Source organism: Streptosporangium sp. NPDC048886 (assembly GCF_055586905.1).
This window is the reverse complement of record NZ_JBVJHH010000060.1, coordinates 1-50,693: the sequence shown is the minus strand read 5'-3', so window position 1 is coordinate 50,693 and position 50,693 is coordinate 1. Positions and strand designations below refer to the sequence as shown.

At 68.3% G+C, this 50,693-nt stretch carries 51 protein-coding genes, 1 tRNA gene and 2 pseudogenes; 37 read left to right on the top strand and 17 right to left on the bottom strand.

Going from position 1 to position 50,693, the window contains the following annotated elements; genetic code table 11:
• The first annotated feature begins 167 nt into the window (after positions 1–167).
• Positions 168–296 carry a hypothetical protein gene (locus ACZ6R6_RS44425; protein WP_470103041.1) on the top strand — a complete coding sequence of 43 codons (129 nt, stop codon included), beginning with the start codon at positions 168–170 and terminating at the stop codon, positions 294–296.
• Between the two features lie 59 nt (positions 297–355).
• Positions 356–670: a hypothetical protein gene (locus ACZ6R6_RS44420; protein ID WP_470103039.1), complete on the top strand. Its 315-nt coding sequence runs from the start codon at positions 356–358 to the stop codon at positions 668–670.
• A gap of 332 nt (positions 671–1,002) precedes the next feature.
• Here ACZ6R6_RS44420 and ACZ6R6_RS44415 read toward each other — a convergent pair whose 3' ends face one another.
• Positions 1,003–1,545, bottom strand: a complete 543-nt coding sequence (locus tag ACZ6R6_RS44415) for a hypothetical protein (protein WP_470103038.1) — start codon at positions 1,543–1,545, stop codon at positions 1,003–1,005.
• Between the two features lie 738 nt (positions 1,546–2,283).
• Here ACZ6R6_RS44415 and ACZ6R6_RS44410 point away from each other — a divergent pair.
• Genes ACZ6R6_RS44410 through ACZ6R6_RS44400 form a run of 3 tightly spaced genes read left to right on the top strand, consistent with a single transcriptional unit; the run spans position 2,284 to position 3,949 of the window.
• Positions 2,284–3,111: a hypothetical protein gene (locus ACZ6R6_RS44410; RefSeq protein WP_470103036.1), complete on the top strand. Its 828-nt coding sequence runs from the start codon at positions 2,284–2,286 to the stop codon at positions 3,109–3,111.
• Between the two features lie 26 nt (positions 3,112–3,137).
• Positions 3,138–3,449, top strand: coding sequence for a hypothetical protein (locus ACZ6R6_RS44405; RefSeq protein WP_470103034.1), 312 nt, complete (start codon positions 3,138–3,140; stop codon positions 3,447–3,449).
• 5 nt (positions 3,450–3,454) lie between these two features.
• Positions 3,455–3,949 carry a WXG100-like domain-containing protein gene (locus ACZ6R6_RS44400; RefSeq protein ID WP_470103032.1) on the top strand — a complete coding sequence of 165 codons (495 nt, stop codon included), beginning with the start codon at positions 3,455–3,457 and terminating at the stop codon, positions 3,947–3,949.
• A 6-nt stretch (positions 3,950–3,955) separates the two neighbouring features.
• Here the strand turns inward: ACZ6R6_RS44400 and ACZ6R6_RS44395 are convergent, their stop codons facing one another.
• The 3 genes from ACZ6R6_RS44395 to ACZ6R6_RS44385 form a co-directional block, all read right to left on the bottom strand.
• On the bottom strand, positions 3,956–4,258 hold the full coding sequence (locus ACZ6R6_RS44395) for a YrhB domain-containing protein (protein ID WP_470103031.1): 303 nt from the start codon (positions 4,256–4,258) through the stop codon (positions 3,956–3,958).
• Positions 4,259–4,267: 9 nt separating this feature from the next.
• A complete protein-coding gene (locus ACZ6R6_RS44390; protein ID WP_470103029.1) occupies positions 4,268–4,978 on the bottom strand; it encodes a toxin glutamine deamidase domain-containing protein in 711 nt (236 codons plus the stop codon).
• 535 nt (positions 4,979–5,513) lie between these two features.
• The gene (locus ACZ6R6_RS44385; RefSeq protein WP_470103027.1) at positions 5,514–5,855 is read right to left on the bottom strand and encodes a hypothetical protein; all 342 of its coding nucleotides are present in this window, start codon (positions 5,853–5,855) and stop codon (positions 5,514–5,516) included.
• On the opposite strand from ACZ6R6_RS44385, the gene ACZ6R6_RS44380 reads away from it, so the two are divergent.
• Positions 5,841–5,969 carry a hypothetical protein gene (locus ACZ6R6_RS44380; RefSeq protein WP_470103025.1) on the top strand — a complete coding sequence of 43 codons (129 nt, stop codon included), beginning with the start codon at positions 5,841–5,843 and terminating at the stop codon, positions 5,967–5,969. The two genes, ACZ6R6_RS44385 and ACZ6R6_RS44380, sit on opposite strands and share 15 nt — an antisense overlap.
• 451 nt (positions 5,970–6,420) lie before the next feature.
• Here the strand turns inward: ACZ6R6_RS44380 and ACZ6R6_RS44375 are convergent, their stop codons facing one another.
• Positions 6,421–7,179, bottom strand: a complete 759-nt coding sequence (locus tag ACZ6R6_RS44375; RefSeq protein ID WP_470103023.1) for a methyltransferase domain-containing protein — start codon at positions 7,177–7,179, stop codon at positions 6,421–6,423.
• 235 nt (positions 7,180–7,414) lie between these two features.
• Positions 7,415–7,987, bottom strand: a complete 573-nt coding sequence (locus ACZ6R6_RS44370; protein ID WP_470103022.1) for a hypothetical protein — start codon at positions 7,985–7,987, stop codon at positions 7,415–7,417.
• Between the two features lie 780 nt (positions 7,988–8,767).
• Between ACZ6R6_RS44370 and ACZ6R6_RS44365 the strand changes: the two genes are divergently transcribed.
• Entirely contained in the window at positions 8,768–12,205 is a 3,438-nt protein-coding gene (locus tag ACZ6R6_RS44365; RefSeq protein WP_470103020.1) for a tetratricopeptide repeat protein, read from the top strand.
• A 281-nt stretch (positions 12,206–12,486) separates the two neighbouring features.
• On the opposite strand, the gene ACZ6R6_RS44360 is transcribed toward ACZ6R6_RS44365, so the two are convergent.
• Positions 12,487–13,779, bottom strand: coding sequence for a hypothetical protein (locus ACZ6R6_RS44360; RefSeq protein ID WP_470103018.1), 1,293 nt, complete (start codon positions 13,777–13,779; stop codon positions 12,487–12,489).
• Positions 13,780–14,124: 345 nt separating this feature from the next.
• On the opposite strand from ACZ6R6_RS44360, the gene ACZ6R6_RS44355 reads away from it, so the two are divergent.
• Both ACZ6R6_RS44355 and ACZ6R6_RS44350 read left to right on the top strand, forming a co-directional pair.
• Positions 14,125–14,415 (top strand): hypothetical protein, encoded by a 291-nt coding sequence (locus ACZ6R6_RS44355; RefSeq protein ID WP_470103016.1) that lies wholly within the window; start codon positions 14,125–14,127, stop codon positions 14,413–14,415.
• 262 nt (positions 14,416–14,677) lie between these two features.
• Positions 14,678–15,412, top strand: coding sequence for a GntR family transcriptional regulator (locus ACZ6R6_RS44350; RefSeq protein WP_470103014.1), 735 nt, complete (start codon positions 14,678–14,680; stop codon positions 15,410–15,412).
• 63 nt (positions 15,413–15,475) lie between these two features.
• Here ACZ6R6_RS44350 and ACZ6R6_RS44345 read toward each other — a convergent pair whose 3' ends face one another.
• Entirely contained in the window at positions 15,476–15,919 is a 444-nt protein-coding gene (locus tag ACZ6R6_RS44345; RefSeq protein WP_470103012.1) for a hypothetical protein, read from the bottom strand.
• A 148-nt stretch (positions 15,920–16,067) separates the two neighbouring features.
• Between ACZ6R6_RS44345 and ACZ6R6_RS44340 the strand changes: the two genes are divergently transcribed.
• The 7 genes and pseudogenes from ACZ6R6_RS44340 (at position 16,068) to ACZ6R6_RS44310 (ending at position 21,221) form a co-directional block, all read left to right on the top strand.
• Positions 16,068–16,526 carry a plasmid replication, integration and excision activator gene (locus ACZ6R6_RS44340; protein ID WP_470103010.1) on the top strand — a complete coding sequence of 153 codons (459 nt, stop codon included), beginning with the start codon at positions 16,068–16,070 and terminating at the stop codon, positions 16,524–16,526.
• The gene (locus ACZ6R6_RS44335) at positions 16,526–16,798 is read left to right on the top strand and encodes a hypothetical protein (protein ID WP_470103008.1); all 273 of its coding nucleotides are present in this window, start codon (positions 16,526–16,528) and stop codon (positions 16,796–16,798) included. The genes ACZ6R6_RS44340 and ACZ6R6_RS44335 overlap by 1 nt, the downstream gene beginning before the upstream one ends.
• Positions 16,799–16,880: 82 nt before the next feature.
• Positions 16,881–18,305: an FtsK/SpoIIIE domain-containing protein gene (locus ACZ6R6_RS44330; protein WP_470103006.1), complete on the top strand. Its 1,425-nt coding sequence runs from the start codon at positions 16,881–16,883 to the stop codon at positions 18,303–18,305.
• On the top strand, positions 18,302–18,451 hold the full coding sequence (locus ACZ6R6_RS44325) for a hypothetical protein (RefSeq protein ID WP_470103004.1): 150 nt from the start codon (positions 18,302–18,304) through the stop codon (positions 18,449–18,451). Before ACZ6R6_RS44330 ends, ACZ6R6_RS44325 begins: the two co-directional genes overlap by 4 nt.
• A 16-nt stretch (positions 18,452–18,467) precedes the next feature.
• Positions 18,468–19,675 (top strand): annotated as a pseudogene (locus ACZ6R6_RS44320) (replication initiator); the annotation flags it as partial.
• Positions 19,676–19,687: 12 nt separating this feature from the next.
• Positions 19,688–19,777, top strand: a pseudogene (locus tag ACZ6R6_RS44315) (hypothetical protein); the annotation flags it as partial.
• A 115-nt stretch (positions 19,778–19,892) separates the two neighbouring features.
• The gene (locus ACZ6R6_RS44310) at positions 19,893–21,221 is read left to right on the top strand and encodes a tyrosine-type recombinase/integrase (RefSeq protein WP_470103002.1); all 1,329 of its coding nucleotides are present in this window, start codon (positions 19,893–19,895) and stop codon (positions 21,219–21,221) included.
• Positions 21,222–21,311: 90 nt separating this feature from the next.
• Here ACZ6R6_RS44310 and ACZ6R6_RS44305 read toward each other — a convergent pair.
• Positions 21,312–21,385, bottom strand: a tRNA-Gly gene (locus tag ACZ6R6_RS44305).
• Positions 21,386–21,494: 109 nt separating this feature from the next.
• Here ACZ6R6_RS44305 and dcd point away from each other — a divergent pair.
• The 3 genes from dcd to ACZ6R6_RS44290 all read left to right on the top strand — a co-directional run bounded on the left by dcd (position 21,495) and on the right by ACZ6R6_RS44290 (position 24,166).
• Complete coding sequence (gene dcd / locus ACZ6R6_RS44300) at positions 21,495–22,070, top strand: dCTP deaminase (protein ID WP_470103000.1); 576 nt, start codon at positions 21,495–21,497, stop codon at positions 22,068–22,070.
• 473 nt (positions 22,071–22,543) lie between these two features.
• Positions 22,544–23,161 (top strand): DUF47 domain-containing protein, encoded by a 618-nt coding sequence (locus ACZ6R6_RS44295; protein WP_012887642.1) that lies wholly within the window; start codon positions 22,544–22,546, stop codon positions 23,159–23,161.
• Positions 23,162–24,166, top strand: coding sequence for an inorganic phosphate transporter (locus ACZ6R6_RS44290; protein ID WP_470102998.1), 1,005 nt, complete (start codon positions 23,162–23,164; stop codon positions 24,164–24,166).
• Between the two features lie 156 nt (positions 24,167–24,322).
• Here the strand turns inward: ACZ6R6_RS44290 and mshD are convergent, their stop codons facing one another.
• Complete coding sequence (gene mshD / locus ACZ6R6_RS44285; RefSeq protein ID WP_470102997.1) at positions 24,323–25,246, bottom strand: mycothiol synthase; 924 nt, start codon at positions 25,244–25,246, stop codon at positions 24,323–24,325.
• 131 nt (positions 25,247–25,377) lie between these two features.
• Here mshD and ACZ6R6_RS44280 point away from each other — a divergent pair, with 131 nt between their 5' ends.
• The gene (locus ACZ6R6_RS44280; protein WP_470102996.1) at positions 25,378–27,174 is read left to right on the top strand and encodes a bifunctional metallophosphatase/5'-nucleotidase; all 1,797 of its coding nucleotides are present in this window, start codon (positions 25,378–25,380) and stop codon (positions 27,172–27,174) included.
• A gap of 227 nt (positions 27,175–27,401) precedes the next feature.
• Here the strand turns inward: ACZ6R6_RS44280 and ACZ6R6_RS44275 are convergent, their stop codons facing one another.
• Positions 27,402–28,115, bottom strand: coding sequence for a response regulator transcription factor (locus tag ACZ6R6_RS44275; protein WP_470102994.1), 714 nt, complete (start codon positions 28,113–28,115; stop codon positions 27,402–27,404).
• A 205-nt stretch (positions 28,116–28,320) separates the two neighbouring features.
• Here ACZ6R6_RS44275 and ACZ6R6_RS44270 point away from each other — a divergent pair, with 205 nt between their 5' ends.
• From ACZ6R6_RS44270 to ACZ6R6_RS44230, 9 genes are all read left to right on the top strand, one after another.
• Positions 28,321–28,572 carry a MoaD/ThiS family protein gene (locus ACZ6R6_RS44270; RefSeq protein ID WP_451927988.1) on the top strand — a complete coding sequence of 84 codons (252 nt, stop codon included), beginning with the start codon at positions 28,321–28,323 and terminating at the stop codon, positions 28,570–28,572.
• A 273-nt stretch (positions 28,573–28,845) separates the two neighbouring features.
• Positions 28,846–29,526, top strand: coding sequence for an LmeA family phospholipid-binding protein (locus tag ACZ6R6_RS44265; protein ID WP_470102992.1), 681 nt, complete (start codon positions 28,846–28,848; stop codon positions 29,524–29,526).
• Between the two features lie 48 nt (positions 29,527–29,574).
• Positions 29,575–30,087, top strand: coding sequence for a sigma-70 family RNA polymerase sigma factor (locus ACZ6R6_RS44260; protein WP_031166096.1), 513 nt, complete (start codon positions 29,575–29,577; stop codon positions 30,085–30,087).
• A gap of 20 nt (positions 30,088–30,107) precedes the next feature.
• Positions 30,108–30,884, top strand: coding sequence for an anti-sigma factor family protein (locus ACZ6R6_RS44255; RefSeq protein ID WP_470102991.1), 777 nt, complete (start codon positions 30,108–30,110; stop codon positions 30,882–30,884).
• 212 nt (positions 30,885–31,096) lie between these two features.
• Entirely contained in the window at positions 31,097–31,513 is a 417-nt protein-coding gene (locus ACZ6R6_RS44250) for a thioredoxin family protein (RefSeq protein ID WP_470102990.1), read from the top strand.
• A 169-nt stretch (positions 31,514–31,682) separates the two neighbouring features.
• Complete coding sequence (locus ACZ6R6_RS44245) at positions 31,683–31,766, top strand: putative leader peptide (RefSeq protein ID WP_352036913.1); 84 nt, start codon at positions 31,683–31,685, stop codon at positions 31,764–31,766.
• Positions 31,767–31,829: 63 nt separating this feature from the next.
• A complete protein-coding gene (locus ACZ6R6_RS44240; RefSeq protein ID WP_470102988.1) occupies positions 31,830–32,228 on the top strand; it encodes a DUF4395 domain-containing protein in 399 nt (132 codons plus the stop codon).
• A 13-nt stretch (positions 32,229–32,241) separates the two neighbouring features.
• Complete coding sequence (locus ACZ6R6_RS44235; RefSeq protein WP_470102987.1) at positions 32,242–33,081, top strand: sulfurtransferase; 840 nt, start codon at positions 32,242–32,244, stop codon at positions 33,079–33,081.
• Positions 33,081–33,380: a DUF1416 domain-containing protein gene (locus ACZ6R6_RS44230; protein ID WP_470102986.1), complete on the top strand. Its 300-nt coding sequence runs from the start codon at positions 33,081–33,083 to the stop codon at positions 33,378–33,380. The genes ACZ6R6_RS44235 and ACZ6R6_RS44230 overlap by 1 nt, the downstream gene beginning before the upstream one ends.
• 121 nt (positions 33,381–33,501) lie before the next feature.
• Here the strand turns inward: ACZ6R6_RS44230 and ACZ6R6_RS44225 are convergent, their stop codons facing one another.
• Positions 33,502–34,506 (bottom strand): DsbA family protein, encoded by a 1,005-nt coding sequence (locus tag ACZ6R6_RS44225; protein ID WP_470102984.1) that lies wholly within the window; start codon positions 34,504–34,506, stop codon positions 33,502–33,504.
• A gap of 60 nt (positions 34,507–34,566) precedes the next feature.
• Between ACZ6R6_RS44225 and ACZ6R6_RS44220 the strand changes: the two genes are divergently transcribed.
• Together ACZ6R6_RS44220 and ACZ6R6_RS44215 are read left to right on the top strand one after the other, a co-directional pair.
• Positions 34,567–35,118 (top strand): TetR/AcrR family transcriptional regulator, encoded by a 552-nt coding sequence (locus ACZ6R6_RS44220; protein WP_470102982.1) that lies wholly within the window; start codon positions 34,567–34,569, stop codon positions 35,116–35,118.
• Between the two features lie 289 nt (positions 35,119–35,407).
• Positions 35,408–36,694, top strand: a complete 1,287-nt coding sequence (locus ACZ6R6_RS44215; protein ID WP_470102981.1) for a hypothetical protein — start codon at positions 35,408–35,410, stop codon at positions 36,692–36,694.
• Here the strand turns inward: ACZ6R6_RS44215 and ACZ6R6_RS44210 are convergent.
• From ACZ6R6_RS44210 to ACZ6R6_RS44200, 3 genes are all read right to left on the bottom strand, one after another.
• Positions 36,684–37,496, bottom strand: a complete 813-nt coding sequence (locus ACZ6R6_RS44210; protein ID WP_470102980.1) for a hypothetical protein — start codon at positions 37,494–37,496, stop codon at positions 36,684–36,686. The two genes, ACZ6R6_RS44215 and ACZ6R6_RS44210, sit on opposite strands and share 11 nt — an antisense overlap.
• Before the next feature lie 707 nt (positions 37,497–38,203).
• A complete protein-coding gene (locus ACZ6R6_RS44205) occupies positions 38,204–38,863 on the bottom strand; it encodes a hypothetical protein (RefSeq protein ID WP_470102978.1) in 660 nt (219 codons plus the stop codon).
• Entirely contained in the window at positions 38,860–39,507 is a 648-nt protein-coding gene (locus ACZ6R6_RS44200) for a hypothetical protein (RefSeq protein ID WP_470102977.1), read from the bottom strand. The genes ACZ6R6_RS44205 and ACZ6R6_RS44200 overlap by 4 nt, the downstream gene beginning before the upstream one ends.
• A gap of 165 nt (positions 39,508–39,672) precedes the next feature.
• On the opposite strand from ACZ6R6_RS44200, the gene ACZ6R6_RS44195 reads away from it, so the two are divergent.
• The 4 genes from ACZ6R6_RS44195 (at position 39,673) to ACZ6R6_RS44180 (ending at position 47,131) form a co-directional block, all read left to right on the top strand.
• Positions 39,673–41,643, top strand: a complete 1,971-nt coding sequence (locus tag ACZ6R6_RS44195) for a hypothetical protein (RefSeq protein ID WP_470102975.1) — start codon at positions 39,673–39,675, stop codon at positions 41,641–41,643.
• Positions 41,644–41,827: 184 nt separating this feature from the next.
• Positions 41,828–44,785 carry an ATP-binding protein gene (locus ACZ6R6_RS44190; RefSeq protein WP_470102973.1) on the top strand — a complete coding sequence of 986 codons (2,958 nt, stop codon included), beginning with the start codon at positions 41,828–41,830 and terminating at the stop codon, positions 44,783–44,785.
• 350 nt (positions 44,786–45,135) lie between these two features.
• Positions 45,136–46,425 carry a MurT ligase domain-containing protein gene (locus ACZ6R6_RS44185; protein ID WP_470102971.1) on the top strand — a complete coding sequence of 430 codons (1,290 nt, stop codon included), beginning with the start codon at positions 45,136–45,138 and terminating at the stop codon, positions 46,423–46,425.
• Positions 46,415–47,131 (top strand): type 1 glutamine amidotransferase, encoded by a 717-nt coding sequence (locus tag ACZ6R6_RS44180; protein WP_451927999.1) that lies wholly within the window; start codon positions 46,415–46,417, stop codon positions 47,129–47,131. Before ACZ6R6_RS44185 ends, ACZ6R6_RS44180 begins: the two co-directional genes overlap by 11 nt.
• Before the next feature lie 100 nt (positions 47,132–47,231).
• Here ACZ6R6_RS44180 and ACZ6R6_RS44175 read toward each other — a convergent pair whose 3' ends face one another.
• Both ACZ6R6_RS44175 and ACZ6R6_RS44170 read right to left on the bottom strand, forming a co-directional pair.
• Complete coding sequence (locus ACZ6R6_RS44175) at positions 47,232–48,794, bottom strand: OmpA family protein (protein WP_470102969.1); 1,563 nt, start codon at positions 48,792–48,794, stop codon at positions 47,232–47,234.
• Positions 48,795–49,002: 208 nt separating this feature from the next.
• Positions 49,003–49,365, bottom strand: a complete 363-nt coding sequence (locus tag ACZ6R6_RS44170; RefSeq protein ID WP_470102967.1) for a DsrE family protein — start codon at positions 49,363–49,365, stop codon at positions 49,003–49,005.
• Between the two features lie 67 nt (positions 49,366–49,432).
• Here ACZ6R6_RS44170 and ACZ6R6_RS44165 point away from each other — a divergent pair, with 67 nt between their 5' ends.
• Together ACZ6R6_RS44165 and ACZ6R6_RS44160 are read left to right on the top strand one after the other, a co-directional pair.
• Positions 49,433–49,939 (top strand): heme-binding beta-barrel domain-containing protein, encoded by a 507-nt coding sequence (locus ACZ6R6_RS44165; protein WP_470102965.1) that lies wholly within the window; start codon positions 49,433–49,435, stop codon positions 49,937–49,939.
• Positions 49,940–49,956: 17 nt separating this feature from the next.
• Positions 49,957–50,262, top strand: a complete 306-nt coding sequence (locus ACZ6R6_RS44160) for a DUF2470 domain-containing protein (RefSeq protein WP_470102963.1) — start codon at positions 49,957–49,959, stop codon at positions 50,260–50,262.
• Positions 50,263–50,693: the final 431 nt, after the last annotated feature.

The following is a 50,693-nucleotide window of genomic DNA, read 5'->3' as shown; positions in this document are numbered from 1 at the left end:
CAACCGCTCCCGCCGGTCGCGTTCCGCGGCGGTCAGCCCGCCACCCTCGGCATACCTCATACCTCCGGGATAGCCGATTGCCGCAGGCCATCACAGGCCGACCCCGTCGTAACACCAGCCTTTCAAGCTCAGCAGCCGTAGAGCTTCTCGAATGAGCAGGTGAGGACATGGCGCAGGGGACGGTGGCTGTCGGCTTCCCGGAGGACCGGGTGGCGATCTACAACGCCCTCGACGAGAACGGCGTGAAGTTCGGGCCTCCAGGTCGCCGATATGTACGCCACAAGATCGGTGTGTAGCCATCGATCGTATGGGACAGTCGGGGCACTGTTATCTACACGGGTTCGAAGCGGGAGCTATGGTGGCAGAGTTTCAGCTCGGCGACTACATCCTGGTGCAGGACGGCAGGACCCTTGAAATCTTTCACCGGGGCCTGTCCGAGAGCAGCCGCTACCACGTGGTGTTTCTTGGGGTGGATGTCCAACCGCAAGGTGACGGGTTCAAGGTTCGGCTCGGCGCCAGGCAGGGCGACGACCAGGTCACGGGCGGGGTGAGACTGAAGATGGACCAAGAGGAGTTCGCACGTTTTCGTGATTTCATCGCCTTGGCCATCGCGGCACGCGACCAGGTGAGCGCCCTGAACGAGTCCGCCTCTGAACCAGTCCAGGACTGATAGAGGCTTCGATCACCCCGATTTCGGAAAGGCTGCTCCGCCATGGTGCCGAAGGCGGTTCCCCCTGCCTGGGCTTTCAAGGGCGGAGCGGGTGACGGGATCGAACCCGCGCTGTCAGCTTGGGAAGTCTCTATCGCACCTGGCCGCTGACCTGGGAAGACGCTGACCTGCGGGGGAGCGCTTCGAGTACCCGTGATTCCCCGTGAGTCCCTCTTGGTCACTCTCCTGACGGGCACGCAACGGGCACGACGCCAGTACGCCTGCCCGAACCGCATGAGCAGCTCCGGCAGGGGCGCTCTGATCAGCCGCACATGGACCAACGCACCTACGCTCTAGGCAGGGGCCTGTGAAACATGAAGGCCTCGGGCGACCGCGTCGAGCGCGTCCTTCGCCGCCTCCGACGTGGTGACCCTGAGCACCACCCCGTGATCTGCCACCCACATCATGTCCGTGCGGTCCTCGGAGACGACTGGATCGGTGGCCTTCTTGGGCTCGACGGGATGCCGCATGACATTCAAAGCAAGAATGTCCAGAGCATCGCTCATCTTGCGCTGTGGATGGTAGACGGACACCTGCACCATTCGACCACCATCGCCTCGCCAGCGAAGCGCCTTTCCGCTCAGGTCAGCGGCCGTTGCGGACACGGCTTCCGGCTGGCTGAGGCCATCAGGCAGGTAACGTACTTCAACCCCATCGACCTTGAGGGCAGGGGTGACCGCGGCGGGGGGGCCGGCGGCGATTTGAGCGGGCTGTGAGGCGACGACATAGGCCGAGCCCGCCGCCACCGCGACGAGTACGGCCGCGATTGTGGCAACCAGCTTGGGGCGGGCTACCCTTCGCCGAAGCGGTATCGGAGCGGTTTCCTCTGCCAGCATCTGGGGCTCAGGCTGTGACAATCCGTCCTCCTCATTACAACGAGGATCAACAATAACGCAGACGCGGATTCGTGAAGATCGAAATTGGCGCGGCCGAACCTCTGGCGCTTCAAAGTTTTGATCTGGAAGCGCTCTGATCTACGACTGTGGCCAACCCCGATACTCAGTGAGTCAGGGTGGGCTTAATCCGGTTTGACGGACATCCGAGATCAGGGGCTCGTCAAACCGGATCAAGCCCAGACAGATCCGGAGCTCGCTGGGAGGGCGGACGAAGAGCCGTCTGAGCCAATTCGGCGCCGTCGCCTGTCGATCGCTGGGATTGGCGCATCTGGCGAAGGCGATCTGTCGAAACGGGTCGAAGATCTGCTGGCGGAGCGGTTCAATCGGTCAGCGTGACCGCCCCGCTCCTCGACACTGGCCCCTTGATCGCTGTCGTTGATCGAGATGACAGGCACCATGCCTCATGCGTACGGCTTCTTGAGGAGTTGAAAGGACCACTACTCCTCCCCTTGACGGTCTTGATCCAAGCCGGTCGGACGATCAACAGGCATATGGGGCCTGACGTACACGCGCTTTCGGGTTGCTGCTGGTCGGCGACATGATGTCCTGTCGGGCGGTGCCGGTTCTCCGGGCTGTAGTAAGGGCGTACGGAACTGGCGGCCCCCTGCGGTCTCCGCGGGCAAAGGTGACGATTGCGATAACCTCGGTCGGGTTGAAGCTTAGGGGGTGAGTCACGCGGTGCCGGAGCCACTCGACGACACGGAGCTCGAACGCCACATGCATGAGACGCTCGCGCTCGTGGAGCTGCTGTGGGCGGGGGAAACGCCCCACGAACACGTGCGGGACGAGCCGGAAGCCCGCGGCGAGACCCAGGACGGACAGGTACGCGTGGCCGTCCGCCCTGGGGGCGTCGAGCTCATAACCCTCGCCCCCCGCTTGCTGCGGCTCCCACCGGACAGGCTCGCGGAACTGGTCCGGGAGGCCGTCAACGCGGCCATGGCCGATCTCCTCGGCCGCTCCTCCGCCGACGTGCCCGATCTGGCTGAGCTGGCCAGGACGCTGAACGAGGTCCGGGACGAGGCCCTGTACCGGATGGATGTCATCTCCCAGTCGATCGCCTCGGCGATGGCCAGAATCCGCAAGCGGACCTTCGTCGCCGGGGACTCCTATCCGCCTGGCTTGGAGAACCTCATCGACATGACGCGGCGCCACCTCGACGACGCGCTGGCCGGCGTGGACGGCGTGGCGGAGCCCGTGCGCGGAAAGGGGGAGGCCGCCCGGGGGCGGGTGCGCGTGGTGGTGACGGATGGCCGGGTGGAGTCGGTGCTGATCGACCCCAAGGCGATGGTGGCGGGCTCGCATGAGCTGGCCGAGCAACTGCGCGAGGCGATGAACGCGGCTTTCGAGGAACTGCCGCGCGCCAGACGCCGCCAGGGCGCGGCCAGCGTGGACCTGGAGGAACTGGCCCGCCGGGCGCGGGAGACGCAGGGCGCGAGCATCGCCCAGATGCACGCCGCCACCCGGGCGCTGCGCGACATCATGACCAGCATCCAGGGGCCGGAGTGAGGTGCTCGGTGGACTCCGAAGGAATCTTGTACAGGCCCACACACACCTACCAGGCCGCCACGGGCGTGGGCGCGTCGGCGGAGGAACTGCGGGAGCGCCTGGCAGCCTTCGACAAGGAGCTTGCCGGGGACGGCGACGCGTTCGGCGCTGACGACCTGGGCGCCCTCATCGCGACGATCCACGGGGCCATCTATCAGATGGCTTTCGAGTCCTACGGCGACAACACCGGTGAACTGGAGACGTACGCCGGTGATCTGCAGGCGATGGGTGTCAGCCAGGAGTGGAGCGAAGACGCGGCCGTGGTCGAGATCAACAACGTTCGAGAGATGCTCGGGTAGCCGTCGTGGGGATGCAGCTACCCGCCAGGCTTGGCAAATTCATGAACATGGCCGGTCGGCAATGGCCGATGAGCGATGAGGAGAAGCTCCTCAGGATGGGCTTGGCCTGGCTCGGCCTGAGCGGCGACATGGGGAGGCTGGCAGGTGGCGCCGACGCGCACGCTGCCGGAGCCTGGACAGCGCAGGAGGGCAGGAGCATCACCGCCGCCCGCGACGCGTGGGATGCCGAGGACTCACCGCACAAGAACCTGCTCGACGGCCTGACGGGAGCGGACATCGTCGGTCTCGGGCTGATGGTGTGCGCTGCGATCGTCCTGGTGCTCAAGGTGAATTTCATAGTCCAGTTGATCCAGCTCGCCGTCCAGCTCTTCCAGGCGATGATGGCCGGGCCGGCGACGTTGGGGGCGTCGACGCTGCAGATCCCCATCCTCCTGGAGATCACTGGCAGGCTGCTCGACCTGTGCGTCACCATGGCCATGAACGGCGTCATGGGCGGATGAGCCGCCTCAGCCTCCCGCAAGCCCCTTCTCGTACTCTTCCATCGCCGATTCGCGCGAGTGGTAGGAGGGGAATTCGATGACCCGGCCGTCCTCCCGCAGGACGAGGAGGGGCCCGGCGCCCAGCAGGCCGTCCTCGGGGTCGCGGGTGCGCAGGTAGGAAACGGTGGTGTAGACGAACAGCCAGCCGTACGGCCGCTCGATCGTGGCCTCGTCGTTGACCGCGAACTCCTCCTCACCTTCCTCGGGAGGGAACTCCCTGGCTACGTAATCGCGGACGATCCGCTCGGCCTCGGCCCTGGTTATCACCACTGTCCTCCGTCACGCCGTCCGGTAGAAATCGAACCGGGGGAACCCTCCGTGGGGATTCGCGTCGGCCATGAGCCTCCGCTGTCCGTCCAGGTACGACATCTTGCCCCCCACGTTCCCGATGTTGTAGACGTGCCCCGCACCCTGGCCGCCGTGCGCCACGATGATGCCACGGGAGCCGGGGTTGTTCGCGATCAGCTGCTCCACTTCGTCCAAGGAGTTCAGCCCCGTTCGCATCTCGGTGGCCTGCCTGCCGTAAACTCCGCGGGCCACGGGGATCGGCACGCCCCTGGCGCGGGCTCCGGCGACGGCGGCACGACCTGCCAGGATGTCGTCGACCGCCAGGGCGACCTCGGTGCAGTTTCGGGTGGAACCGGTGGGGTTCACGTGCCGCATGGCGACTCTGGTTTCGTACCGACTGAGGGGGCGCCCGCCCGCCTCCCTCAGGAGCCGGTTGATCTCCTGATGGGCGGCCCGCATGGCGGTCTGCTGGGCCGCCGTCATCGGCGTGTTGCCGCCCTCCAGCAGATGGACGCGCTGGGGACGTATGCCGACCAGCGGGATCTCGCCGTGTCGCCGGGCGGCGTAGCGGGCGGCCTCGTCGTCGACCCCGGCCAGCCGCTGGGGACCGCCGCGCCGCGCGCCCCCGTGAGGCGCCTTTCTCCTGAACCAGGGCGCCGCCTTGCGGAAAAGCCCCAACGCTGCCCCACCGAGCTTCGCCATTCGGGATGTATAGCACGATTACCGACGCCGCATGGCGGCCTTAGCGGTTGTAGATCACCGATAGGAAGCGCGCCAGCACCGCCTCCCGCGCACCCAGCACTGCCTCCCACGCGACGGCGGGCAACGCGTCCAGGACGACGTTGACCTTGTCCTGGGCGACAGTGACGAGAAGGGCCGGCCCCCAGCCACCGACTGCCCGATGCTTGTCGCGCTCGCCCAGGAGCCTGAGGCATTCCCCTTAAGGCCCTCGGCATGGTTGATCAGTGGAAAGGCCCTGTGGAAGCCGCCGTGGCCGCAGAGCTTCGGCTTCTCGACCCGGGGTGAGATCGCCGCCCTACTGAGCAGCCATGCCCGAGTGGCGTCGTCGCCCTGGGCGGGGAGGAACTGTTGTGCCTGCCGTACGGCCTCGTGGGCGGCGTGGCCTTCGGCGGCATAGGACCTGTAGGTGTAGGTGCAGGCTTGGATGATCGGGTGTCCGCTCTCCTTGGCAGCCGGGGCGGAGACGTGTCCATCCCCTGAAAGCGTGGAGACTCGGTTATGCGGCGATGGTCTCCTGAGACCTCGCCTTGGTGGCTGTTCGCGCGGTCATGATCTGTCGCTCGTAGACGATCGGGGGTAGCCCGTCGGCGGCACTATGTCGGCGGCGGGTGTTGTAGAAGTCGGCGATCCAGGAGACGAGGGTGGCGGCTTCGCCGGCGGTCGCCGCCAGACGTCGGCGGAACCGGTCGGGCGGGCCGCTCTGAAGCAGGTTGCTCAGTTCGTTGATGTGTGTGGTGAGCCCTTGGTAGATGGCGCGGGCGGGGAGCACGTGCTCCAGGCGGTGGAAGCCGATGGTGCGGGCTTCGAGGCACTCGATGCCGAGATGATCTATCTCCATGCGGCCAAGGATCGGGATCGGGCCATCGCCGACGCGCTGGGAGAGATCGTCAAGGAAGGGCTCAAGCCCAAAGACTATGATGATCCGCCTCTCGTCGAGATCAAGATCAACTGATCTGGCACGGATCTGGCACACGAGTGAGAAGCGGCCCCTAAACAATCAAGGCCCGGGGCCGGAAGTTATCCGTGACCTGGGCCTTTGGAGTGGGGCGGATGACGGGAATCGAACCCGCGCTGTCAGCTTGGGAAGTGCATGGATCACGCCTCGTAGGAGCGCTGAGCTGGGCGTCGGGCCGGTCGTGAGTGACCGTGTTTGACCCCTCGTCACCCTGTCTAATTGCACGCTAATTGCACGACGATCAGCCCGTGACCTGGCCTTACCCGCGCGGCGCGCACTCTGCCCGTGGTCTGCTCGGCTTGTCCCGGGTCGAGGGCGGACGGGATGAGCAGGCTTCCACCTCCGCCATCTACGGAGCCCCAGAACAATGCGGCGATCATCCCGGAGCCGGAGTACCCTCGCCGGAGGTGTAATCGTAGTGTCGGCCGCACTTCCGTCAGGGCAGACCTTACTGTCGGGCGCGGCGAAGTTCGGCTTCGATGAAAAAGCGGTGGTCATGGACGGTGAAAGCACCCTCGGATTGGATGCGCTCATGGAGAGCGCGTAGTGGTTTCTCGTAGCGATTGTGATCGAAATCGGACACCTGCCACGGGACAGCGCGTAGGTGGAAGACTATGGCGCCAATGTCCTGAAAGGTGTAGTCGATCATCTCTTCCCGGGCGTCCAGCATGCGCAGCCCGCATTTGTGGAGCTGCTCCTCCGCGACGGCTAAAGTCCAGCTTTTTGGATCCGTGGAGGATGGTGTGCCCAGTGCAAGGTTCAGCTCTAGGTTATTACGGCTGCCTACTTGCTGCGTGAGTAGTCGGCCACCTTCGGTTAGAACGCGCGCCACTTCGGCCGCATCAAGCGCGCCATGCCTGTTGAGTACGAGATCGAAAGTGGCTTCGCGTGCAGGGATGCGATCTGCCGTACCGGCCAGCACAGTAACGTTCATCGGCCTGAGCCGCTTGACGGCGACGGGTACGTTGGGCTGCCATCCCTCCATGGCGATGGTGTGGCGGGGCAGCGGAGATAGAGAGGCTAGGACCTCTCCTCCGCCGGTGTCTATGTCGAGCAGTCGCCGCGTTGTCGGAAGCAGCGCCGAGGCTCGTTCGGTGTAAGCCCAGGATGGTTTCCCGCCAGTTGTTCTGCCGCGTAACCAGCTGAAGTCCCAGCCGAGGGTAGATGCTTGAGCGGCTTGGTCTACAAGATCGTCGTAGCTGAGCACTCGGTCACGCTAATGAGGTTCATGGCTGGTGGCCACTGGATTACTGGCGCGGTTGACTTTCTTGGACCGAGCGGTTCCCCGCGCTGTCAGCTTGGGAAGTCTCTATCACGCCTGACCGCTGAGCTGGGGAAACGCTGACCTGCGGGGGAGCGCTCCGGCTGCCCGTGACTCCCCGTGAGTTCCCTTTGATCACTCTTCTAACGGGCACGCAACGGGCACGGCTGTTCGCTACGGATCATGATCCGCTTGTTAGGCCCAGGCTGCTGGCGAAATCCTCTGAGAACCCTACGACGACCTCATCGCTGCCCACCCAAAAAGACTCAGGGCTTGTCCAGCGTGGTGCCGCAGCAATGAGCCAGGCAGAACCGGCCGAGAAGTCAAGCCGGACCGCGGTCGGACACGGCACCGGGCCTAAGGCTCCGACTGCCTCGTCCCAAAGGATCTGTGCTCCCGCGATTGGCTGCTCAACTAGGTTCACCCAACGGGGGTATGTGATCACGTCCCACCGGGGCGGCCCGTCCGGTTCTCCCACGTTCCGTAGATGGACGGACATCGGCGAGGGGAAGATCTCCAGACCGTAGTGGGTGAAGGAGGAGCCCCAGACGGCCGAGTAGACCCCCGCGTCCGTCATGGTCAACTCCACTCCCATCACGGGATGGTGCCAGTCGCCGTAGTCCCAATCCTCGATGTGCTCGTTGTAGTCATGGAGGCCGTAGTAGGTCGCCTTTTCGATCTGGCGCCCGACTAACTGGCCAACGACAGCCTCGTACTCAGCCGCGTTGCCCAGTCGTCGCGGGTCGTAAGTCATGCGTGAATCGCCTCCGGAACATTGCGGCCTACGTTGATCAACCACGTTCCCCGGTGAGCCAGGGTGAGGAACGAACCCTGGATCTTCGATCGCCCCCGACCACAGCAGACCTCAACCACGATGAGGCGATCGTAGGGCTGCAGCTGGGCGGTGGCGCGACCCAAGGCCGGCGGATGCGTGGGTACGGCGCGGTGTGCGTGCGGCGGCGGCCCGGAGTCCTGCGCGCCGCCGGGACCGGCCCCCAGGCCGCATGCCCGGCGCGCGCCGGCAGGCGCAGGGCCGGGCGACGGCGCGCAGCGCCGCCGCCCCTTGATACCTACGAGAACAATTCGGCAATGTCTAGTGACGCAACAGATTGACCGTCCGCTTTTTAGGAAGACCAATTATCTCGGTCAGGTAGCGGGGACCGTGGTCAGAGGGTAGTAGACGGTAGCCGAAGTGAGTCCATGTGCGGGGACGTTGCTGTCACGTATAACTATGGTCATCCGGTGGCAAGCCCCGACGAAGGAGGGGTTGGCGTCGATCGCTTCAGCTGCCAACGGCGGCTATCGAGGTCAGCGATCGTCACGGCCTCGCCATGGGAATCGACAAAACCAACCGCTTCAAGGAAGTGGTGTTCGTACATGCGGATTGTTTCGGCGATCTGCTGGAACCCACAGGGCATGTCGGGGTCTTTTATTGATCATCCCGTGTGTACCTCGTGTGTTGGATTAGATCACAATCTTGACGCGATTGATATGTTCGAGCTTGTTGATCTTAATGAACCATGATCCTGGAGTCATGGGCGACAGGCACCGTAGACGGCCGTTCGAGTTCTTGTTACTGCTGGTACTAGCGGGTGTGGTGGCGGCGGCGGTGCCGTTGATACCTTCAACGTGGCCGCTGGCGGTGCGATTGATGCTGGCCGTAGTGGGGGCGATCGCGGCAGGGGCTGCGGGATCGTATGTCAGTGAGTGGCTTACTGCTCGACGAGCGGCCAAGGCCGTCGAAGATACCGCGATTGCTGAGGAGGAGACACGGCGGGCGGCGCTGGTGGCCACGCGTGAGGTGGCTGCGGCGGGTGAGAGCGTGGCGGGATTGTTGCGTCCCGAACGTGGGGCGGTTGCGTTTGCCGGACGTGTAGAAGAGCTGAAGTCGCTGACCGGCTGGTGCAGGGATGAAGTGGCGTGCCCGGTGTGGTTGCTGACCGGTCAGGGTGGGGTGGGAAAGACCCGGCTGGCTTTGCATCTAGCCGAGTCGCTGCCTTTTATGGAGTGGAAGTTCCTACAGGTTCAGCCGGGGCAGGAGGTGGCGGCCGTCCTGGCCGCTGGCCAGATGAATCAGAGGGTGTTGCTCCTGGTTGATTACGCCGAGACTCGCTCTGAACTGGCGGACATGCTGGCTGGAGTAGCCCGCTTAGAAGCAGCGGGAGATGCGGACAGGCTGCGAGTGTTACTGGTGGCCCGTCAAGCCGGCGAATGGTGGACTGAGCTGGACACCGAATCATATGCAGTCCGGGACTTGGTAGCACGCACCTCGATGCTGGAGTTGGCACCCGCCTTGGATACCGAACGCGGTGACCTCCAGGTGGTCGAAGAAGCATTGCCTTTTTTCGCGGCAGCACGAGGCTGTTCAGTACCGCAGATAGCCGTCACCTTTAATTCGGCGGAACGGCTGCCGGTACTGGTACTGCACGCGGTGGCGCTGGTGGCGGTGCTGGACGAGGAGCAAGGCACAGCGGGAGGGCGCGCGGCTGCGGATTTAGGGGTGTTGGACCGGCTGCTGGGACATGAGCGCCGACTGTGGGACAAGACCGCCCGGCGCGCCGGGGTAGGAGTGGATTTGGCCGTGCTGCAACAGGTGGTCGCGGCTGTGGCGCTACTGCTGAGCCCTCAAGACCATGATGAGAAGGCTATACGGGCGGTGGTGCGGCGGGCGCCTGATCTGGCGCGGGCCGATGATGCGCGAGTGGGGGCGGTGGTGCGGTGGTTGCAGCAGGTGTATCCCGGAGGCGGGGAACGGGTTGAGGCGTTGCAGCCTGATTTGCTGGCTGAGCGGCACGTGGTTAATCAATTTATTAAGTCTTCGGAATTGGCTCGACTATGCCTCGCAGATTTGACTTCTACCCAGACGGAACGTGCGCTAACGCTTCTCGCGCGCGCCTGTAATCACCAGGAAGAGGCGCAGGAAATACTTGCTCGCGCTGTGGATGAAAGTATGCCTCACCGCATTAATCAAATCGTTTCTGTGGCACTTCAAGGTGGCGCTCACGTTGGTCGAGCTCTATATCAATCCCTGCAAAGAAAGGTGCTTGCATATGATGAGCTCGAACAGATAACCAATGCAATTCCCTCTGATAGTTCAAGCCTACTTGAGGCGGATCGGCTTGTTGTCAAAAGGATTCTCTCGGAATATTTCGACACTATGGAAATTAATAGGAAGGCGTACTGGTATCGAGCCCTAGGTGCATTGGATTTTAAAGCTAGCAATCTTGATGATGCACTAACGCACACAGCTCTAGCCTTGGATCTTTACGCAAGCGAGACTCTATCTCCATCCCACGACGTAATGGAACTGAGCAGGATCGCCCATAATCTAGGTACCGTGTTGTCCCAGAAGGGAAGGGGCGATGAAGGGGTGAAGTTTCTTAGGGAGGCTGTAAAGATAAGGAGGCGGATAGTTCATTTATCCGGAGAATTCCAGGTGGAGCTAGCTATAAGTCTAATTAATTTATCAAGTGAGCTCAGGCCTTCTGAGGAGTCTCTTGCCCTCGCTCGCGAAGCAGTGCAATTACTGGAGGTATCCCCAAAAGAGCATCCGGGAAAGTATCAAGCGGAGTTAGCTGGGGCGAAACTAGGACTGGCCTCGCGGCTGGACGACCGTGGTCTGCGAACCGATGCGCTTGAACAAGCAAAGGCTGCAGTCTCTATATATCGTAAGGTCATTGCAGACTCTCCCGACATTCATCAATATAACCTCGCTTCAGCGCTTCTCAATCAAGGAAACTACCTTGAAGAGATCGGTTATCAGCGAGATGCAATCGCAAGCATTGAGGAGGGAGTCCAGCTATTAAAGAATCTTTCCAAAACATACCCTAATCGGCATGATGCCGCGCTTGCACATAGTTTGATCAACTACGCTACGAGCCTTGGAAAGCTTGAGAATAAAAACCAGGATGCAATATCAGTAATGTCCGAGGCTATCGATATTTGCCGTAAACTAATTGCTGTCGATAGGGTGGCTCACGGAGGGATTTTTGGCCGTGCACTTGTCCATATGGGTCTACTGATGAGACGAGCTGGCCGCTATCGCGAATCCATGGCTTCTATTGCGAAAGGGGTTGATATTTATAAAGATTTGACCAGGGTTGGCGAGTCTGAACATGTCGATATTGAACTCAGCCGCGCTCTCTTGAATTTGTCATCCAGTCAGGCATCCTGCAATGATTTGGCGGCCGCCCTGCAATCGGCAGAGGAGTCGCTGAATATTCTCCTGACGCACCGCCAGAGCGACCACGAAGTATATATTGAAGAATGGGCGAAATGCCTAGTTACCCTCAGCAGTATGCTTTCACTCTCGGGAAATCAAAAAAGAGCGATATCGGTTACCACTGAGGCGGCAACTTCCTATCGAGAGCTAGCTGCGATAAATCCAGGACGTCATTCTCTAATGCTTGCTCACGTGCTGGCTATGCTTGGGCAACGCTATGCGGAATTTAATAACTATAGCGAAGCGATAATTAGCAGCAAAGAAGCTCTTTCCCTATTTAAGGAACTGCCGACTGTCGCCCCCGGGGGACATGAAGGATCAATTGCATCCGTGCTTCTAGATATCGGTATGCAGCTGTCCGAGCTGGGCAAGCCCAACGACGCTTTAAATTGTGAGATGCAAGCAATAGAAATTTACGACAAATTAGCAAAAGACAATCCATCTGCCCATTTGGTGCAATATGCGCGGGCGCTCGATAATGCAGGATGCTCTGCTGTCCAGATGGGTGATCACCGCGAAGGATTGCGTTATTCTCGCAAGGCTGTAAGAGTCGCAAGATCGATGAGAGAAATTGATGAGGTAGCAGGTGATCAGATACTTCTCCAAACCTTGGGTAATCTCCTGGAAAGGCTCCGAGAGTTTCAGCTACTGGACGAGATGCAGAGAGTTGACATGGAGATTGTCGCGCTCATCCAGCGACTTAGAGGAGTCTCTTCCCACATCTCCCGAAATTTGACTATCTTGGACTAGGGAGTGGAGGGGCAAATATTTGGTTCCCCGCTTTCAGGCTTGACAATCACTTACGGAAGCACCTCAATCAAGTTACAAACAGTTGGCACGGAAGAGTGCGGCCGCTGGGGTCAGTGAGGCAATGCGATCGTCACGCATTCTGTCGGCCTAATCGCTCGTCTGCTGTCGTCCCGCCGCGGAGCAGCAGCAGGCCGGTGGCGGAATTTCCTGCTCCAGAGCATGCTTGACACATCAGTCTTAGAACACGTTTAGCAGGTGCGCTGGCGGTTTTTCTAAAGCAGTCAATCAAGGACTTCGGGACGGCGAGTGGTCAGGGCGCGGCGGGCGGTCACATAGCGCTCGTGGAATTCCCGGGCGAGGGCTTCGTGGCGGTAGCGCTGGCGTAGGACGCGGTCGAGGTCTCCGGCTCGGTGGACGAGGTCGGTGAGGGAGCGGCGGTCGATGTCGAATGCGGCCATGCCCTGTTCCACAGCGGCGTCGAGGTTGCCACGTCGGGCGTGGACGATGCCGAGGTCGATGTGGGCGTCAGCAACGCGCATGGGGGCGTTGGAGGTGCCGTCCGGACGGGTGTGCATCTGGATGGTTTCCAGGGCATGTTCTTCGGCTCGATCGTTGTCCTCAAGCCATGTGTAAGCGGTTGCAGCGTAGAAGACCCACTTGGCGTGGTCGAACACGAAGTGATGGTCGGGGTTGCTCGGAAGCGGGAGTGTGGCGAGGATGTCGGCTCCGCGGGTGAGGGCTCTGTCGGCTTCCTGACGATCACCGATGCGGGCCAAGCCGCGGGCCTCTTGCAGGGTGAGTTGCACCATGGCGCTGGATTGGCCGGCGGCTGCCTGGCCCATGCGGGCGGCGGTGACCACGTCTTCATAGCGGCCTTCGACCAGGGCGAACCATGCTGACATCTCGTAGGCCCAGCCCATGAGTTCGCCGTGCCCGACCTGGCGGCCCATCTCGTAGGCGGCGCGGCAGGCGGTCTCGGCTTCCTCTCGCTCGCCCAGGTCGTAATGGACGCATCCGAGTAGTGCGGTCAGCCATCCGGTGATGACCAGGAGTTCCCGGTGCTGGTCGAGGGTGATCCGGCCGGACAGCAGACGGGTGATCTGGGCGAGGCGCTTCTGTGTCCGGTCTCGCAATGTGGCGGCGGGAACGACCGGGTAGGCGCGGCACAGCAGGTCGACAGCCTCGGAGAGCGCTTCGAGCGTGCCGTTCCCGACGTCGGAGGCTTGGAGCTGCTGGGCGAGTTCCATCGTCCCGTACAGGTCGGCCTCGGCCCGGAGCGCGTCCATGGGAGGCATCACGGTGGCCTCGATCAGACGGCTCTGACCGCGCCGGTTCTGGCGGAACCCCAGGGCTTCGGGCTGCAAGCCGGTCAACTGGGCGAGGGCGACTCGGTAGGACGTGTGCGGCCAGGAGACCTCACCCGCCTCCCACCGCCGGATTCGCTCCTCGTCGCAATTCAGACGTTCTTTTATGCCGACCGGAGTGGCATTGATTCGGTCGGCCATATCGGCGCGAGTGAGCCGGTGCTCATTGCGCCATGCTCGGAGTTGGACGTTCGGGATGTTGTCGGGCATCTCGAGTCTTCCTCGCGGCTGGGGCTCAAGAGGGGGAAAGAAAGGGGGCCTTTCGGGGGTCCTGCCATTCGGGAATTGTCAGTGGACTTGCCATCAAGCAACCACGGTACGTCAGCCCGCCTTCCGCCGCAGGGAGCGCGGATCAAACAAGGAGATGGCGACGGTGACCCGGCCAGACGAGACCAGCGAGACACGCCCCTGCCCCGCGTGCCGGGGACGTGGAACCAAGCTGCGCACCTCGCGCCGTGCCCTTCTCTTCGGCGAGAGCCGCGCAGATCACGAGACGTATGGAGAACAGGAATGTCTCGACTGCCTCGCAAGCGGCCGGGCCGAAGGGAACGCCAGATGAACCCGATCATGCAGGCCACCGCGGCCTTCGTCGACCACCAACGCAACCTGCACGATGCGCGTGCCCTCATGCGCCTGCGCGACGAACTGCTGAAGCTCAAGGTCCGCGCCGAACTACGCGACAACGACAGCGCGCTCATGGTCCACCGTCCAGAGCCGGACCTTCCGGTGTGGGTCTTCGTCGGGTACGGCGGGGCCTACTACTCCTGGCAGTCCGCCGAGAAGCGCCACCCGGTGACGGACCCGAACGGCGCCGCCCAGGTCCTGGCCGAGTACGTCGGCCGCTGAAGACGGGCACGGCGGGGCAGTGAGCCCGTCGGCATGGAGGGTGCCGGATGAGCGTCACCCCTGCCCCGTCGTGTCTTCCCCTCCCCGGCAGGCAGTAGAGCATTCGCCGCACAAGCCCACCACCTGTGCGTGCTTCCCCCGTCTCTGCTGCCCGCCGGGGCTTCCTCGTATCGGCTGCCCTTCTCCCGATCCGGGGTGACAGGACGGCCGCTCAGGGATACGCTCAAACTTGGTAAAACAACCTGTCGGGTGCAGGATGGTCATGATGTCGCTTGAGTCCGTACCGCCGAAGTATGCACAGCTCGTGCAGACGCTCCAACGGCGGATCGAGGCGGGAACCTATCCTCCCGACTCGCTCCTCCCGAGCGAAAACCAGTTCATCCAGGAGTTCGGCGTCTCCCGGCCCACCGTGGTCGCCGCCCTGCGCGTGCTGCGCGAACAGGGCTGGATCGATTCCCAGCAGGGCAAGGGCCGGTTCGTGCGCGGCCGTCCCGCTCTGGCTTCAGCCGAACAGCCTCGGCCCGGACAGGCGTACCTGATCGCTCCGGAGAGCGCATCGCAGGGCGAGATCATCGAGGCGGCGGCGATCACCGCCCCCAACCGCATCTCCTCCCTGCTCGGTTTGAAGCCGAAGGCCAAGGCGTTCCTGCGCCGGCGACTCGTCAGCCGAGACGGCGAACCGACCGAGATGGTCTCGCTGTGGGTGCCGGTCGAACTGTCCCAGGGCACCGACCTGACCAGCGCCGAACCGCTGGTCCAGGGCTTCCGCGAACACTTCCAGTCCCGCAAGGGCGTGCGCTTCGACCACGTGGTGGAGCAGATCACCGCCCGCATGCCCACGAGCGACGAGGCCAAGCGACTCGGCATGCCGAAGAACACGCCGCTGCTGGCCGTCTACGGTGCCGTCCGAGATGCCTCGGGTACGGCTCTAGCCGTGGTGGAGGTTCTGCTCCCTGCCGACCGGCACGAGGTGGAAGACGCCTACCCGATCAGCTGACAGTCCGGTACGGGTCTCCGAGGGCGGGTACTTGTGGCTCCGACCGACGAAGGCTGTCACTTCTCAATCGCAGAACCAGGGAACCTCTGCGGAGTTGTCCGGTGATGCCTCGCAAATATAGGGGGCGACGATCGCGTAATCGATGTAGCGAGGGCCGAACGGCCCCGGAGCCACGCGGACGACAGCGATGGTCAGGACGGCCAAAGAGACGGCGAACACCGCCGCTACCACCATCCTTCTCCTCACCAGAGAGATCACCAGCCCGATCAGTGGTATGCCGCCGCCGACGACCAGGGCGGCGATGGCGAGCCACTCCTTACGAGTGAAGCCCTCGGGTGACAAAGCGCTGAGCGTTGGGCTCCACATCAAGATGTCGTCTGTTTCCCACCACCACACGAAGATGTCGACGAAGGTCAGCGCAACCAGGGCGACTGCCCCGACCAGCCAGAAGCTCCCCAGCCAAAGGAGCCATGCACCGTTGCCCCGGCGGGCGCCATCAGATTTCATGATCGGGATTATTCACCGTTACCGTCAGGGCAGATGGCGGTGAAGTCCTCTATGTCCGTCCGAACAGCCTGTCTGGCCGAACATCTCCTCCTAGTTACTTGACCTACCAAGTTGAGCTGTCGTACTCTCAGGTCAGTTGATAGGTTAAGTGGCTATCACTCAACAGGAGGAAACCGTCAGGGCTCTGCAAGGCCTCATCCCCGTCACCTTCGCCCAGGTCTTCCCGCACGGCTGCTACGTCGTCGGGGAGGTCGAGGCGGTCAAGGACTTCGACGCCTCGACCAACGGCCGGTTCGTCCAGGCGCGCGACAAGTCCACCGGAGAGCTGGTGTGGCAGGTAGCGGTCATGGACGCCGACCCGGCCGTCAAGCCCGGACAGAAGACCGTCGCCGTCAAGATCCTCGCCCCGGTTCAGCCCGTGCCCCCGGCTCCCATGCCGGGTCTGCCCTTCACCCCGGTCGAGTTCGACCACGTCACCGTCACCCCCTACGTCAACGGCACCGGACGCCTCGCCTACTCGATCAAGGTCCGCGAGATGCGCGCCCCGCGCACCGGTCCCGCTCCCGCCAAGCCCGCCACCGCTACCACCGCGAAGGACGCCGCCTGATGACCCGTCGTAGGAACCACCGCGTCAGCATCATCAACCTCAACACCGGGCGGGGTGCCCGCGCCACCAGCCACCCCTACCCGGCCCGCACGCCGGTCCTCGTGCTCGACTTCGGGGCCGTCTCGGTCCTGGTCACCACCTCGGCGAGTGACCTGGTCACTACCGCCGACGTCGAGTTCGCCCGCCAGTTCGCCCGCGAAGCCCAGACGTTCGCCCGCTCGGTCGAACGCTCCTTCCACGGCGTGCCCGACGGCAAGGGCCTCGCGGCCTGACATGGAAACGGGGCCGCTGGAACTGGTCCTTCCGGCGGCCCCTCGTCTCCCCAGATGCGATTCAAGGGAGAGCTGAAGTCTAATGTTCAAGAAACTGCCCGGCGACGAGACCCGAACCCTCGTCTCCACCACCCCTGACACCGCCGTCGTCTTCCGCCTGGCCGTCGTCCAGACCCCGGCCATCATTACCATCGTCATCTTCGCCTGGTGGCTCCTGGCCGGGCTCGTCCGGCTCATCTGGCGTCACCCGATCGCCCTGGCGGTGCTCGCCGTTCCCATCGTCCTCTGCTGGCTGTACGGCTGGCGCGTCACCCTGGTCGCGGTCACGATTCCCCTCTCCGTTCTCGTCCCCTGGGCGTTGTTCGACCGGACCACCTTCAACGCCTGGATCGGCCGGCGGCTACTCGCCTGGTGGCGGCTGATCTGGGTCTACCGGCGGCACTGGCAACCCGTGATGATGATCTCCGGGCTCGGCCGTCACCTCCGGGGCCGTGACTGCCTGCCCCGCCTGCTCAAGGTCACCTGCACCTCATGGGCCGACGTGGTCACCGTGAAGATGCTCAGCGGGCAGGCCGTCAAGGACTGGGCCGACCGGACCGAACACCTCGCGCACGGCTTCGGCGCTGTCTCCTGCCGGATCACCGTGGCCCGCGCCGGCCGGTTGCTGCTCACCTTCCCCCGCTGCGATCCGCTGGCCGTACCGCTCCCGGCCGTCTCCGTCTCCGAGACTCCGTCAGTCGGCCCGGTGGAGGTCGGCAAGCAGGAGAACGGGCAACCGTGGCGGCTCAAGGTCCACGGGACTCACATCCTGGTCGCCGGAGCCACCGGAGCGGGCAAGGGCTCCGTCATCTGGTCGGCGATCCGCGGGCTCCTCCCCGCCGTCCGGGCCGGGCTGATGGAGCTCTGGGCGCTGGACCCCAAGCTCATGGAGCTGTCCTACGGCCGGGCCATCTTCGGTGACCGGTACGCGGCCTCTCCCAAGGAGTGTGCCGACCTGCTCGACGAGGCGGTCTCGGTCATGCAGAAGAGAGCGGCCCGGTTCGCCGGGGTCCAGCGCAACCACGTCCCGACTGTGGAGGACCCGTTCGTCCTGGTGATCGTCGATGAGGTGGCGTTCCTCACCGCCTACCAGTCGGACAAGGGACTACGGCAGCGCATCACGGCCGCGCTCGCCACCCTGACCACACAGGGCCGGGCGGTCGGCGTCGGCGTCCTTGCGGCTCTTCAGGACCCGCGCAAGGAGGTCATGAACATCCGGAACCTGTTCCCCGACAAGATCGCGCTCCGGCTCGACGAGTCCGAACAGGTGGACATGGTTCTGGGTGACGGGGCACGCGACCGGGGAGCACTGGCCGATCACATCTCGCCGATCCCGGAGCAGGGCGCGGGCGTCGGGTTCGTCCGGCTCGAAACCAGCCCCGATCCGATCCGGGTCCGCGCGGCCTACGTCTCCGACGAGGACATCCGGCACATGGCCCGCGACTTCGTCAGGGATGAGGCCGCATGATCCTGGCCCACTTCCTCGACAACTTGCGCTGCTCGATCTGCGGCACCCTCAACGCACTCTGGCTCGACCCCGTGCGGGGCCTGGTCGAGTGCCAGGAGTGCGGACAGCGGGCGCTCGCGTTCCGGGAGATCGGAGAGTGCGGATGACCGAAGCTCAGAATGCGCTCCCGGCATTCCCGGCTCGACTGGTGAAGACCGTCCTACCCTCCGCCTTGGAGGTCCTGGAGGCGGTGGCCGTACAGAACGGCGTCTGCGTCCGGCCGGTGCCGCTCAAGCGGATCGACCTGGCGACCGGCCGTCTCTGTTCGTCACGCTCACTCTGCCCAGCTACGGCAGGGTCCGGCAGGACGGCACACCCGTCGACCCGGACACCTATGACTACGTCCGGGCGGCCCGGGACGCTCTGCACTTCTCCAAGCTCCTGGACCGCTTCGTGCAGAACCTCCGCCGTGTGGCGGGCTATGACGTGCAGTACTTCTCCTCGGTCGAACCACAGCGGCGGCTCGCTCCACACCTTCACATGGCTGTCCGGGGAACCTTGCCGCGCAAGGAGGTAAAGGCCATCGCCGCCGCGACCTACCACCAGGTGTGGTGGCCCTCGGTCGAGACGGTCGTCTTTGAGGGCGATCACCTGCCCGTCTGGGCGGAGCGGCCCGAGCGGGCGGAGCCGTACCCGGACCGGCAGGCTGGCGACTACCTCGACCCGGTGACGGGGGAGCTGCTGCCCACGTGGGAGCAGGCGCTCGACCGGCTCGACGCCGATGAGGATGCGGAGCCGTTCCATGTGCTGCGCTTCGGCGTCCAAGTGGACGTTCAGGGGTGCTGGCCGGGACTCCGGACGCCGACCAGTGCATCCGCTACCTCGGCGAGTACCTGACCAAGTCGGTCGGCGAGTGCCACACTCCGGAGACCGACGCCCAGCGGCGCCACGTGCAGCGCCTGGCCGACGTGCTGCGCTACGAGCCGTGCGCGCCGACCTGCCCGAACTGGCTCCGGTACGGCGTGCAGCCCAAGAACGCCAAGGCGGGCATGCGTCCCGGCGACTGCCGGTCCAAGGCTCACAAGCCCGAACACCTCGGCTACGCGGGCCGCCGCGTCCTGGTCTCCCGCAAGTGGTCCGGCAAGACCCTCCGCGAGCACAAGCAGGACCGGCGGGCCTGGGTGATGGAAGTCCTCGGCCTCACCGACGAGCAACCCGCCGACCAGTACCTGTGGCAGCCGGTCCAGGCCGGTGATCCCGACCTGTTACCCCGTGCCCGTCGTCTGCTCAACCAGATCGCCGAACGCCAGCGATGGCGCATGGCCATGCAGCTCGCAGAGGCGAGAGCGACAGGACAACAAGATCTTTCGGCAACTCCACTGGTCGCCTGACAGGAGAACGCATTGGACGAACTACTAAAGGCCCATGAGGCCGCCGCACTGCTCCACACCTCGGAACGCTTCGTCCGCCGCCTGATCGCGGAACGGCGGATCGAGTTCGTGAAGATCGGCCGACACGTCCGCATCCGAGAGTCCGTACTGACCGCTTTCGTCGTCGCGGGGACGGTCGAGCCCCTGATGACCCACGACGTCACCGGAAGGCGGCCTGATGGCCAACAGGGAGGGTCACCGACGTTTCGGCAGTATCCGCAAGCTTCCGTCCGGACGCTTCCAGATCCGGTATCCGGGTCCGGACGGGCGGATGCGGACCGGCTCCGACACCTACGAGCGCAAGAGCGACGCCGAACGGGCGCTGTCGCTGATCGAAGCTCAGATCATCAAGGGGGAGTGGACGGACCCTGATCGCGGGAAGATCAAGCTTCAGGACTACGCGGACACCTGGATCTCCCAGCGTGCGGGCCTGCGTCCACGCACCGTCGATCTCTACCGTTGGCTTCTCAAGAAGCACATCACGCCGTACCTGGGTGGGGTCCAGCTCGGCAAGCTCTCCACCGCGATGGTTCGGCAGTGGCGGGCCGACCTGCTCGGCAACGGGGTCTCGGTCTCCGTGGCGGCCAAGGCGTATCGCCTGCTGCGGGCCGTACTGATGACAGCCGCCGAAGAGGACCACATCATTACGCGCAACCCGTGCCGGATCCGCGGGGCCGGCGACGAGCACGCCCAGGAGCGCCCGGTGCTGACCGTGGCCCAGGTCTTCGAGCTGGCCGACCTTGTGGGCCGTCGTCCGGTGGGCAACGTCCGCAAGCTCAAGGACAACGCCTACCGGCTGCGCTTCCAGCGGCACGGCGAGATGCGCACCCATCCCGAGATCTTCACCACGCGAGCAGAGGCCGAGCGGACGCTGTGGAAGATGGGGATGGACGGCCGGGCCGACTGCACCCATGACCGGCGCTTCCGCGCCCTGGTGCTGCTGGCCACCTTCGCAAGCCTGCGATGGGGTGAGGTGAGCGCGCTCCGCCGCAGTGACATCGACCTCGACGCGGGAACGGTGCGCATACGGGTGGCCTTCGTGGAGCGCTCGACCGGGGGACTGGTCCTCGGTCCGCCCAAGTCCAAGGCTGGCCGGCGCACTGTCGGCATCCCGCAGGCCATCGTTCAGGCGCTCCGGGAGCACATCGCCACCTACGTCCAGGACGAGCCGGGCGCATTGATGTTCCCCGGTGCGAAGGGCGGCCCGCTCCGGCGTAGCGGCTTCAACACCCGCACGCGCTGGGTCGACGTGGTCAAGGAGATGGGCATGCCAGGTCTGCACTTCCATGATCTCCGGCACACGGGCAACATGCTCGCCGCCGAGTCCGGCGCGGGCCTCAAGGACCTGATGGCCCGGATGGGACACGACAACGTACGCGCCGCGATGATCTACCAGCACGCCGTACGGGGTGCCGACAAGGCGATCACGGATGCGATCGACAGGCAGCTTGAGAAGCGGGACGACGATGAGGACGGCTCAGCCGGGGTGCTCGCCCCCGTCGGCTAATTGCACGTTAATTGCACGGAAGATCGAGAACGCCCTAGAGACAATCAAGGCCCGGGTCGGGAATCAATCCCTGACCTGGGCCTTCAGTCTTGGAGCGGGTGACGGGAATCGAACCCGCGCTGTCAGCTTGGGAAGCTGATGTTCTGCCATTGAACTACACCCGCAGCGGTCTGCCGCGTCCCCCACTGTAGCGGAAACTCGCGCAACTCTCGCAGTCCGTGGGGCAGAGTTTCTCGGTCTGCCCGGGGGCGTGGCGTTGGTAGGTTGCCTCACGTGCTGCTTTCCGATCGTGACATCGCCGCTGAGATCGAGTCCGGCAGGGTCAAGCTAGACCCCTTCCAGCCGGAGATGATCCAGCCGTCCAGCGTCGACGTGCGTCTGGACCGTTACTTCAGGGTCTTCGAGAACCATCGGTACCCGCACATCGACCCGGCAGTCGAGCAGCCCGACCTCACGCGGATGGTCGAGCCCGATGGTGACGAGCCGTTCATCCTGCATCCCGGCGAGTTCGTTCTGGCCAGCACCTATGAGGTGATCACCCTTCCGGACGACATCGCCTCGCGGCTGGAGGGGAAGAGTTCGCTGGGGAGACTCGGCCTGCTCACCCATTCCACCGCGGGCTTCATCGACCCCGGGTTCAGCGGGCACGTGACGCTCGAACTCTCCAACGTCGCGACACTGCCGATCAAGCTCTGGCCCGGTATGAAGATCGGCCAGCTGTGCATGTTCCGGCTCAGCTCGCCCGCTGAGCACCCCTATGGCTCGCAGAAGTACGGCTCGCGATATCAGGGACAGCGCGGCCCGACACCGAGCCGTTCCTACCTGAACTTCCACCGGACCGACATCTGAGGCTTCCGCCGGATCCGCGTCCGGAGCTCAGGCGGCTCCGCCTCTGAGCCTTTGCCTGAGCCGTTGCGGGCTCCGCTTCCGGACCCTTGCCGGTCCCGACTCAGAGCCGTTGCGGGCCCCGTTTCCGAGGCCCTGGGTGGCCGGGCGCGGCTGGGGGCGGCGGGGGCGCCGTGGGACACCGTGATGGAAATCACCCTGACCGTCCCTGGGGGCGGGTGGGGCAGGGGTGGCGACACGCCGGTTTCCGGACAGGGGGCGACGCCCCATACTGGGTCAGCTTCGGCATAACATGGCCAAAACCAGCAAAACGGTCATCGGAAAGATGCCGCCAAGGCTCCCTCAAGCCGAGTGTCGCCAGGTATATGCCGGGTAGCGACAACTGGAAGAGTAGGCGTCTAGCGGGTGAAGTTCGTATTTCCGCTGGTAACCCGTACCCTTCTCTGCGGACCATCCCCGCACATCTGGAGAACGACGTGCGCCTGCGTCTCACACCTAGTGAGGACAGCTACTACGACTTGTTCGCCGACTCGGCGAACAACCTCGTCACAGCGTCCCGTCTGTTGGTAGAGATCATCAGCGACGGATCGGACAGGGAAGCCCTGGCCGAGAAGATGCGCGCCTGTGAGCACGCCGGTGACGAACGCACCCACGCGATCATGAACCGGCTCAATGAGAGCTTCATCACGCCCTTCGACCGCGAGGACATCTACCGTCTCGCGTCCAATCTCGACGACGTGATGGACTACATGGAGGCCGCCGCAGACCTCATCGTCCTGTACCAGATCGACCACCTTCCCAAGGAGGTCGTCCGTCAGGTCGAGGTCCTGGAGCGTGCCGCCGAGCTGACCGCCGAGGCCATGCCCCGGCTGCGCTCGATGAGGAACCTGAACGAGTACTGGATCGAGATCAACCGGCTGGAGAACCAGGCTGACCAGGTTTACCGCCGCCTTCTCGCCAAGCTCTTCGGCGGGGAGTACGACGCGTTGACCGTCCTCAAGATGAAGGAGGTCATCGATCAGCTGGAGATGGCCGCCGACGCCTTCGAGCACGTGGCCAACACGATCGAGTCGATCGCGGTCAAGGAAAGCTAAGTGGACCTCACGCTCGCACTCGTCATCGGCGTGGTGGTCGTGGCGTTGGCGTTCGACTACACCAACGGCTTCCATGACGCCGCCAACGCGATCGCGACCTCGGTCTCGACGCGTGCGCTGACGCCGAGGGCCGCTCTGTTCATGGCCGCCGCCATGAACTTCCTGGGCGCCCATCTCGGCACGCAGGTGGCGGCGACCGTCGGCAAGGGCATCATCGACGCCCCGAACGGCAGCCACGGGCTGGTGATCGTGGGCTCCGGCCTGATCGGCGCGATCGTCTGGAACCTCATCACCTGGTACTTCGGGCTGCCCTCCTCAAGCAGCCACGCGCTGATCGGCGGCCTGGTCGGTTCGGCGCTGGCCTCCTCGAGCGTCGTCCACTGGGACGGCGTGGTGGAGAAGGTCGTCATTCCGATGATCCTCTCCCCGGTGATCGGCTTCACCCTGGCCGCGATCATCATGATCGCCATCCTGTGGGGCTTCCGTCACTCCCAGCCCGCGAAGACCAACCGGGGCTTCCGCCACGCGCAGACGGTCTCGGCCGCGGCCATGGCCCTCGGCCACGGTCTGCAGGACGCTCAGAAGACCATGGGTGTGATCTTCCTGGCGCTCGTCGTCGGGGGGTTCCAGAAGGACGGCGACCCGATCCCGCAGTGGGTCATCCTCGCCGCCGCGACGGCCATCTCCCTGGGAACCTACGCCGGTGGGTGGCGGATCATGCGGACGCTCGGCCGCCGGATCATCGCGCTCACCCCGCCGCAGGGTTTCGCCGCGGAGGCCGCCGCGGCGACCGTTCTCTACACCGCGGCCATCGGCTTCGGCGCCCCCATCTCCACCACGCACACGATCACCAGCGCGATCATGGGCGTCGGTGCCACCAAGCGGCTGTCGGCCGTGCGCTGGGGCGTCGCGGGCAACATCGTGACCGCCTGGGTCCTCACGATCCCGGCCGCCGCGCTCGTCGCGGCGCTGTCCTACTACGCGCTCCACTGGATGGTCGAATAACCACCGCCGGATGGTCGGACGACCACCGCGGCGGGACGCCGGTCGGGGCTTCCCGGCCGGCGTCCCGCCGTTTCCGGGGGTTCGGGAGAATCGGGGGCCGGGAGAAGGGGCGCGGCACCGGTCACGGTGCGTACGGCGCCGCCTCCAGCACAGGCGTCACTTCCGGTACATGACGTCGACGTCCCACCGGGTGAACCCCAGCTTCTCGTAGAGGCGGATCGCCGCCGTGTTGCTCTCGTCGGCGTACAGCATGACCTGGGCCAGGCCCCGTGACCGCAGGTGGGACAGGCCCGCGAGGGTGAGTGACCTGCCCAGCCCGCCACCCTGCTCGGCCGGGTCGACCCCGACCACGTAGACCTCGCCGATCGGCTCGTGCCCGTGGCCGCCGTCGCCGTGCACCTTGGTCCAGTGGAAGCCGACCAGCCGGCCGTCGCCGGCGGACCCGGCCGGGCGCTCGGCCAGGAAGAAGCCCGCCGGGTCGAACCACGGCTCCCGCTCGCGCCGCTTCAGGTCTTCCAGCGTCCACGCCCCCTGCTCGGGGTGGTGGGCGAAGGCCCTGGCGTTGAGCGCCACCCAGGCCTCCTCGTCGGAGGAACCGGGCTGGAAGGTGCGCAGCCGTACCCCGTCGGGCAGTTCGAAGGCGGGGATCGCCGCGAACAGCGAGCGGCGCATCTGCCACAGCGATCTGATCTTGGCGAATCCGGTCGACAGGGCGAGGGCCTCGGCCCCCGGATGCCCGCCGTGCGCCCACAGCCGCAGCCGTCCCCCGGTCTGCTCCAGTACGGCCTGCAGCAGCCGCCGCCCGTGGCCCTTCTCCCGGAAGGCGGGGTGGATCACCAGCTCCCCGCTGGGGCCCTCGACCGGGTCGGTGGGGTCGAGGTGCGCGTAGCCGGCCAGGTCGTCTCCGACGTACAGCAGCACGGCCCTCGCCCGCTCGTCGCCGCCGTAGCGCAGGTGCAGCATCACGTGTTCGTTGAGCGGTCTGACCCCGTCCGTCTCCGTGGCGGCCTCGACCACCGTGAGCACGGCGGCCACCTCTCGCTCGTCAAGTCGTCCCCGGTGTTCCACACGCACGTTCATGTTCTGGACTCTAGGCGGACCCGGACTTCATCGGATCGCCGGGTACTGGCAAAAAGTGCCATCTTCTAGTCAGGCGAATCGTTACCTCTCAGACATTCCGCGCATGGATTGTCGGCTTAATGTCGTGGTTCATGATGTCTCGCTCCTTCCTGCGATTAGCCACCGCCGGCGTTCTCGCCGGGGCCGGTCCCGTGCTCGCGATAGGGCCGGCCGAGGCGGGCGACAGGGCCGCCAGGACGGTCCCCGTCCGCCTGCTGTCCCTCAACGACTTCCACGGCAACCTGGAGCCGCCGACCGGCTCCTCCGGCCGCATGGTCGACGAGAACGGCGCCACGGTGGAGGCGGGCGGCGCCGCCTACGTCGCCACCCACCTCAAGCAGTTGTCGGACAAGAACACACTGAAGGTCGCCCAGGGCGACCTGATCGGCGCCACCCCGCTGATCTCCGCGGCCTACCACGACGAACCGTCGGTCGAGTTCCTCGGCAAGGTCGGCGTCACCGCCTCGGCCGTGGGCAACCACGAGTTCGACGAGGGCTACGGCGAGCTCAGGCGCATCATGCGCGGCGGCTGCCACCCGGTGGACGGCTGCTCGCCCGCCGGTGAGTGGAAGGGCGCGGACTACACCTATCTCGGCGCCAACGTGATCTTCAAGCGGCCGGACGCGGCCGCCGAGAAGGAGGCGCTCGCCGCGCTCGGCGGCCAGAGCACGGGCTCGCTGCGCGAGCTGCTGAAGGAGTACGGCATCCCGGCGCTGCCGCCGGTCACGGTCCGCTGGATGAACGGCGTGCCGGTCGGCTTCATCGGCCTGGTCACCAAGACCACCCCGAACATCGTCACCTCCGAGGGCATCAAGGACCTGGAGTTCATCGACGAGGTCAAGGCGGCCAACGTCGCCTCCAAGCTGCTCAAGCTGGTCGGCGTCAAGGCCCAGGTCGTGCTGGTGCACGAGGGTGACCAGGTCACCCCGGGCCAGTCGCCCGACGCCTGCAGCGCCCAGCCGGGCGCGGGCAACCGGATCGCCACCCAGGTGGACGCCGAGATCGACATGATCCTCAGCGGCCACTCCCACCAGGCCTACCTGTGCACGGTGACCGACCCCGCCGGCGGCGCCCGCCTGTACAGCCAGGGCGGCTCGTTCGGCCGGGTGATCACCAAGGTCGACTTCCAGGTGGACGTCAGGACCCGCGACGTCGTGCGCTCCTCGGTCGTGGCCGACAACCAGGTCGTGACCCGGACCGTCACCCCCGACCCGGAGATCTCCACGTTCGTCCAGACGTGGAAGGAGCGCGTCGCGTCGGTGGCCAACAAGCCGATCGGCAGGATCACCGCTGACATCACCAACACCGGGTCCGCGTCCGGAGAGTCCCCCCTGGGCAACCTCATCGCCGACGGCCAGCTCGCCGCCGCCAAGACCGGCGGCAACGCCCAGATCGCCCTGATGAATCCGGGCGGCGTCCGCACCGGCCTCACCTACGCGGGCTCTCCCGTCGGCGAGGGCGACGGCGTGGTGACCTACGGCGAGGCCTTCACCGTGCAGCCGTTCAACAACCTCGTGCAGGTCATCACGCTCACCGGCGCGCAGCTCAAGACCGTTCTGGAGCAGCAGTTCACCGGCGGGCCCAACAACCAGGCCTTCACCAAGATCCTGCAGCCGTCGTCGAACTTCGCCTACACCTACAGCACGGGTGCGGCCTGGGGTTCGAAGGTCTCCAACCTGAAGATCGACGGTGTCGACGTCACCGACACCCAGACGATCCGGGTCGCCGCCAACAACTTCCTCGTCGGCGGCGGTGACGCCTTCCTGGCCTTCAAGGACGGCACGGACCTGTGGAGCGGCCCGCTCGACATCGACGCCTTCGCCGCCTACTTCGCCGCGAACCCGTCGATCACGCCCCCGGTCCCCAACCACATCACCGTCACCCCCTGATCACCACCACTCCTGGCCGGGCCGCCTGACCTCGCCGAGGCCCGACGGCCCGGCCAGCCGGAAAGACCCAGCGGAAAGCCCAGGAAAGCCCAGGAAAGCCCAGCGGAAAGGCCCACCGGACGGATGACCGGTGGGCCTTCATCCGGTCTGCGTCAGGGGTACGGCCGGCATCGGGTGGTCCGCGTCAGGGGTACGGCCGGCGGCGGGTGGTCCGTGACCGGGTGTGGCTAGCGGCGGGCGGGCTCGCGCTCCTCGGCGGCCTCACTGCCCCGCTCGGGCACGAACCGGTAGCCGACGTTGCGCACGGTGCCGATCAGCGATTCGTACTCGGCGCCGAGCTTGGCGCGCAGCCGCCGGACGTGGACGTCGACGGTCCGGGTGCCGCCGAAGTAGTCGTAGCCCCACACCTCCTGCAGGAGCTGGGCGCGGGTGAAGACCCGGCCGGGGTGCTGCGCCAGGTATTTCAGGAGCTCGAACTCCTTGAAGGTCAGGTCCAGCGCACGGCCGCGGAGCCGGGCGGTGTAGGTGGCCTCGTCGATCGACAGCTCGCCGCTGCGGATCTCGTCGGGGGCCTCCTCGGCGGCCGACAGGTTCAGCCGGCCCACGGCCAGCCGGAGCCTGGCCTCGACCTCGGCGGGGCCGGAGCTGTCGAGGATCACGTCGTCGGCGCCCCACTCCGCGGTCATCGCGGCCAGGCCGCCCTCGGTGACGATCACCAGGAGGGGGCAGTCGATGCCCGTGGTCCGCAGCAGCCTGCACAGGCTCTTGGCGTGGACGAGCTCGCGGCGCGCGTCGACCAGGACGGCGTCGGCCGGTGGCGCGTCGATCAGCGCCGACGCCTCCGCGGGCGCGACCCGGACCGAGTGCAGCAGCAGCCCCAGCGCCGGGAGCACCTCAGTCGAGGGCTCAAGGGCGTTGGTGAGCAGCAGGAGATTGCTCACTATGCCTCCTTCCCGCGTCATGCCGGCAATAGCCGTACAAACACGTAAGGACCCGGGGGCTACGTCGCCCAGGTCCCGTAGTAGGTGAGGATAGCCCACAAGGATGAAGCGTCCACTTGACGTCCACCTGATGAACACTCGTTTCTCCGGTGGATTCATCGTAATGACATGGTGACCGTGAGTATGCAGGAGGGGTGGTTCGCAGATGGCCAGGGGCACGATCCGTTATTGGGCGGCGGCGAAGGACGCCGCGGGCGTCGCCGAAGAACCCTTCGAAGCGGCGACGCTGGCCGAGCTGATGGCGGACGTCACAGCGGGCCGCGACAGCCTGGCCCAGGTGGTCCGGCGGTCGTCCTTCCTGGTGGACGGCGACCCGGTGGGCAGACGGGCGCACGAGACGATCGTGCTCGCCGACGGGGCGACGGTCGAGGTGCTCCCTCCCTTCGCGGGGGGCTGACCGGCACCGGGAGGCCGGCCGGCACCGGGAGATTGACCGGCGGAGGCCGGCAGCCGAAGGTTGACACCGGCGACGGGAGGTCGGCGCGGATTCCGCGGGAGGCCGGCCGGCGCCGCGGACGGGCCCGTGGGCGGGCGGCGGACGGCGCGGGTGGGGAGAGCCGTCCGGCGGGCCCCGGCGATGTGATCGTTGACGCGGCGTTTTGGACAAGATTGCCAGGGGATGTGCTGCGATGGCACGCTGGCCGGATCGGGCGAATGGACAGGGGATCGGATGCGCAAGCTGGTCGCTTTTCTGATTTTGCTGCTCGTTCTCCTCGCGGTCCTGGACAGGGTCGCGGTCTCGGGGGTGCAGCGGGAGATCGCCACCCGGGCGACGGCCAAATACGACCTCGCGACCCCGCCCGAGGTGACCATCGTCGGCATCCCGTTCCTCACCCAGGCGGTCGCCGGGCGGTATGACGAGGTCAAGGTCGCCGCGGGCGCGATGAGCCTGGCCGGGGTCCGGCTGTCCAGCGTGGACTTCACCCTCCACGGGGTCACCGCGCCGCTGGATGACCTGGTGCTCCGCGCCGACCGGGTGGACATACGCGCCGAGCGCGTCGCGGGCACCGTGGTGCTCTCCCTGGATACGCTCAACCAGCGGGCTCCGCGTGGGATCAAGGTCGAGGTCGACGGCGACGGCCTCAACGTCAACGGGGAGATCACCGTGCTGGGCCAGAAGGTGCCGGCGAAGGCCAAGATGAAGATCGAGCTGGTCGAGGGCGGGGTGAAGTTCGTCCCCGAGCAGGTCACGCTCGGCGGCGGCATCCCGGTGCCCCGGCCCGAGCGGTTCATCAGCTACCAGATCCCGATCAAGAACCTGCCGTTCAACCTCAAGGTGACCGATGTGAAGACCGTGCCGGAAGGGCTCCAGATCTCCGGTGAGGCGTCCGACGTCCCCCTCCGGGGCTGACCCGTCCCCGTGTCCGAACCGATCCGCCCCGCCGTACGTCGTGAGGATGTGAGTCAAGCCGGAACCGCCGACGAGCAGCTCGTCAGAGCGCTCTTCGACGAGCACGGCGGGCCACTCTACGGCTACGTACTGCGGCTGACGGGTGACCCGGGGAGAGCGGAGGACGTCGTGCAGGAAACGCTGTTGCGGGCCTGGCGGCATCCCGACGCTCTCAGCGGGCGGCCCATCCGCGCGTGGCTGTTCACAGTGGCCCGCAACCTCGTCGTCGACCAGCACCGGGCGCGCAAGTCGCGTCCCCCGGAGACGGGCGCCGAGGCGCTCGCCGTGCTGCCCGCCGACGACGAGCTTGAGCGGGCCGTGGAGTCCTGGGCGGTGGCCGAGGCTCTGGCCACGCTGCGGCCCGAGCACCGCGAGGTGCTCGCCGAGGTCTACTACCAGGGGAAGTCGGTCAAGGAGGCCGCTGAGGCGCTCGGCATCCCTGCGGGAACGGTGAAGTCGCGCACCTATTACGCGCTTCGCGCGCTGAAGCTGGCGCTGGAGGAGCGGGGGCTCGCGCCATGATGATGACGACCTGTGAAGAAGTGCGGATTTCCCTCGGGGCGTACGTGCTCGGGGCCCTGGAGCCCGAGGAGTGCGTGCTCGTCGAGGCGCATCTGGCCGAGTGCGTCGGCTGCCAGGCCGAGTTCGAGGAGCTGACCGGGGTGGCCACGTTCCTCGGGCGGGTGTCCGAGGCGGACGTGGCGCAGGTGAGCAGCCCGCCCCAGGCGGTGCTCGACCGGCTGCTCAGCGCCAAGGTCAAACGGCGCCGCCGCCTGACCCGGGCGCTGCTCTCGCTGGCCGCCTCGGTCGTGCTGGTGGGGGTCGGCGGGACCCTGTGGTCGACCACCCAGACCGCCCAGGACGCCACGACGGCGTCCGCGCCCCAGTCCTCCGGCGCCGCCGAGAACACCGCGCCCTTCTCGGCGCAGGACGACGGCGGCCACTCGGCGAAGGAGCGGGCCGCTCCCTCGCAGTCGGCCGTGACCGAGGGCGACGCGCGGCTCATGCTGGACACCGGTGAGCGGAAGGCCACGAACAACAACGGCTCCGTCCGTGCCACGGTGACCGCGTCGCCGGGGGAGAAGGCGACGACGGTCAAGGTCGTGCTCACCGGGGTCGCCAAGGGCACCCGCTGCCGGCTGGACGTGGTCGGCGTCGACGGGGCCCGGGAGACGGCCGGCAACTGGATCGTCGACAGGGCCGCCTACGACGCCTCGGGCGCCTTCACCGGCACCACCACGATCCCTCCCGCGAACATCACGAAGTTCGAGATCCTCACCGCCGGAGGCCGGATGCTGGTCAGCGTCGCGCTGCCCTGAGCGTCGCCCCGCTTTGAGCGTCGCGCTGCCCTGAGCGTCGGGCTCCGGGCCCGTCTTCCGGGCGCTGCTCCCGGGCGCCGTCTTCCGGGTGCGGCCTCTCCTGAGTTGCTCTCTTCGGGGTGCCGCCTCGCGGACGCCGGTCTGCTCGGGGAGCGGGCGCCGGCGCTCCGGCCGGGGGAATGGCGCGGCACGGCCGCGTGTTGTCGTGCTCCGTGACCGGGTTGACGGTGGTGCTCGTCACGCTGGCCGTCGCCACGCTGGTGGGCGTGGTGGTGCGGTGGCGCAGCGGCGTGCCACGCGAGGTGGGGGGCGACGTGGAGCGGCTGACATCCGGCGACCTCGGAACGGTGCTGGGAGAGCGGGCCACGCTCGTGCAGTTCTCCAGCGCCTTCTGTCAGCCCTGCCGGGCGACCCGCCGGATCCTCGCCGAGGTGACGGAGCTGGTGCCGGGGGTGGCGCACGTGGAGATCGACGCGGAGTCCCGTCTCGACCTGGTCCGGTCGCTGAACGTCCTGCGCACCCCGACCGTGCTGGTCCTCGACGCGTCGGGGAAGGTCGTCAAGCGCGCCTCCGGGCAGCCGCGGAAGGCCGACGTGATCGGGGCTCTGGGCCTGGCCGTCGACGAGTGACCGGCGGGTTGCCGATGGACGGCCGGTGGTCCGGCGATGGGTGGCCCGGCGGCCGGACCGTGGGCATGCGGTGGGCGGATGGCGGACCCTACCGCCCGTTGAGCAATCTTGTCTCAGGAATTGGACAGGGATGTGACAGATCCCGGAACGTCGGGGTAGTGTCATCGGCATGAACCCCACGACAGAGCTGCTGACGAAGCGGCGCGCGGTTGATTTCTGCCGCGTGACCACCGCGCTCTGTCGCGCTTCCTAAGGGCGATCTCAAGCGGCCGCTGAGCCGCACCGATCTGCACAACCCTTCAGGGAGCATCAAGCGATGCAGGCTGATCCCCGGGCTCTCCGCGCCGCCGCGGCTGTGACGACCATCGTCCTCGCGCTCGTCCTGATCACAGGGAGCGCATGGCTGCTGGCCGTACAGGCCCTGGTGTTCGCGCTGGGCATCTTCGGCGCCTCGCCGTACGGGATGGTTTTCAAAGGGATAGTGAAGAGCCCTCCCAGGGAGCTGGAGGACGCCGCCCCGCCGCGCTTCGCGCAGGGGGTCGGACTCGCCTTCGCCCTGGTGGGCTTGGTCGGATACATCACGCAGATCACGCCGTTGGCCCTCGGCGCCACCGCCGCGGCTCTCTTCGCCGCCTTCCTCAACGCAGCTTTCGGCTTCTGCCTCGGCTGCGAGATGTTCCTCATCATTCGCCGTTTACTGCCCGCCGCAAGATAATCCCGGAGGATTCATGAGCCGCTCCGCCGCCCTGGTGGACGCTGACTGGGTCGAGGCCAACCTCGACACCGACGGCATCGTTCTCGTCGAGGTCGACGAGGACACCAGTGCCTACGACAAGGGCCACATCCGTGGCGCCGTGAAGATCGACTGGAAGCAGGACCTCCAGGACCCGGTCCGCCGTGACTTCGTCGACCGCGAGGGCTTCCAGACGCTCCTGTCCTCCCGGGGCATCGGCAACGACGACACCGTGGTCCTGTACGGCGGCAACAACAACTGGTTCGCCGCCTACGCCTACTGGTACTTCAAGCTCTACGGCCACGCCGACGTCAAACTCCTCGACGGCGGCCGCAAGAAGTGGGAGCTCGACTCCCGCGAGCTGGTCAAGGACGTCCCCGCACGCCCCGCCACCGACTACCGGGCCGGCGAGCAGGACCACTCGCTGCGCGCCTTCCGCGACGACGTGCTCGCCGCGATCGGCAAGCTCAACCTGGTCGACGTGCGCTCACCGGATGAGTTCACCGGCAAGCTGCTGGCCCCCGCGCACGTCCCGCAGGAGGCGGCCCAGCGCGGCGGCCACGTGCCGACCGCCCGCAACATCCCGTGGTCGAAGGCGGCCAACGACGACGGCACCTTCAAGTCCGACGCCGACCTGCGGGCCCTCTACGAGGGCGAGGGCGTCGACTTCACCAAGGACACCATCGCCTACTGCCGTATCGGTGAGCGCTCGGCGCACACCTGGTTCGTGCTGCACGAGATCCTCGATCAGGCGAGTGTGAAGAACTACGACGGTTCATGGACCGAGTACGGCTCGCTGGTGGGCGTGCCGATCGAACTGGGAGAGGCTCGATAATGACGACTCAGGGCTGCGCTGCTCCGGAACAGACGATCGCTCTTCCGGCCGGGATCGACCTGTCGACCCAGGCCGTCATCCAGGGGGTGGTGTCCGGCGCGGGCACCGCCTACGCCCGGCTGCTGGACCACTCCGGGGAGTTCACCGGTGAGGTCGTGGTGTCGGAGGAGGGCGTCTTCCGCTTCTTCGCCGCTCCGGGTGAGTGGACCGTCCGCATCATCGCGGGCGGCGGCATCACCAAGGACATCAAGGCCCAGGCCCGCCTGGGCGAGGTCACCCAGCTCGCGGTAGCTGTCTGACCCTCCTCCGACGGCCGAGGGCCGGCATCCCACACGGGGTGCCGGCCCTCAGCCGTTCCAGGGCCCGGCGGGCCCCACCCCGGCGCCGGGGCGGTGCCGGGGCGGGCGGTGCCGTCCGCCGTCACGGGACCCGGCTCTCGACGCGGTGGAGCGCGTCGGTGTAGCCGGGCTCCGGGGACATGGCCGCCGCCAGGCGGAGGTGCGGCAGTGCCTCGGTGTGGCGGTTGGCCCGCTCCAGGGTCCTGCCGAGCAGGAACCTGGCGTAGTGGTCGCCGGGCGAGCGCTCCAGCAGCGACTCCAGGGTCTCCTTCGCCCGGTTGAGCTGGGCCGAGCCGAAGTAGGCGCGGGCGGCCAGCAGGCGGACGGCGGGGTCGTCGCCGTGGCCGGCCAGCAGCGGCTCCAGGGTCTGCAGCGCGCCGAGGGGGTCCCGGACCTCAAGCAGGGACTCGGCCTGGCGCAGGAGCCTGACCTCGTCGGGGAGCTCCCGCTCCGGGACGGCCCGCCGCAGGAGATCCTCCAGGACCTCCGGCGGCTGCGCGCCCGCGACCGCCGTACCGCCCACCACGAAGGTCGGCGAGGTGGCCACGCCGATGGCCTTGCCGCGCAGGAGCTGGGAGCGGACCTCGGCGGTCCCCTCCCCGGCGTCGAGCGCCTCCGCCATGCCCTCCAGGCCGGCCTCCGCGGCGAGCGCCACCAGGGTGGCCCGGTCGCCGATGTCGGCGGCCTCGGCGAAGTGGGCGCGCATGATCCGCTCGACGACGGCGTCCTGCAGGGTGGCCCCGCCCCGCTCGTGGGCGAGGGCGACCACCCGGTGGGCGTCGAAGGTGTTCGAGCGCCAGGCGGCGCCCCAGCGCGGGCCGAGGCCCTCCCCGGCGGCGACGCGCGAGACGCGGGCCCGGTTCTCCGCCGGAGTCAGGTCGGGGTTGCAGGCCCGCAGGGCGCCCTCGGCGACCGGGTCGCGCAGCGCCTCCTCCAGCGGCTCGGCCGTGGCCGGAGCCATGGGGTCGATCTGGAAGGGACGCCAGACGATCTCCACGTCCTCGCCGAATCCGGCCTTCTCCAGACGTCGCTTGCCGATGTAGGCCCAGGCGCAGACCATGTCGGCCCAGACTTCGATGCGCTTCATGGCCGGTGTAACAAACGACGGCCGTCGTTTATTCGACATGTGTCGTTTAATCTTGGTCGCATGACTGAAGACGACCCGCGGGTCCGCCGGACCCGCGCCCGCCTGCGCGCCGCGGTCCTGGAGCTCTCCGCCGAGCGCGACCCCGATTCGGTCACGGTCGCCGAGATCGCCCAGCGGGCCGAGGTCAACCGGGCCACCGTCTACGTCCACTACCGCGACCGCGACGATCTCGTGCTGGACGCCATGGAGGCGGCCGTCGGCGAGCTGGCCGCCGAGGCCGCGCGCTGTCCCTACGGGGAGGCCGGGCCGGTCCCGGCGTCACTGGTGGCGCTGTTCGAGCACGTCGGTCTCCGGGCCCCGCTCTACCGGCGGATGCTCGGGCCGTACGGCAGCGCCCGCTTCTGCGCCCGCCTGCGCGAGGCGCTGGTCGCGGAGCTGCGCGGTCCGTTCGCGGCGGGCTCCCGCCCTCCGGGCCACGACGACGTGCCGCCGGAGATCCACGCCCACTACCTGGCGGGCGCGCTCATCGGGGTCCTCACCGGTTGGCTGGAGGAGCACCCGCCCCGCCCCGCCGAGGAGATCGCCGGGCTGACGTGGAGCCTGATCCGCTGAACCGGGCCGGGAAGCCCTGACGTGCTCGGCGCCCGCCGGGGCGTCCGCTCCGCTGAACCCGGACCGGGACCTGAGCGGGACCTGATGTGCTCGGCGCCGGCCGGGGCGTCCGCTCCGCTGAACCCGGACCGGGACCTGAGCGGGACCTGATGTGCTCGGCGCCGGCCGGGGCGTCCGCTCCGCTGGGTCCGGTCGGGCGGGCGGACTGGGCGGGCGGATCGCGCGGGCGTTTCGCTGTGGCCGGTCACGGCGGGTCGCTACGATTCATCGAGTGTCCGGAACGTCTGTTATGCCCACGCCGTCATCCCCGCCGCGAGCCGCCGGCCGGGCGCAGGCCACGCTCACGGCGTACTCCCTGCCCCTGCACACGCTCAGGATCCTCGGCGCCTGCGCGCTCACACTGGTGATCTGGTTCTCGGCGGGGCGGGCGGTCCGCGCCGCCCTGCTGTGGACGGGGACCGAGGTCGCCCACGGCGACTACCAGCAACTGCGGTTCGCCATCACCATGCTGATCTTCACGTTGATCGTGCTGAACGAGCTCGTGGTCATGGTCGGCATGCTGCACTCGGTGCGCGGCGCGCTCCGGGAGATCCGGGCGCGGCGGGAGGGCGGCGAGGCCGACGAGAGCATGTTCGGCGCGCTCAACCGGGCCACGCTCGTCTTCGCCACGATCTACATGGCCTGGAACTTCCAGGGGGAGGACGCGCGCGAGTTCGCCACGCTCGACCTGGTGAACCAGGCCGACCAGGACCTCAAGGGAGCCTTCGCCGGGGTCCAGGGCCAGGGGGGCACCGTCCTCATCGGGCTGGACGTGCGGCTGTCCATCGCCATCGCCGTGGCGGCGTACCTGCTCAAGACGCTGTTCGGCTGGTGGCACGCCAACGGCAAGGTCAAGGGCAGCGGCCTCCTCACCACGTTCTTCGAGCTGGCCTTCGCCTTCTACAGCATCAACGCGATGTTCACCTTCACCGGCGCGCGGGCCGACTGGCTGTCGCACCGCTCCGTCATAGCCGCGGTCAGCGGCTGGATCGAGGACGCCGAGAAGAGCATTCCGTGGTGGAAGGCGTTCTGGGACGGGGTCGGCGAGGTCTGGCCGCATGTCGTGGACGGGCTGATCGTGCCGCTGACCTGGCTCACGGTCGCCTCGCTGGTCTACGGCGCCTTCGCCGAGGACACCCGGGCGGTCGTGCGGGGGACCCGGCTGGACGCCGTGGCCGACCGGATGGAACAGACGCACACCCTGACCCGCAACACCATGACCCGGGCCACGACCGGGTTCCAGGAGCGCTGGGTCCCGCCCGCGAACGCCTTCCGGCTCGCCGCCCGCGGCGGCGCCGCGCTGTTCGGCATGTTCTGCCTGTGCTACGTCGCGCTCCGGGTGGGAGGCGACTACGCCCACCGCGGGCTGCGGACGCTGATCGGCAGCGAGGAGCCCTACCTCTGGCTGATCACCGGCCCGCCCCTCGACTTCGTCGAGGACCTGGTCGTGGCGGTGCTGACGACCTGCCTGCTGGCGGCCACGTTCGACATCGCCGCCACCCGCAGCCGCGAGGCGGGGGAGACGCTCACCGCCTGAACAGCAGCACCTGGTCCTGCGGGTCGTTCTTCTCCGTCCCCACCCGCTTGAACATGTCCTCCACGGACTCCTCCTCCAACGGCACCCGGATCGTGCTCGGCAGGACCTCGACCTCGACCTCGCCGGCCACGCTCCGGGGCACCAGGCTGACCAGGTTGTAGTCGTAGCCGGTGCCGATCTTGTGGTCCCTGACCTCCACGGGCAGGCTGTTGTCGACGACCTCGGTCTGCCACGCGCGGCCGTCGGGGTGCTTGACCTTGACCGTGGGGTCGCCCCGCCGGATCACGCCCTCGGTGTTCAGGGACGTCCTGGTCACCGTGATCTTCAGCCACCGCTGGTCGGCCTTGATCGGACGCGCGCCCGGGAGGTTGTCGGCCTGCTCCACCTTGACCTTCCAGGCCACGTTCATGAGCGTCCCGGTGCCTCCGGCGGCCACGGTGTGGATCTGGTAGGCGGGATTACCGCTCCGGTAGAAGACGTACCCGTTCCAGGTGGGGATCCCCATGCCCAGCGCCACGGCGAGCACCGCGCCGCCGATCCGCAGCGCCGTACGGCGTCGCGGCGGGACGGAGCCGGCGGCCGGGGCGGCCTCCTCCGGCCCGACCGGAGCCCCGGCTCCGGTCTCGGTCCCGGCCGTGGGGACGGCTGTGGATCCGGGGACGGTCGCACCGGCTGCGGGAACGGGTGCGGCTCCCGGGACGGTCGCACTGGCTCCGGGCGCGGCCGGGGGAGCGGGCCTGGGCAGCGGGGTGCCCGGGACGGCGGGGAACGGCTGGGTCGAGGGGTCCGAGGGCTCGCTCACGGGCCTCGGCATGGGGGGCCAGACCTGCTCGTCGGAGAAGGCCCGCCGGGGGCCGGGCGTCCAGTTGGCGTCAATCGGAAGCCCTGGGAGCGGGGTTCCGCCGGAACGGCCCCGGGGCGCCTCCGGACGCCCAGAAGGGTTCGGGGGACCGCCGGGCTCGCGGCGGCCGGGACCCGGGGGGCGGCCCCCGAGTCCGGGCGGCGGTACGGCATGGCCGCCGGGGCCCGAGCCGGGCAGGGGCCGCATCTCCGGCGCGGGCGGCGGTACGGCGTGGGCGCCGGGGGGTGGGGCCATGGGGTGGGTCCCGGGCGTGGGTGCGCCGGGATGGCCGCCGTGCTCAGGGGGTGCCTGCGGGGCGGCGTGGGCGCCGGGTGCGGCCGGAGGCGTGGGCCAGGCGCCGCTGGACCAGGAGGCGCCCTGGTGGGACTCCCGCGAGGGGACGGCGGGGCGGTCGTCCCCCGGCGGCCGGGTCTCCGGGGGGAAGCCCCCTTCTTGGGGTGATCGGGTCTCCGGGGGGAAGCCCGTCTCCAGGGGTGACCGGGTCTCCGGGGGGAAACCCCCTTCGAGGGGTGACCGGGGCTTCTGGGGTGAGCGGAGTTCTGGGGGGAGGCCGGTCTCCGAGGGGGACCGGTGCTCTCCGGTGGAACGGCTCTCCTTAGGGGTGAACCAGTCGGGGCTGCCCTCGTTCTCCGAGTGCGGCGTGCCCGTCACTTCTTGCTCGCCAACTGGTAGACGTCCTTCGCGTTCGAGATCAGGCGCTGTGCGGCGGACTCGTCGAGGCCCAGGTCGATCTCCACCTCGGGCAGGAGTGCCTCTCCGATGAACCCGTTCTTCGGGGCGAGCACGAGCCGGGATCCCGGCAGGGCGGCCGCCGGGACCTCGAAGATCGCCACGCTCTCGGCCCACCAGCCCACCTGGATGAAGGGATTGGTGATGGTCTTGGAGGCGTCGACCTTGTCGGTGGCCGCGTAGCGCTTGCCGTCCTCGGCCAGCAGTGTCGGGGTGGCGAACTTCTGCGGTTCCCGGTTGGCCGTCGCCCCCACCTCGGCGACCAGGAAGATCCCGGAGGTGGTGGCCCGTTCCACCGCGCCGCTCAGACCCGTCACCTCGATGGCCTTGGCGGCGTGCACGGCCTTGACCCGTGCGGAGAAGCGGGAGGCGGAGACCTCCTCGCCGACACCTCCGGTCCAGGTCAGGTGGGCGGTGCGGGCCTCCCGGTCCAGGCCGAGCGTCTGCAGGCCGACCGCCGCGGCCGCCAGCGCCGCGCCGATGCCCAGGACGCCCGCCCGGCGCCACCGGCTCGGCGGGGCGGGGGCCCGGCGACCGGCGGCCTGCTCGGGCCGGGCCGGGGTCTCGGTGCTCGTCACAGGGTCCCTCCTTGCTTGACGGGGAGGGTGACCTGCGCCGCCACCTCGGGCGGAGAGTCCGGGTCGTCGCCGTCCTTGACCAGGTCCCAGGCGGAGCCGAGCATGAACCCCTCCGTCAGCTCGAAGGTGCCGACGTCGAGCTGGATCTTCTTGGGCGGGCGCTCCCCGTCCGGCAGCTCGTATCTGACCACGACGGTGGAGGTCATCCCCGGGTGCAACTGCCTGCTCGGCACGCCCTCGTCCGGGATGGTGATGAGCGGCCCGTTCTCGCTCTTGATCTCCGGGGTCATCTTCAGCAGGGACTCGGCGAAGAAGAAACCCGGTGTTTTCCCGTTGCGGGGAGCTCCCACGCCGGTGGTCTCGTCGCTCTTGTTCGTGATCTCAAGCTCGATCTCGACGAAGCGCTTGCCGTGGCCGCCGAGCGGGTCGCGCTGGAACAGCGACCTGTACTCCACGAACTTGGTCATGAACTCGCCCTGGTCCAGGCTGGAGCCCGGGCCGAGCTGTTTGGGGGGTTCGTCGGGGGCTTCGCCGAGCCCGCCGAGCGCCGCGGTGATCCCCAGGCCGGTGGCTATGACCAGGGCGGCGGCCGGCACTGCGATCGGGCGTCGTCGGCTGGTTTCGCCACCGGGGGGAGACGTCATGACAAAGGATGGTAATCGCTGACCTCCACCCCAACCGACTCATACACCCCATAAGTGGCATTGAACATGGGGAAAATGCAGCGGATTGGCGGGAACGCTGCCCGAATAGGAGGTCTAACTCTTACGCTGTCACCGAGGCGGCGAGAGCCCTATGGCGGAGGTTCCGTGGCGGACGTGCATCCCGAGCATGCGCAGCTCCAGGCGGACCGGATCTACCTGGGCTGGCAGTATGCCCTGCTGCACCCTGATCCGGGCCCGGCTCCGAAACGTCCCTCTCCCGTCGAGGACCCCGCCGACCCGGTCGACCCCGAGTGGGTGCGCCGGGAACGGCTCAACGAGGACCTGCTCAACCGGCCGGTGAAGATCTTCAGGGTGTTCGTGGCCGGGCTCGCCGTACTGATCCTCCTGCTCGGCGTCACCGAGCTGCTGAACTGGTCGTTCGCCGCCGTGGGGCTGATCGCCGCCGGTGGGGTGGCGGTCTTCTGCACATACGCGATCCACCAGGGCGACAGGGCGGTCCGCCACCGGATCCGCGAGCGCCAGGCGGTCGGCGCCCGGCGGCGGGAGGAGCGCGACAGGGATCTCTTCCACGCCCAGGAGGAGCACGCCGTCCGCTACCGGGAGTGGGCGGAGAAGAAGGAGCGCCACGACCGCCAGCTCACCTGGTACGCGGTGGCCGTGCCGGACGAGATCGACCGGATCGACGTCGCCGGGGGCACGCTGCCCGGCTGGTCGGCGCTGATCACCCTGCTCGGCGCGACCCGGCTCTACAGCGGCGGCCATCTGACCGTGCTCGACCTGTCCGAGGGCGCGATCGCCAAGGACCTGGTCGAGCTGGCGCGCAGGGGCGGGGACGACCCGCTGGTCTGGGTGCTCCCGGTGGACCTCCCCAGGCTCGACCTGGGCGCGACGCTGCCCCCGGAGGCGTTCGCCGACGTGCTCGCCCACGTGGTGAGCGTCAGCGAGGAGCACCGCACCACCCGGGACCTGTCGTTCGACAACGCGATCCTGGAGCGGGTCCTGGAGGTCCTCGGCGAGAACGCCACGATCAACCAGGTCACCGCCGCCCTCCGGGCCCTGGCCCAGGTCGGCGACCCGCGCGACGACCTCAGGTTCGGCCTGATCACCGCCGGCCAGCTGGAGCGCATCGGCACGCTGTTCGGCCGGGGCGTCAGCGACCGGGTGGTGATCGAGCGGGCCTGGGCGCTGGAGTCCCAGCTGCGCAAGCTGGAGACCCTCGGCTCGGAGGCGGTACGGCTGCCGCCGGCGCGCCTGCGGGTGGTGTCGATGGACCGGCAGGCGGGCGTGTTCGGCAACCGGGTCCTCGGGACCTACGTGGCCACCGCCCTCACCCACATCCTGCGCCAGTCGCCCGCCTCCGAACGGCCCTGGTATCACACGATCATCGTCGCGGGCGCGGACAAGCTCCGCGGCGACGTGCTCGACCGGCTGATGGACGCCTGCGAGACCTCCCGGACCGGTCTGGTGCTCACCTACCGCTCGCTCACCCCGACCGTGCGGGAACGGCTCGGCAGGGGGCACGCGGCGGTGACGTTCATGCGGCTGGGCAACGCCGAGGACGCCCGGATCGCCAGCGAGCACGTCGGCACCGAGCACCGGCTGGAGCTGGCCCAGCTCACCGAGACGATCAGCGCCGACGGCGCCGGGATGGACGGCGGTTACGTCTCCACCGTCGGCCAGGCGGAGGAGGGCGAGGACGGGCGGGAGGTGAGCCGCGCGGACCTGAAGGAGGACATCACCGAGTCCACCGAGTGGGGCCGCCGCGCGACCAAGGCGATGGGGGAGACCGAGCGGGTGCTGCACCGCTCCCGCGAGTTCCTCGTCGAGCCCCACCAGCTCCAGCAGCTCCCCACCACCTCGGTGATCGTCACCGACGCCACCGCCCACGGACGCCGGGTCCGCCTCGCCGACGCCAACCCCGCGATACTGACCTTCCCGAAGACGACGCTGGGGGAGTTCGACGAGATCAAGGAGGCCGTCCTGGACGGCGCCGGGCCGCAGGAGCCGCGCGAGCCGCGCGAGCAGCGGGAGCAGCGGGAGCCGGGCCTGTTCGAGGACGCCCCGCCGAACCTGGGCCCGCCGCCACCCCGGCTCGACTGGCGCAGACGCCAATGAAGCGTCTCTTTGTGGTAATGGCATCGCCAATGCGGGGGTGCGATCCCCTCGGAAGGTTCGACCTTGGTCGTTGGGGTGACCTGCCCCCGGAGCCCCGCCGGCCGGTACGGCGGGGCGGTCCGTGAAGCGTCGACCCCCCGGCCTCGGGCCGGGTCCCCTGGGTGGAGACCAAATGCAGCCAAGCGTGTCCCGTCCTCCGGCCGGTCTGACCGGTCCCTGGTACCGGATCCAGGCGATCGCTGCGCCCACGCGCACGTCGTCGGCGGAATGGGACTTCGTCACCGTCCTGCCCGCGGTGCTCTCCGCAGCCCAGCGCGGCCGGCCGTTCGTGGCCGGCTGGCTCTCCCGGGGCTCCGGCGCCCCGCTGGAGCTCATCACCAACGCCGGGCCGCTGACGCCGCCGCGCCCGCCGCGCCGGGCCGCCGCCGAGAGCGGGCCGTTCCCCGCCGGCCCCGAGCCGCTGCTGTTCCCCAGTGGCGCCCGGGGTGTGCGGATCGGCGACGAGTGGCTCCGTGACCTGTCCGACCTGGCCTGGACCGCCTGTCCGGGCCGGCAGGCCCCACCGCTCGGGGGCCGCCGCGAGCCGGACGCCGACGAGCTCAGGCGGCCCACGCTCTTCGAGTCCACGCTGGTCACGCTCATGTCCCGGCCGTTCGCCTGGCTGGTGGTGGCCGAGCAGACCGACCTGCTGGACGCCGAGGTGGCGCATCTGCGGACCCAGCTCAACGTGTTGAGGCAGTACGGCGACGCCTCCGAGCGCTCGCGCTACGACGCCGAGCGGGCCGAGCGGCGCATGCAGGAGCTGGACGCCTTCCGCGAGGCCGGGCTCTGGAGCGTGCGGGTGCTGGCCGGCGCCGCCGGGCCCGAGGAGCTGCGCCAGATCGCCCCCGTGCTGGTCGGCTCGGCCGAGATGAGCCACCACCCCTACCGCCTGCGCAGCGCGCTGGCCGGTCCGGTGTACGGCTTCGCCGAGGCGCTGTCGGTGACCCTGCAGGACCCCGCCGACGGCACCGCGGCCCCGTTCGCGGCCACCGCCGGGGCGCTGGCCGCGCTCGCCGGGCTGCCCCGCCGGGAGGTGCCCGGGGTCCGGGTGCTCGACTCGGGCTTCTTCGACGTGACCAGCGAGGCGGACGTCACGCCGGGCGCCAGGACCATCGATCTCGGCGCGATCCTGGACGGGCAGGACAGGGGGGTCGGCCCGTTCAGGGTCCCGCTGGCGACCCTGAACCGGCACGCGTTCATCACCGGCGCCACCGGCTCGGGCAAGTCCCAGACCGTCAGGCACCTGCTGGAGCAGCTCACCGGGGCCGGCATCCCGTGGCTGGCGATCGAGCCGGCCAAGTCCGAGTACGCCGCGATGGGCGGCAGGGTCGAGCACCTCGCCCCGGTGACCGTGATCAACCCGTCGGCCCCGGACAGCGTGCCGTTCAGCGTCAACCCGCTCGCCCCGGAGCCCGGCTATCCGGTCCAGGCCCACATCGACATGGTCCGGGCGCTGTTCATGGCCGCCTTCGACGCCGAGGAGCCGTTCCCGCAGATCATGTCGCTCGCCCTGCAGCGGGTCTACGAGGCCAACGGCTGGGACGTGGTCACCGGCTGGGCGGCTCCCGGCGCCGCCGTGCGGCCCGCCGTACCGACGCTTGAGCAGTTGCAGCAGCACGCGATGGACGTGATCAAGGAGATCGGCTACGGCAAGGAGGTCCAGGCCGACGTCGAGGGCTTCATCTCGCTGCGGCTGCGGTCGCTGCGGGTCGGTTCGGCGGGCCGGTTCTTCGAGGGCGGCCACCCGGCCGACATCGGCGACCTGCTCCAGCGCAACGTGGTGTTCGCGATCGAGGACGTGGCCAACGACGAGGACAAGGCGTTCCTGATGGGCACGCTGATCATCCGGATCGTCGAGCACCTGCGGATGCGGGCCAGGAAGGAGCGGAGCAGCGGGCTCCGGCACGTCATCGTGATCGAGGAGGCGCACCGGCTGCTCCGCGACCGCGGCGCCGGGCGGGCCAGCACGCACGCGGTCGAGCTCCTGGCGGGCATGCTCGCCGAGATCCGCGCGTACGGCGAGGGCATCGTGGTGGCCGAGCAGATCCCCACCAAGCTGGTCTCCGACGTGGTGAAGAACACGGCGCTGAAGGTCGTGCACCGGCTCCCGGCCGAGGACGACCGGCAGCTCGTGGGGGCCGCGATGAACCTGAGCGAGGAGCAGTCGCGGCAGGTCGTCTCGTTGCAGCCGGGCGTCGCGGCGGTCTTCGCCGACGGGATGGACCGGCCGCTGCGGGTCCAGGTGCCGCTGGGGGAGGACCGCGAGCGGCTGGTCCCCGGCCACATGCCGCCGATCTGCGGCCGCCGTTCGGCGGCGTGCGGACAGGAGTGCAGGACCGGCCGGGCGTGCACGCTCGTCGAGCTCCGCGAGGCCGACCTGCTGGCCGACGCGCCCGAGTGGGCCTGGCTGCGGATCTGGACCGACACCCTGGTGCTGGCCTTCTGCACCGACCGGCCGGTCCCGGGGGTCCCCCGGGCGCTGGCCGACCTGTGGGCCGAGCTCCCGCTGCGGCGGCGCGAATGCCTGCTGGCCACGGCGGTGGAGCGCAGCGTGGGCCGCCGGGCGTGGTCGCTGCGGACCGTCAGCGACCCGGTGAAGCTGACCGAGCAGGTGGCCACGGCGGCGACCCGGCTGCTGGGGCCCGACCGGGAGGTCGGCGAGCGGCCCGGCCCTGCCTGGGTCATCCCGCAGGTCCGCTGGCTGCACGAGGTGGACCGGCTGTTCCCCTACGGGCAGCCCGCGCCCAACCCGCGCGGTGCCGCGCCGGTGATGGAATATCCGCTGTTCAGCCGCCCCGCGAACGGCGCCGAACTGCTCGGTCACCGGGCCAAGGCGCTGCGCCACCACCCGCTCTCCATGGAGGTGGACCGCAACCGGGCACTGGCCTGGCGGGTGATCCTCGGCGACGACGGGCACGAGGGCGTGGAGCGGGACATCCTCACGGTGACGATCGGCGTCGACCCGGCCGAGCGGCTCCGGCACGTGGCCCAGACGATGGGGGCGGGCTGGCTGGAGAGCGTGCTGTCCTGGCCGCACCGCTTCGTGCTGCCGTTCGACGCGGCGTCACCGGAGACCGCCGAGCTCGCTTTCAGTGAGTAATGTAATCATCACTGTATGAAGCGATCTGTGGTTATTGTCCCTGCGGCCGCGCTGACGGCCCTCCCCGGGGGCGGGCCTGCCCGCGGCCCTGGTGACGCGGGCCCGCGCCCGGCGCCGGGGCTGCGGGGGACGCGCTCGGACCGCCGGCGGCCGGTGCCCGGCCCCCCGGACACCCGGGCCCGGTTCCTCGGACATCCGCGCCCGGCCCGTGCTCCTCACGGACCGGCGCGGGGCGCCGCCGGACGGGGACAGCGCCCAACCACGGCTAGGATCTGCGGCATGAGCGATTCGGCGGACCAGGCCCGGCTTGCCGAGCCGTCCTGTGACAGGCCGCTAGGCGAGGAGACGGCATGACTCAGCTTCCGCTGCGGGCGCAGCTCGCGAGTGCTCTCGGCCGGACGGCCGCGACCCTGTCCAGGGCGACCGGCCGCGGCGACGGATCGGTGATCGGCGGCCGGGTCGGCCTGGCGCTGGAGCCCGACCTGCTGCGCCAGCTCGCGCAGGACCGCAAGCTGGCGCTGGTGAGCGCGACCAACGGCAAGACCACCACGACCCGCCTGATCACCTCCGCGCTGCAGGACCTCGGCGACGTCGCCACCAACGCCTTCGGCGCCAACATGCCCGCCGGGCACGTCTCGGCGCTGTCGTCGGCCAAGGACGCCCCCTACGGCGTCCTGGAGGTCGACGAGAAATACCTGCCCGAGGTGATCGACACCACCGGGGCCGGCGTGATCGTCCTGATGAACCTCAGCCGCGACCAGATGGACCGGGCCGGTGAGATCTGGCTGCTGGCCCAGAAGTGGCGCCGGGCGCTCGCCGGCAAGAACACCCATGTGATCGCCAACGCCGACGACCCGCTGGTGACCTGGGGCGCCTCCACGGCCACCAGGGTCACCTGGGTGTCGGCCGGGCAGCCGTGGAAGGAAGACTCCTGGTGCTGCCCGGAGTGCGGCGGCCCGCTCGACCGCAAGGGCATGGAATACACCCCGCCCGGCGGCCACGTCTCGGGCATGGTCACCTCCCGCACGGCCGAGAACGACTGGGCCTGCCGCGAGTGCACCTTCCGCCGCCCCGAGCCGTCCTGGATCCTCGACGACGACGCGGTGATCGACCCGCGCAGGCAGCGCTGGGTGCTCGACATCCAGCTCCCGGGCCGGGCCAACCGGGCCAACGCGGTGATCGCGCTGGCCACCGCCGAGACGTTCGGCCTGCCGATCCAGCGGGCGCTGCCCCGCCTGCGCGAGGTCAAGTCCGTCGCGGGCCGCTACACCACCGTGCAGCGCGACGGGCGGCACGCCCGGCTGCTGCTCGCCAAGAACCCCGCCGGCTGGCTGGAGGCGTTCGACGTGCTCGACCGCTCGCTGCCGGTGATCCTGTCGGTCAACGCCCAGGGCCCCGACGGCCGTGACACCTCCTGGCTGTGGGACGTCGACTACCGGGTCCTGCGCGGCAGGCCGGTCTACGTCGCCGGGGAGCGCCGCCTCGACCTCGCGCTCCGGCTGGACGTGGCCGGAGTGCCCTTCCAGCTGGCCGACTCCTTCGAGCAGGCACTCGCCGCGCAGCCGCCGGGCAAGGTCGACGTGATCGCCAACTACACCGCCTTCCAGCAGATTCGATCGGAGTTCGGTCGTGCAGTCTGACAGCGCCCTGCGACTCGTCTGGATCTACCCGGACCTGTTGAGCACCTACGGGGACCAGGGCAACGTCCTGGTCCTGGAGCAGCGCGCCCAGCGCCGCGGCATCCCGGTCGAGACCGTTCACGTGCGCTCGGCCGACCCGGTGCCGGAGGGCGGCGACATCTACCTGATCGGCGGCGGCGAGGACCGGCCGCAGATCCTGGCCGCCGAGCGGCTGCGCCGGGACGGCGGCCTGCACCGGGCCGTGGCGCGCGGCGCCTGCCTGCTGGCCGTCTGCGCGGGTTACCAGATCATGGGCACCACGTTCGGCGGTGAGGAGGGGCAGCCGGTCGACGGCATCGGGTTGATCGACATCGCCAGCGGCCGCGGCACCGGCCGCGCGGTCGGCGAGCTGGCCGGCGAGGCCGACCCGGCCCTCGGCATCCCGACGCTGACCGGCTTCGAGAACCACATGGGCGTCACCCGGCTGGGCCCCGGCGTCCGGCCGCTGGCCCGCACGACGGTCGGCACCGGCAACGGCGACGGCACCGAGGGCTGCTACGCCGGCAGGATCGTCGGCACCTACCTGCACGGTCCCGCGCTCGCCCGCAACCCCGGCCTCGCCGACCTCCTGCTGAGCTGGGCGGTCGGCGCCCAGCTCCCGCCGATCGACGACACCTGGTTCGAGCGGCTCCGTCAGGAGCGGCTGGCCGCGGTGCTGCCCCACTGAGAGCCGCCGCCCCGGACGGTCAGGGGGCCGGGCGCGCCGCCGCGCCGACCCTGGGGTGCCACTGCACTCCGCCCCGCAGGCGTCGGAGCGGCCGCGGGCGTCACTGGACGGGCACCTGCAGGTCGCGGAAGCCGGCGATCTTCACCTTCAGCGTGGCGGCGCCCTCCGGCAGCTCGAACAGGCCCCAGAACTCCCTGGACTGGCCCGGACCGAACTTCTCGGTGCTCAGGCGCACGCCGGACACCTCGGTGCAGGCGCAGTAGGAGTCGGTGCCGCCGTCGTCGGCGGGCACCTGGAGCCGGCCGGGCAGATACTGGCGTCGGGCGGCCACGTCGGTCAGCGTGACGTTGCCGGCCGCCTGATACTTGAAGGACATCCAGTCCTCCGCTTGGTGCAGCTCGTTGAACCACGCCTCGCCGTCGCCGGTGTTGCCGACGCGGTAGGTCAGCAGGCCGAGACCGCCCGGGAGCCGCCGCAGGCCGGTCACCTCCATGGAGATCGGCTGGCCGTCCGCCCTTGTGGTGCCCTTCAGCCCGGTGGCGTCCGGCGTGCCGGCCGTCGAAGGGGCGGCCGGCTGGTCCGGCTCGGCGGGCCGCGGCTTGGCGAACGTCACCGTGACGCGGCGGTTGCGCCGCTTACCCTCGTCGGTGTCGTTGCTGTAGAGCGGGCGGCGCGAGCCGTATCCCCTGGCCTGGAAGCCCACCTCCCTGGAGACCAGCGCGGACAGGGCCCGCCGTACGGCCTGCGCGCGGCGCGCGGACAGCGGGTCGTTGACGGCGTCGGTGCCGGAGGAGTCGGCGTGGCCCTCTACCTTCACCGTGGACCCGGCCGAAGAGTCGATCAGCTTGGCGGTGCGCGCCAGGACCGTCCGGGCCCTGGACGTGAGCGTGGCCTCGTCCACCGCGAACAGCACGTCGGAGGAGAGGCTGACCTGGAGGTCACCGCCGTCGTCGGCGGTCTCCTCCGACCTGTCCAGCGCCTGCGACGGGGTCACGATCCGGCGGGTGACGGTGGTGACGGGCCCGGCGTCGGGGTCGGGGATCTCCATGCCGGACGGGACGATCGGCGGCTCGTCGCTGATCGGCACGTTCGGCATGGGCGGTCCGGCGGGGGTGACGACCGTGGTGGTGGCGGGGTCGCCGGAGGGGGCGGGCATCACCGCGTACACGGTGATCGACCGGCCGGCGTCGATGAAGTATCCGAGGCCGTCGCGGTCCTGGTCGCTGCAGAGGCAGGGGAGGTCCGCGGGCTTGTACGGCAGGATCCAGGTGCGGGCCCGCGCGTCGAGCACGCCGATGCCCGAAGCCCACCTGATCTCCCCCGGCGGGCGCGTGTTGTCGCCCATCTGGCCGGTCCACGGCAGGTGCTCGCCGGTGCCCGTGTTGGCGAGCCTGAGCTGGACGATCAGGTGCTCGCCCTTGACCCGGTTCAGCCCGACGACCTCGATCTTGAGGTTCTCGGTGAGCGTGCTGCGTGACTCGGCCAGTGCGGGCCGGGTGTCCTGCCCGGAGGGGCTGGGCTCCGCCGCGGCGGTCGTCGCCGGGGGGCTGGCGGAGGGCGCGGGAGGCGGCGCGGAGGCCGGGGGTGGCGCGGCCTCCGGGGGCCCCGCACAGGCCGATGTCATGAGCACGGCGATTAACGGGACGGCGATCCGGTGATTCACCTGACCGATGTTGTCGTACTTTCCAGCCCAAAAGCAGTGTTTTCGGGCAGCATTGAACGCCTCACGGGGCCGGCGTCACACCAGCCGGCCGGACGCCGGGGGCGGAGCCGTAGGAGGACAGGGCCGCACGGGGGCGGAGCCCCGCGACAGGGGCGTCTCCCCGCCGGTGGCCGAGCCGGCCCCGGCGGTGGAGCGGGGCCGGCTCCCGTCAGTAGACGAGTGCCTGGACCCCTTCGCCGAGGACCTCCTCGACGAAGGTCGGGGCGCCCGCGATGCGCACTCCCTCGATCACGTCGTCCACCGTGATGCCGCGCCGGGCCGCGCACTGGGTGCACAGCGTCACCCGGCCCGCGGCCAGCACCGCGTCGAGCAGGTCGCCGAGCTGGGCGGCGTGCGGGAGCGCGAACTCCTTCGCCCGCCCGGGCAGGGCGAACCACGCCGACTCGCCGGTCAGCCAGAGAGAGACGGGGACCCCGCTCGCCAACGCCGCCGCGGCCACCGTGAACGCCTGGTTGCAGCGCTCGGGTGCGTCCTCGCCGGCGGTCACCTTGATCACCAGTGATCGTGCCATGCCCGAAGCCTATGCGGGTCCGTGTCACGGGCGCGAGCCGTGCCGTGCCGGGCCTAGGCTCGAACGCATGGACGTTCCCGAACTGCATCCCGACCTTGAGCCGATCGCCTTCCTCCTGGGCCGGTGGGAAGGTGCCGGGGTGGGTGGATACCCGACGATCGAGAGCTTCAACTTCGGCCAGGAGATCGTCTTCGGTCACAACGGCAAGCCCTTCCTGACCTACACCAGCCGCACCTGGCTGCTCGACGAGGCGGGCAACACGGTCCGCCCGCTGGCCACCGAGACCGGCTTCTGGCGCCAGCTGCCCGACCGCCAGCTGGAGGTGTGCCTGACGCATCCGACCGGCATCGTGGAGATCTATCTCGGCGAGGTGGTCTTCAACAAGATCGAGCTCCACACCGACGTGGTGGCCCGCACCGCCACCGCCAAGGAATACACCGCCGGTCACCGCCTCTACGGCCTGGTCAACGGCAACCTGATGTGGGCCTATGACATGGCGGCCGTGGGGCAGCCGCTGCAGTCGCACATCTCCGCCGAGCTCAAGAAGGTGGCCGGCTCCGCGTCTGAGGGGTAATAGCTACGATTTGGCGCATGAATTCCCCTTTTACCCCCGAAGTGGTCGACGCCATCAAGCGGCACATGAACGACGATCATCGCGATGACGCGCTGCTGATCTGCAAGGGCCTCGGCGGGCAGTCCGAGGCCACCAGCGCGACCACGACAGGGGTTGACGCGGAGGCGATCGAGTTCGTCGCCGTGGTCGGCGGTCAGGACGTCGCGGTGCGGGTCCCGTGGAGCGCCACGCTGACCGAGCGCGCCCAGGTCCGCAGGGAAGTGGTCCGCCTCTACCAGGACGCCTGCGCCGCCCTCGGCGTCCCCGCCCGCGGCGAGCACTGACCGCCGGGGCCCGGAGACGTCAGGGGGCCGGCGCGGAAGGTCAGGGGCTCAAAGCCGGGAGAACAGGGGGAGAGGCTCAAGGCCGGGAGAACAGGGGCGGGGCGGGGAGAAAGGCCCTGAGAACAGGCCCGGTGAACCTGAGAACGGGCCTGGTGAAAAAAGGGAAGAACCCCGGGCCTGCTCCTCCTGCCGTACAGGAGGGCCAGATGGACCAAAGACGGGGGACCCGTCCGAGACGGGATGGCCCGCCCTCTGGCAGCCCGGGGTTCCGGTGATTGTCGTGGATTCGCCGAACGTCGCCAGACGCCCGGACAGAGTCCGGAGTCGCGGCGTCCTAGCGGACAGCCACCTCGCTAGCCCAACTATGATCAACCATTGTTCGGACCACCTCCTTTCGGCGTGCCCCGAGACTACAAACCCAGGTCGGAGCG

What these genes read in the sequence shown, in the direction of transcription:
- ACZ6R6_RS44425 (WP_470103041.1), top strand. Translation starts at nt 168, where the DNA reads ATGGCGCAGGGGACGGTGGCTGTCGGCTTCCCGGAGGACCGGGTGGCG.
- ACZ6R6_RS44420 (WP_470103039.1), top strand. Translation starts at nt 356, where the DNA reads ATGGTGGCAGAGTTTCAGCTCGGCGACTACATCCTGGTGCAGGACGGC.
- ACZ6R6_RS44415 (WP_470103038.1), bottom strand. Translation starts at nt 1,545, where the DNA reads ATGCTGGCAGAGGAAACCGCTCCGATACCGCTTCGGCGAAGGGTAGCC.
- ACZ6R6_RS44390 (WP_470103029.1), bottom strand. Translation starts at nt 4,978, where the DNA reads ATGGCGAAGCTCGGTGGGGCAGCGTTGGGGCTTTTCCGCAAGGCGGCG.
- ACZ6R6_RS44380 (WP_470103025.1), top strand. Translation starts at nt 5,841, where the DNA reads ATGATCTATCTCCATGCGGCCAAGGATCGGGATCGGGCCATCGCCGAC.
- ACZ6R6_RS44385 (WP_470103027.1), bottom strand. Translation starts at nt 5,855, where the DNA reads ATGGAGATAGATCATCTCGGCATCGAGTGCCTCGAAGCCCGCACCATC.
- ACZ6R6_RS44370 (WP_470103022.1), bottom strand. Translation starts at nt 7,987, where the DNA reads ATGACTTACGACCCGCGACGACTGGGCAACGCGGCTGAGTACGAGGCT.
- ACZ6R6_RS44365 (WP_470103020.1), top strand. Translation starts at nt 8,768, where the DNA reads ATGGGCGACAGGCACCGTAGACGGCCGTTCGAGTTCTTGTTACTGCTG.
- ACZ6R6_RS44360 (WP_470103018.1), bottom strand. Translation starts at nt 13,779, where the DNA reads ATGCCCGACAACATCCCGAACGTCCAACTCCGAGCATGGCGCAATGAG.
- ACZ6R6_RS44355 (WP_470103016.1), top strand. Translation starts at nt 14,125, where the DNA reads ATGAACCCGATCATGCAGGCCACCGCGGCCTTCGTCGACCACCAACGC.
- ACZ6R6_RS44350 (WP_470103014.1), top strand. Translation starts at nt 14,678, where the DNA reads ATGATGTCGCTTGAGTCCGTACCGCCGAAGTATGCACAGCTCGTGCAG.
- ACZ6R6_RS44345 (WP_470103012.1), bottom strand. Translation starts at nt 15,919, where the DNA reads ATGAAATCTGATGGCGCCCGCCGGGGCAACGGTGCATGGCTCCTTTGG.
- ACZ6R6_RS44335 (WP_470103008.1), top strand. Translation starts at nt 16,526, where the DNA reads ATGACCCGTCGTAGGAACCACCGCGTCAGCATCATCAACCTCAACACC.
- ACZ6R6_RS44330 (WP_470103006.1), top strand. Translation starts at nt 16,881, where the DNA reads ATGTTCAAGAAACTGCCCGGCGACGAGACCCGAACCCTCGTCTCCACC.
- ACZ6R6_RS44325 (WP_470103004.1), top strand. Translation starts at nt 18,302, where the DNA reads ATGATCCTGGCCCACTTCCTCGACAACTTGCGCTGCTCGATCTGCGGC.
- ACZ6R6_RS44310 (WP_470103002.1), top strand. Translation starts at nt 19,893, where the DNA reads ATGGCCAACAGGGAGGGTCACCGACGTTTCGGCAGTATCCGCAAGCTT.
- mshD (WP_470102997.1), bottom strand. Translation starts at nt 25,246, where the DNA reads ATGAACGTGCGTGTGGAACACCGGGGACGACTTGACGAGCGAGAGGTG.
- ACZ6R6_RS44280 (WP_470102996.1), top strand. Translation starts at nt 25,378, where the DNA reads ATGATGTCTCGCTCCTTCCTGCGATTAGCCACCGCCGGCGTTCTCGCC.
- ACZ6R6_RS44270 (WP_451927988.1), top strand. Translation starts at nt 28,321, where the DNA reads ATGGCCAGGGGCACGATCCGTTATTGGGCGGCGGCGAAGGACGCCGCG.
- ACZ6R6_RS44265 (WP_470102992.1), top strand. Translation starts at nt 28,846, where the DNA reads ATGCGCAAGCTGGTCGCTTTTCTGATTTTGCTGCTCGTTCTCCTCGCG.
- ACZ6R6_RS44245 (WP_352036913.1), top strand. Translation starts at nt 31,683, where the DNA reads ATGAACCCCACGACAGAGCTGCTGACGAAGCGGCGCGCGGTTGATTTC.
- ACZ6R6_RS44240 (WP_470102988.1), top strand. Translation starts at nt 31,830, where the DNA reads ATGCAGGCTGATCCCCGGGCTCTCCGCGCCGCCGCGGCTGTGACGACC.
- ACZ6R6_RS44235 (WP_470102987.1), top strand. Translation starts at nt 32,242, where the DNA reads ATGAGCCGCTCCGCCGCCCTGGTGGACGCTGACTGGGTCGAGGCCAAC.
- ACZ6R6_RS44230 (WP_470102986.1), top strand. Translation starts at nt 33,081, where the DNA reads ATGACGACTCAGGGCTGCGCTGCTCCGGAACAGACGATCGCTCTTCCG.
- ACZ6R6_RS44225 (WP_470102984.1), bottom strand. Translation starts at nt 34,506, where the DNA reads ATGAAGCGCATCGAAGTCTGGGCCGACATGGTCTGCGCCTGGGCCTAC.
- ACZ6R6_RS44220 (WP_470102982.1), top strand. Translation starts at nt 34,567, where the DNA reads ATGACTGAAGACGACCCGCGGGTCCGCCGGACCCGCGCCCGCCTGCGC.
- ACZ6R6_RS44215 (WP_470102981.1), top strand. Translation starts at nt 35,408, where the DNA reads ATGCCCACGCCGTCATCCCCGCCGCGAGCCGCCGGCCGGGCGCAGGCC.
- ACZ6R6_RS44200 (WP_470102977.1), bottom strand. Translation starts at nt 39,507, where the DNA reads ATGACGTCTCCCCCCGGTGGCGAAACCAGCCGACGACGCCCGATCGCA.
- ACZ6R6_RS44185 (WP_470102971.1), top strand. Translation starts at nt 45,136, where the DNA reads ATGACTCAGCTTCCGCTGCGGGCGCAGCTCGCGAGTGCTCTCGGCCGG.
- ACZ6R6_RS44170 (WP_470102967.1), bottom strand. Translation starts at nt 49,365, where the DNA reads ATGGCACGATCACTGGTGATCAAGGTGACCGCCGGCGAGGACGCACCC.
- ACZ6R6_RS44165 (WP_470102965.1), top strand. Translation starts at nt 49,433, where the DNA reads ATGGACGTTCCCGAACTGCATCCCGACCTTGAGCCGATCGCCTTCCTC.
- ACZ6R6_RS44160 (WP_470102963.1), top strand. Translation starts at nt 49,957, where the DNA reads ATGAATTCCCCTTTTACCCCCGAAGTGGTCGACGCCATCAAGCGGCAC.